Source organism: Staphylococcus schleiferi (assembly GCF_025558325.1).
Lineage (GTDB): Bacteria > Bacillota > Bacilli > Staphylococcales > Staphylococcaceae > Staphylococcus > Staphylococcus schleiferi.
In genome coordinates this window covers 1,845,486-1,903,156 of record NZ_CP094712.1, presented here as the reverse complement: position 1 = coordinate 1,903,156, position 57,671 = coordinate 1,845,486, and the positions used below count along the sequence as shown (strand labels likewise).

The 57,671-nt window shown below is 35.6% G+C and carries 54 protein-coding genes, 2 tRNA genes and 2 pseudogenes (2 of these 58 cut by a window edge); 37 read left to right on the top strand and 21 right to left on the bottom strand.

Annotated elements, in window-relative coordinates:
• Nucleotides 1-282, top strand: partial view of a peptide ABC transporter substrate-binding protein gene (locus MUA40_RS08890; RefSeq protein WP_037559208.1) — the end only. 1,353 nt of this gene lie to the left of the window's left edge; the window shows 282 of its 1,635 coding nt (coding positions 1,354-1,635); the start codon falls outside the window, past its left edge; it ends in the stop codon at nt 280-282.
• Between the two features lie 85 nt (nt 283-367).
• On the opposite strand, the gene trpS is transcribed toward MUA40_RS08890, so the two are convergent.
• The gene (gene trpS, locus MUA40_RS08885) at nt 368-1,360 is read right to left on the bottom strand and encodes a tryptophan--tRNA ligase (RefSeq protein ID WP_016424648.1); all 993 of its coding nucleotides are present in this window, start codon (nt 1,358-1,360) and stop codon (nt 368-370) included.
• 309 nt (nt 1,361-1,669) lie between these two features.
• Here trpS and spxA point away from each other — a divergent pair, with 309 nt between their 5' ends.
• Nucleotides 1,670-2,065, top strand: a complete 396-nt coding sequence (spxA, locus tag MUA40_RS08880) for a transcriptional regulator SpxA (RefSeq protein ID WP_016424649.1) — start codon at nt 1,670-1,672, stop codon at nt 2,063-2,065.
• Between the two features lie 302 nt (nt 2,066-2,367).
• The gene (gene mecA / locus MUA40_RS08875) at nt 2,368-3,057 is read left to right on the top strand and encodes an adaptor protein MecA (protein ID WP_016424650.1); all 690 of its coding nucleotides are present in this window, start codon (nt 2,368-2,370) and stop codon (nt 3,055-3,057) included.
• Nucleotides 3,058-3,262: 205 nt separating this feature from the next.
• Here mecA and MUA40_RS08870 read toward each other — a convergent pair whose 3' ends face one another.
• Both MUA40_RS08870 and arsB read right to left on the bottom strand, forming a co-directional pair.
• Complete coding sequence (locus tag MUA40_RS08870) at nt 3,263-3,604, bottom strand: arsenate reductase/protein-tyrosine-phosphatase family protein (RefSeq protein ID WP_016424651.1); 342 nt, start codon at nt 3,602-3,604, stop codon at nt 3,263-3,265.
• Nucleotides 3,605-3,675: 71 nt separating this feature from the next.
• On the bottom strand, nt 3,676-4,968 hold the full coding sequence (gene arsB, locus MUA40_RS08865; protein ID WP_126496199.1) for an arsenite efflux transporter membrane subunit ArsB: 1,293 nt from the start codon (nt 4,966-4,968) through the stop codon (nt 3,676-3,678).
• A gap of 251 nt (nt 4,969-5,219) precedes the next feature.
• On the opposite strand from arsB, the gene MUA40_RS08860 reads away from it, so the two are divergent.
• Nucleotides 5,220-6,185, top strand: coding sequence for a competence protein CoiA (locus tag MUA40_RS08860; protein WP_016424653.1), 966 nt, complete (start codon nt 5,220-5,222; stop codon nt 6,183-6,185).
• A gap of 73 nt (nt 6,186-6,258) precedes the next feature.
• Entirely contained in the window at nt 6,259-8,067 is a 1,809-nt protein-coding gene (gene pepF / locus MUA40_RS08855) for an oligoendopeptidase F (protein WP_167732587.1), read from the top strand.
• Nucleotides 8,068-8,540: 473 nt separating this feature from the next.
• Here pepF and yjbH read toward each other — a convergent pair whose 3' ends face one another.
• The 3 genes from yjbH to MUA40_RS08840 form a co-directional block, all read right to left on the bottom strand.
• Nucleotides 8,541-9,329 carry a protease adaptor protein YjbH gene (yjbH, locus tag MUA40_RS08850; protein ID WP_016424655.1) on the bottom strand — a complete coding sequence of 263 codons (789 nt, stop codon included), beginning with the start codon at nt 9,327-9,329 and terminating at the stop codon, nt 8,541-8,543.
• A gap of 16 nt (nt 9,330-9,345) precedes the next feature.
• On the bottom strand, nt 9,346-9,717 hold the full coding sequence (locus tag MUA40_RS08845) for a truncated hemoglobin YjbI (RefSeq protein ID WP_016424656.1): 372 nt from the start codon (nt 9,715-9,717) through the stop codon (nt 9,346-9,348).
• A 175-nt stretch (nt 9,718-9,892) separates the two neighbouring features.
• The gene (locus MUA40_RS08840; RefSeq protein WP_016424657.1) at nt 9,893-10,483 is read right to left on the bottom strand and encodes a CYTH domain-containing protein; all 591 of its coding nucleotides are present in this window, start codon (nt 10,481-10,483) and stop codon (nt 9,893-9,895) included.
• Nucleotides 10,484-10,615: 132 nt separating this feature from the next.
• On the opposite strand from MUA40_RS08840, the gene MUA40_RS08835 reads away from it, so the two are divergent.
• The 7 genes from MUA40_RS08835 to fabI all read left to right on the top strand — a co-directional run bounded on the left by MUA40_RS08835 (nt 10,616) and on the right by fabI (nt 17,877).
• Entirely contained in the window at nt 10,616-10,963 is a 348-nt protein-coding gene (locus MUA40_RS08835; protein ID WP_016424658.1) for a UPF0738 family protein, read from the top strand.
• Between the two features lie 16 nt (nt 10,964-10,979).
• The gene (gene yjbM / locus MUA40_RS08830; RefSeq protein ID WP_016424659.1) at nt 10,980-11,624 is read left to right on the top strand and encodes a GTP diphosphokinase; all 645 of its coding nucleotides are present in this window, start codon (nt 10,980-10,982) and stop codon (nt 11,622-11,624) included.
• Complete coding sequence (locus MUA40_RS08825) at nt 11,624-12,433, top strand: NAD kinase (RefSeq protein WP_016424660.1); 810 nt, start codon at nt 11,624-11,626, stop codon at nt 12,431-12,433. Before yjbM ends, MUA40_RS08825 begins: the two co-directional genes overlap by 1 nt.
• Nucleotides 12,430-13,284 (top strand): RluA family pseudouridine synthase, encoded by an 855-nt coding sequence (locus tag MUA40_RS08820; RefSeq protein ID WP_016424661.1) that lies wholly within the window; start codon nt 12,430-12,432, stop codon nt 13,282-13,284. Before MUA40_RS08825 ends, MUA40_RS08820 begins: the two co-directional genes overlap by 4 nt.
• A gap of 12 nt (nt 13,285-13,296) precedes the next feature.
• Nucleotides 13,297-14,688: a magnesium transporter gene (gene mgtE, locus MUA40_RS08815; protein ID WP_207554528.1), complete on the top strand. Its 1,392-nt coding sequence runs from the start codon at nt 13,297-13,299 to the stop codon at nt 14,686-14,688.
• A gap of 10 nt (nt 14,689-14,698) precedes the next feature.
• Nucleotides 14,699-16,531 (top strand): monovalent cation:proton antiporter family protein, encoded by a 1,833-nt coding sequence (locus MUA40_RS08810; protein WP_126496197.1) that lies wholly within the window; start codon nt 14,699-14,701, stop codon nt 16,529-16,531.
• Between the two features lie 575 nt (nt 16,532-17,106).
• Complete coding sequence (gene fabI, locus MUA40_RS08805) at nt 17,107-17,877, top strand: enoyl-ACP reductase FabI (RefSeq protein WP_037559076.1); 771 nt, start codon at nt 17,107-17,109, stop codon at nt 17,875-17,877.
• Between the two features lie 188 nt (nt 17,878-18,065).
• Here fabI and cozEa read toward each other — a convergent pair whose 3' ends face one another.
• Nucleotides 18,066-19,163 (bottom strand): lipoteichoic acid biosynthesis protein CozEa, encoded by a 1,098-nt coding sequence (cozEa, locus tag MUA40_RS08800; protein ID WP_016424665.1) that lies wholly within the window; start codon nt 19,161-19,163, stop codon nt 18,066-18,068.
• A 215-nt stretch (nt 19,164-19,378) separates the two neighbouring features.
• Here cozEa and MUA40_RS08795 point away from each other — a divergent pair, with 215 nt between their 5' ends.
• From MUA40_RS08795 to MUA40_RS08785, 3 genes are all read left to right on the top strand, one after another.
• On the top strand, nt 19,379-20,947 hold the full coding sequence (locus MUA40_RS08795; RefSeq protein ID WP_126496196.1) for an alanine/glycine:cation symporter family protein: 1,569 nt from the start codon (nt 19,379-19,381) through the stop codon (nt 20,945-20,947).
• A gap of 165 nt (nt 20,948-21,112) precedes the next feature.
• Nucleotides 21,113-21,847, top strand: coding sequence for an esterase family protein (locus tag MUA40_RS08790; RefSeq protein WP_016424667.1), 735 nt, complete (start codon nt 21,113-21,115; stop codon nt 21,845-21,847).
• 53 nt (nt 21,848-21,900) lie between these two features.
• Complete coding sequence (locus tag MUA40_RS08785) at nt 21,901-22,410, top strand: 2'-5' RNA ligase family protein (RefSeq protein WP_016424668.1); 510 nt, start codon at nt 21,901-21,903, stop codon at nt 22,408-22,410.
• A gap of 342 nt (nt 22,411-22,752) precedes the next feature.
• Here the strand turns inward: MUA40_RS08785 and MUA40_RS08780 are convergent, their stop codons facing one another.
• The 3 genes from MUA40_RS08780 to MUA40_RS08770 form a co-directional block, all read right to left on the bottom strand.
• The gene (locus tag MUA40_RS08780; RefSeq protein ID WP_016424669.1) at nt 22,753-23,214 is read right to left on the bottom strand and encodes an ISL3 family transposase; all 462 of its coding nucleotides are present in this window, start codon (nt 23,212-23,214) and stop codon (nt 22,753-22,755) included.
• 213 nt (nt 23,215-23,427) lie between these two features.
• Nucleotides 23,428-24,609 (bottom strand): lipoteichoic acid biosynthesis MFS flippase LtaA, encoded by a 1,182-nt coding sequence (gene ltaA, locus MUA40_RS08775; RefSeq protein WP_016424670.1) that lies wholly within the window; start codon nt 24,607-24,609, stop codon nt 23,428-23,430.
• Nucleotides 24,587-25,762 (bottom strand): diglucosyl diacylglycerol synthase, encoded by a 1,176-nt coding sequence (locus tag MUA40_RS08770; protein ID WP_016424671.1) that lies wholly within the window; start codon nt 25,760-25,762, stop codon nt 24,587-24,589. The genes ltaA and MUA40_RS08770 overlap by 23 nt, the downstream gene beginning before the upstream one ends.
• Nucleotides 25,763-26,311: 549 nt before the next feature.
• On the opposite strand from MUA40_RS08770, the gene MUA40_RS08765 reads away from it, so the two are divergent.
• The 8 genes and pseudogenes from MUA40_RS08765 to MUA40_RS08730 form a co-directional block, all read left to right on the top strand.
• The gene (locus tag MUA40_RS08765; RefSeq protein ID WP_016424672.1) at nt 26,312-27,796 is read left to right on the top strand and encodes a UDP-N-acetylmuramoyl-L-alanyl-D-glutamate--L-lysine ligase; all 1,485 of its coding nucleotides are present in this window, start codon (nt 26,312-26,314) and stop codon (nt 27,794-27,796) included.
• Nucleotides 27,786-28,025 (top strand): YueH family protein, encoded by a 240-nt coding sequence (locus tag MUA40_RS08760; protein WP_016424673.1) that lies wholly within the window; start codon nt 27,786-27,788, stop codon nt 28,023-28,025. Before MUA40_RS08765 ends, MUA40_RS08760 begins: the two co-directional genes overlap by 11 nt.
• Before the next feature lie 17 nt (nt 28,026-28,042).
• Complete coding sequence (locus MUA40_RS08755; protein WP_016424674.1) at nt 28,043-29,605, top strand: peptide chain release factor 3; 1,563 nt, start codon at nt 28,043-28,045, stop codon at nt 29,603-29,605.
• 380 nt (nt 29,606-29,985) lie between these two features.
• Nucleotides 29,986-30,789 (top strand): TerC family protein, encoded by an 804-nt coding sequence (locus MUA40_RS08750; RefSeq protein ID WP_016424675.1) that lies wholly within the window; start codon nt 29,986-29,988, stop codon nt 30,787-30,789.
• Between the two features lie 252 nt (nt 30,790-31,041).
• Nucleotides 31,042-32,706, top strand: coding sequence for a S1C family serine protease (locus MUA40_RS08745; protein ID WP_167733059.1), 1,665 nt, complete (start codon nt 31,042-31,044; stop codon nt 32,704-32,706).
• A gap of 11 nt (nt 32,707-32,717) precedes the next feature.
• Nucleotides 32,718-34,082 carry a TrkH family potassium uptake protein gene (locus tag MUA40_RS08740; RefSeq protein ID WP_016424677.1) on the top strand — a complete coding sequence of 455 codons (1,365 nt, stop codon included), beginning with the start codon at nt 32,718-32,720 and terminating at the stop codon, nt 34,080-34,082.
• A gap of 164 nt (nt 34,083-34,246) precedes the next feature.
• The gene (locus MUA40_RS08735; RefSeq protein ID WP_016424678.1) at nt 34,247-34,627 is read left to right on the top strand and encodes a transposase; all 381 of its coding nucleotides are present in this window, start codon (nt 34,247-34,249) and stop codon (nt 34,625-34,627) included.
• A pseudogene (locus MUA40_RS08730) lies at nt 34,585-34,752 on the top strand (transposase); the annotation flags it as partial. The gene MUA40_RS08735 and the pseudogene MUA40_RS08730, both read left to right, overlap by 43 nt.
• Nucleotides 34,753-35,020: 268 nt before the next feature.
• On the opposite strand, the gene dltD reads toward MUA40_RS08730, so the two are convergent.
• From dltD to MUA40_RS08705, 5 genes are read right to left on the bottom strand one after another with little or no spacing between them, the layout of a single operon-like run.
• The gene (gene dltD, locus MUA40_RS08725; RefSeq protein ID WP_016424679.1) at nt 35,021-36,169 is read right to left on the bottom strand and encodes a D-alanyl-lipoteichoic acid biosynthesis protein DltD; all 1,149 of its coding nucleotides are present in this window, start codon (nt 36,167-36,169) and stop codon (nt 35,021-35,023) included.
• Nucleotides 36,166-36,402, bottom strand: a complete 237-nt coding sequence (dltC, locus tag MUA40_RS08720) for a D-alanine--poly(phosphoribitol) ligase subunit DltC (RefSeq protein WP_016424680.1) — start codon at nt 36,400-36,402, stop codon at nt 36,166-36,168. The genes dltD and dltC overlap by 4 nt, the downstream gene beginning before the upstream one ends.
• 33 nt (nt 36,403-36,435) lie before the next feature.
• Entirely contained in the window at nt 36,436-37,653 is a 1,218-nt protein-coding gene (gene dltB / locus MUA40_RS08715; RefSeq protein ID WP_016424681.1) for a D-alanyl-lipoteichoic acid biosynthesis protein DltB, read from the bottom strand.
• On the bottom strand, nt 37,650-39,104 hold the full coding sequence (gene dltA, locus MUA40_RS08710; protein ID WP_016424682.1) for a D-alanine--poly(phosphoribitol) ligase subunit DltA: 1,455 nt from the start codon (nt 39,102-39,104) through the stop codon (nt 37,650-37,652). Before dltA ends, dltB begins: the two co-directional genes overlap by 4 nt.
• A gap of 18 nt (nt 39,105-39,122) precedes the next feature.
• Entirely contained in the window at nt 39,123-39,251 is a 129-nt protein-coding gene (locus MUA40_RS08705; protein WP_081635134.1) for a teichoic acid D-Ala incorporation-associated protein DltX, read from the bottom strand.
• Nucleotides 39,252-39,605: 354 nt separating this feature from the next.
• Between MUA40_RS08705 and MUA40_RS08700 the strand changes: the two genes are divergently transcribed.
• Nucleotides 39,606-41,111, top strand: a complete 1,506-nt coding sequence (locus MUA40_RS08700) for a bifunctional metallophosphatase/5'-nucleotidase (protein WP_037559078.1) — start codon at nt 39,606-39,608, stop codon at nt 41,109-41,111.
• A 133-nt stretch (nt 41,112-41,244) separates the two neighbouring features.
• On the opposite strand, the gene MUA40_RS08695 is transcribed toward MUA40_RS08700, so the two are convergent.
• The 3 genes from MUA40_RS08695 to MUA40_RS08685 form a co-directional block, all read right to left on the bottom strand.
• Nucleotides 41,245-44,436 (bottom strand): SdrD B-like domain-containing protein, encoded by a 3,192-nt coding sequence (locus tag MUA40_RS08695; protein ID WP_262569422.1) that lies wholly within the window; start codon nt 44,434-44,436, stop codon nt 41,245-41,247.
• A gap of 412 nt (nt 44,437-44,848) precedes the next feature.
• Nucleotides 44,849-45,451 (bottom strand): CPBP family glutamic-type intramembrane protease, encoded by a 603-nt coding sequence (locus tag MUA40_RS08690; protein WP_016424686.1) that lies wholly within the window; start codon nt 45,449-45,451, stop codon nt 44,849-44,851.
• 6 nt (nt 45,452-45,457) lie between these two features.
• Nucleotides 45,458-45,643, bottom strand: a complete 186-nt coding sequence (locus tag MUA40_RS08685) for a YkvS family protein (RefSeq protein WP_016424687.1) — start codon at nt 45,641-45,643, stop codon at nt 45,458-45,460.
• 189 nt (nt 45,644-45,832) lie between these two features.
• Between MUA40_RS08685 and MUA40_RS08680 the strand changes: the two genes are divergently transcribed.
• A complete protein-coding gene (locus MUA40_RS08680) occupies nt 45,833-46,825 on the top strand; it encodes a lipoate--protein ligase (protein ID WP_126496442.1) in 993 nt (330 codons plus the stop codon).
• Nucleotides 46,826-46,895: 70 nt separating this feature from the next.
• Here the strand turns inward: MUA40_RS08680 and MUA40_RS08675 are convergent, their stop codons facing one another.
• Entirely contained in the window at nt 46,896-47,114 is a 219-nt protein-coding gene (locus MUA40_RS08675) for an IDEAL domain-containing protein (protein ID WP_016424689.1), read from the bottom strand.
• Between the two features lie 238 nt (nt 47,115-47,352).
• Here MUA40_RS08675 and MUA40_RS08670 point away from each other — a divergent pair, with 238 nt between their 5' ends.
• From MUA40_RS08670 to MUA40_RS08650, 5 genes and pseudogenes are all read left to right on the top strand, one after another.
• Complete coding sequence (locus MUA40_RS08670; RefSeq protein WP_126496443.1) at nt 47,353-47,979, top strand: competence protein ComK; 627 nt, start codon at nt 47,353-47,355, stop codon at nt 47,977-47,979.
• Nucleotides 47,980-48,294: 315 nt separating this feature from the next.
• Nucleotides 48,295-48,369, top strand: a tRNA-Asn gene (locus MUA40_RS08665).
• Nucleotide 48,370: 1 nt separating this feature from the next.
• A tRNA-Ser gene (locus MUA40_RS08660) sits at nt 48,371-48,459 on the top strand.
• 299 nt (nt 48,460-48,758) lie between these two features.
• Entirely contained in the window at nt 48,759-49,139 is a 381-nt protein-coding gene (locus tag MUA40_RS08655) for a transposase (RefSeq protein WP_016424704.1), read from the top strand.
• Nucleotides 49,097-49,264, top strand: a pseudogene (locus tag MUA40_RS08650) (transposase); the annotation flags it as partial. The gene MUA40_RS08655 and the pseudogene MUA40_RS08650, both read left to right, overlap by 43 nt.
• A gap of 754 nt (nt 49,265-50,018) precedes the next feature.
• Here the strand turns inward: MUA40_RS08650 and MUA40_RS08645 are convergent.
• On the bottom strand, nt 50,019-50,429 hold the full coding sequence (locus MUA40_RS08645; protein WP_016424691.1) for a YolD-like family protein: 411 nt from the start codon (nt 50,427-50,429) through the stop codon (nt 50,019-50,021).
• A 151-nt stretch (nt 50,430-50,580) separates the two neighbouring features.
• Between MUA40_RS08645 and MUA40_RS08640 the strand changes: the two genes are divergently transcribed.
• Genes MUA40_RS08640 through MUA40_RS08630 form a run of 3 tightly spaced genes read left to right on the top strand, consistent with a single transcriptional unit; the run spans nt 50,581 to nt 52,560 of the window.
• On the top strand, nt 50,581-51,156 hold the full coding sequence (locus tag MUA40_RS08640) for a GNAT family N-acetyltransferase (RefSeq protein WP_016424692.1): 576 nt from the start codon (nt 50,581-50,583) through the stop codon (nt 51,154-51,156).
• Nucleotides 51,149-51,793, top strand: a complete 645-nt coding sequence (locus MUA40_RS08635) for an ABC transporter ATP-binding protein (protein WP_016424693.1) — start codon at nt 51,149-51,151, stop codon at nt 51,791-51,793. The genes MUA40_RS08640 and MUA40_RS08635 overlap by 8 nt, the downstream gene beginning before the upstream one ends.
• Before the next feature lie 2 nt (nt 51,794-51,795).
• Nucleotides 51,796-52,560: an ABC transporter permease gene (locus tag MUA40_RS08630; RefSeq protein WP_081635158.1), complete on the top strand. Its 765-nt coding sequence runs from the start codon at nt 51,796-51,798 to the stop codon at nt 52,558-52,560.
• A 173-nt stretch (nt 52,561-52,733) separates the two neighbouring features.
• Here the strand turns inward: MUA40_RS08630 and MUA40_RS08625 are convergent, their stop codons facing one another.
• Nucleotides 52,734-53,672 (bottom strand): 1,4-dihydroxy-2-naphthoate polyprenyltransferase, encoded by a 939-nt coding sequence (locus MUA40_RS08625; RefSeq protein ID WP_016424695.1) that lies wholly within the window; start codon nt 53,670-53,672, stop codon nt 52,734-52,736.
• Between the two features lie 171 nt (nt 53,673-53,843).
• Here MUA40_RS08625 and MUA40_RS08620 point away from each other — a divergent pair, with 171 nt between their 5' ends.
• The 4 genes in view from MUA40_RS08620 to menB are tightly spaced (at most 12 nt apart) and all read left to right on the top strand, a layout consistent with a single transcriptional unit that may run on beyond the window.
• The gene (locus MUA40_RS08620; protein WP_037559214.1) at nt 53,844-55,202 is read left to right on the top strand and encodes an isochorismate synthase; all 1,359 of its coding nucleotides are present in this window, start codon (nt 53,844-53,846) and stop codon (nt 55,200-55,202) included.
• Nucleotides 55,195-56,865: a 2-succinyl-5-enolpyruvyl-6-hydroxy-3-cyclohexene-1-carboxylic-acid synthase gene (menD, locus tag MUA40_RS08615; protein WP_016424697.1), complete on the top strand. Its 1,671-nt coding sequence runs from the start codon at nt 55,195-55,197 to the stop codon at nt 56,863-56,865. The genes MUA40_RS08620 and menD overlap by 8 nt, the downstream gene beginning before the upstream one ends.
• Nucleotides 56,852-57,646: a 2-succinyl-6-hydroxy-2,4-cyclohexadiene-1-carboxylate synthase gene (menH, locus tag MUA40_RS08610; protein WP_262569415.1), complete on the top strand. Its 795-nt coding sequence runs from the start codon at nt 56,852-56,854 to the stop codon at nt 57,644-57,646. Before menD ends, menH begins: the two co-directional genes overlap by 14 nt.
• Nucleotides 57,647-57,658: 12 nt before the next feature.
• Nucleotides 57,659-57,671: the 5' portion of a 1,4-dihydroxy-2-naphthoyl-CoA synthase gene (menB, locus tag MUA40_RS08605; RefSeq protein ID WP_016424699.1), read on the top strand. It continues 806 nt past the right edge of the window; only the first 13 of its 819 coding nucleotides appear in the window; its start codon is at nt 57,659-57,661; the stop codon falls past the right edge of the window.

Below are 57,671 nucleotides of genomic sequence, written 5' to 3'. Positions count from 1 at the left end.
AAAACAGGATGGAGCAACAAAACGTATGATAAATTGGTGAAAGATGCAAACGGCGTATTATTGAAAGATGAAGAAAAACGTAATGAATCGTTAGTGAAAGCTGAAGAATTATTATTAAACGATGCGCCAATCGCACCAATATATCAAAAAGGGGAAGCACACTTAACAAACCCTCAAGTTAAAAACCTTGAATATCATAATATCGGTGGAGATACTACATTGAAATATGTATACATCGACAAAGATATTGATAGAAAAACAGGTAAGAAAAAAGAGAAATAGCATAGAAAAAGACGTCTGACAGACTGTGAATTCAGTGTTTGTCAGGCGTCTTTTGCGTTAAGAATAATGCTAATTGTTTCACTTCTTATTTGCGTTTACGTCCTAGTCCCATTGCTTTTTCCATTTTTTTCAATGTTTTAGAAGAAACACGATGCGCTTTGTCGCGTCCTTCGTCTAATATTTGATCTAAGCGGTCTGATTCTAAGAAATGGTGATATTTTTCTTGGAAGTCGATTAAAAAGTTTTCGACCACTTCTGCCAAATCGCCTTTAAATGTCCCATAGCCTTCATTGGCATAGCGTTTTTCTAGGTTAGAAATAGATTCTCCAGTCAAACTAGAATAGATGGTTAATAAATTAGAAATACCTGGCTTTTGTTCTGGATCAAACTGAATAATACCATCAGAATCTGTAACGGCACTTTTGATTTTTTTAGCTGCGACTTTAGGTTCATCGAGTAACGAAATAAAGTTTTTCTGATTGTCATCACTTTTACTCATTTTTTTCGTTGGATCTTGAAGACTCATAACACGTCCACCTATTTTTGGCATTTGGACTTCTGGTTTAGTTAAAATATCGTTGTAACGATAGTTAAAACGATCGACAAGATTACGTGTTAACTCCATATGTTGTTTTTGATCATCACCCACGGGAACGATATCAGTGTTGTATAGCACAATATCTGCAGCCATAAGAGGTGGATAAGTTAAGAGTCCTGCAGGAATACCTTCCGTTTGTTTTTGTGATTTGTCTTTAAATTGAGTCATACGCTCCAATTCACCAATTGAAGAAATGGTTGTTAACATCCAGCCAGCTTGTACATGTGCAGGCACTTCTGATTGGATAAATAAAGTGATTTTATCTGGATTGAGACCGGAAGCAAGATAAATGGCAGCAAGTTGACGTGTTTGCTTTCTTAATTTCAACCGATCTTGAGGAACTGTAATCGCGTGTTGATCGACAATACAAAAGTAACATTCATAATCGTCTTGTATATCGACAAATTGTTTAAGCGCCCCGATGTAATTACCGATTGTCGGAATACCACTCGGTTGAATTCCCGAAAATAATGTTTTCATAATGACTAGCCTACTTTCTTTCTTGGTTATTCAATACTATTGTAACAGTATTTTCTTTGTTTGTAAGTTATGTTAATATTAAGGAAGTAACCAAATTGAAAAAAATCATACTAAAGTCTGATTATTGCAATCATTTGATTATTTTACAGATTTCTCATTTAATTTTAATGTTTCAGGTGTATAATATAAACATAAGCGTTAGAAGCAAAGATAAATTAAGATTAGAATTGTTTATATATGATTAAGCAGTTGATCTTGAAGCGTTAAATTACAATGAATGACATTCATTAAATTAGGAGAGTGAGATGTATGGTAACATTATTTACTTCACCAAGTTGCACATCTTGCCGTAAAGCGAAAGCATGGTTACAAGAACATGACATTCCGTATACGGAGCGTAATATTTTTTCTGAACATTTAACTTTAGATGAAATTAAACAAATCTTGAAAATGACTGAAGATGGAACGGACGAAATTATTTCTACACGTTCTAAAACTTACCAAAAATTAAATGTGGACATTGATGCATTGCCACTTCAAGATTTATACACAATTATTCAAGACAACCCTGGTATTTTACGTCGTCCAATTATTTTAGACGATAAACGATTACAAGTAGGTTATAACGAAGACGAAATTCGTCGTTTCTTACCACGTAAAGTACGTACGTTCCAATTGCAAGAAGCACAACGTATGGTTGATTAAATATAAGCGTTTTGAATCACTATTGTGAGACGAGCGTTAGCATATTAAAAGGACTGGAAAATCACTTCCAGTCCTTTTAATTATGATGACAGAGAAGTGCCAAATGATAGAGCTAATCATAAACCATCATACATTTCTCCATTTTCAATGTGTGTGCCTAACGGGTGTCATGTAAGGGAGATATGTTATACTGAAAGTGTTAAGGTACACAATTTTATTTGATACAGTCAAATAGATTGTGTTTTTATTGGTTGTCTAATACAATAGGGTTACTATTCATCGACTGTAAGGAGTGAGATGATATGAGAATAGAACGTATAGACGATATGACTGTAAAACTTTTTATCACATATACAGATATTGAGGCGCGTGGATTTAAGCGTGAAGATCTTTGGACTAACCGTAAACGAGGCGAAGAATTTTTCTGGTCCGTTATGGAAGAAATCAATGAAGAAGAAGATTTTGTCGTTGAAGGACCGTTATGGATACAAGTACATGCCTTTGAAAAAGGTGTCGAAGTAACGATTTCAAAATCTAAAAATGATGATTTGATGCAAATGTCTGAAGAAGATAGTACCTTTGATGAATTCGATAGCCAATTGAATGAATTATTATCACAGTCGTTGAAAGATGAACAAACATCAGATAGTCAAAATGAAAGAGAACGTACGCATAAGACTAAAGCACCGACACCACGTACTGCGATTTTTAAATTTGAAAATTTAGAGAATGTCATTGAATATGCACATCGTAACGATCAACAATTGACTGATTTTGAAGATTTACTTTATATGATAGATCAAACGTATTATTATGCAGTTCATTTTGATGAATCTGTTCAAGAAGAAGACATTCATGATTTCTATGGTCAAATATTAGAATTTGCAATGCCAAGTGATCGAACAGCGTACTATCTAAATGATTATGGCAAAATTATAATGAGTCATAATGTAACAGAACAAGTGAAACGTTATTTTCCTTTAAGTGATTAATTAATGACAAAAAAATAATTATGCCTATAAAACGAGTTCTCGCGGATTTTTTCGAGAACTCGTTTTTAAATACTAAAAAGATAGTAGATATTAAGAGTGAGCAATGATTGTGTCAAACTTCATCCGTTAAACTCATCCTTTATAGAGAAGTCCGATGTGAAATTTTAACAGACTCTCTCGTTGTTTTTTTTAAGTTATTCTTTGTTTAAATTTGGTAGAATTCTTTATTTTTTTTACCTATTTCATCTCTGACTCGTTGAAAAACTGACCACTCTTTACCTGCAGGATCATCAAAATACCAATGCTCTTTTTTGACATTTGGTGGTAAGGTAGGGCAGTTATCATCTGCATGACTGCACAGCGTTACGACTAAATCAGCTTGAATTATGATATCTTTATCAATTAAATCTGATGTATGGTTTGATAAATCGATATTTACTTCTTTCATGGCTTCTATCGCTTTAGGGTTGAGTCCATGACTCTCAATAACAGCAGAAAAAACATTCCATTTTTCTCCTAATATTTTCTTCGCCCATCCCTCAGCCATTTAACTACGGCATGAGTTACCAGTACATAAAAAATAAATGGTTTCTTTATTCATATTTAAAACCTCTTTTCTTAAAAAAATACGAGTGTGAAGTATAAACCAAGCAATGTAACAAACAATACAGGAACCGTAATGACAACGCCAATTTTAAAATAAGTGCCCCAAGAAATTTTAATCCCTTTTTGAGTGAGGACATGCAACCATAATAAAGTCGCTAATGAACCAATTGGCGTAATTTTAGGCCCTAAATCTGAGCCGATAACATTCGCATAAATCATGCCTTCCTTTATAAGACCCGTTACTTCAGATTGTCCTATAGCAATTGCATCTATTAAAACCGTCGGCAAATTGTTCATGATTGAGGATAAAAATGCAGCTATAAAGCCCATACCTATGACACTACTGAATAAGCCATAATTTGAAATATAAGATAACGCGTGAGCTAAGAGGGCTGTAATCCCGGCATTTTTTAAACCGAATACGACCAGGTACATCCCTATTGAGAACAGTACAATATTCCAAGGCGCGCCTAGAACGATTTGCTTAGTATGAACAGCTTCAGATTGATGTGCGCAACCCAGAAATATGAGTGCGATAATCCCGATGATGATGGATACTGGAATATGGATAAGGCCACCTAAGAGATAGCCAGCTAACAATGCGACTAAGATGAACCATGACAGTATGAACAATTTTGGATCTTTAACGGCATCTTTGGGCGCTTTTAAATGAGAGATATTAAAAGTTTGAGGTATAGACTTTCTAAAATAAAGCCATAGGACAGAAATGCTTGCAATTAATGCGAAAAGATTAGGGATGAACATTCGACCTAAATATTGTAAGAAATCTATGCCAAAGTAATCAGCAGAAATAATATTCACTAAATTGCTGACAATTAAAGGCAAAGATGTCGTATCTGCGACAAAGCCACAGGCGATAATAAATGGAAAGATCGTGTTGGGTTTAAAACCTAAATGTTTAACCATCGCTAATACAATGGGGGTCAAAATTAAGGCTGCACCATCATTTGCAAAGAAAGCAGCGACAACAGCACCTAATAACATGATGAACACAAACATTTTTAAACCATTGCCGTTTGAAGCCTTTACCATATGAATGGCTGCCCATTCGAAAAAGCCAATCTCATCTAAAATGAGTGAAATGATCATAATCGCGATAAAAGCTAAAGTCGCATTCCAAACGATATGCGTCACTTCTCCTACATCTGCCCATTGAACAACGCCTGTAAGTAGCGCAATACCCGCACCTATTAAAGCAGTTATACCAATGTCTAACCCTTTAGGCTGCCATATGACAAAAACTAAAGTTAAAATGAAAATCGCAATTGCTAAAAATGTAAGCATGTTTATCCACCTGACTTAAAATTTTAAACCACAGTATGAATTCAATTACCTTTTTGAACGTATTTAAAACTTAGGTCGTATACTTGTTTATAAGATAAGCTTAATATATTAAGTCAAACTTGTATGACTTGTAATGATCAGCTAGCTAAGATAACACAATTGTTTTTAACGAGTTGTGTTTAAAAAGGGGCACTGAAAAAAATTTGAAGTAATCTTTTACGTTTGTACGTGTATGTAATTGAGGTGACGAGATGTTAACAGCATACAATGAGCAATTAGAGCAAGTTTTCGCACAACATGCGTCCAAACAAGAGCAGTACTTTTGTCCAATTTGTAAAGCAGCTGTCATTTTAAAACAAGGGACTACTAAAAATGCCCATTTTGCCCATCAATCCAATCTCCATTCGGCACGTCAGATGAAAGGTGAATCTGAACAGCATCATCGTTGCAAATCTCATTTATATCTTCAATTAAAAGAGAGCCACGCTGATGTAAAATTAGAACCCTATTTGAAAGCAATTAATCAAATTCCAGACCTGATTGTAGGACGTTGGGCATTAGAAATTCAGTTAAGTATGATTTCTTGTAAACGAATGCGACAACGGACGGTGGGATTAACGCAACTAGGCTATTATGTCTTATGGCTTACAGCATTACCTAAAATTAAACAAGGCCGCTTCATTCTGACACAACTTCATCAACAAGCAATTTTACCAGAGTCTTATTCTCTTTTTTGTATCAATACGGAGACAGATAGTATTTACCGAATTTCACAACTTGTTCCGCTTACAGCAACACAGTTTTATGGTGAAATGACCGCGATTCCTGTCGCACAGCTTTGCCATTATTTAAGTCATCAAACGCCTGAAGAAATGATTGTTCGTAAATTATCGACTGCGACAATCTTAAGTTATATAAGACAATGTCGTCAAAAAAACAATGTGCGAGAACCTACAATATCGCTATTGTACCAATTACAATTAACAGATGAACAAGTTATTAAATTAACGGGATTTTTATTTCCAGAACAAATTTATATTCGTACCCACCCTGTTTTATGGCAGTTATGGATATTGAAGAGCATACAAAGTCAGGTACCAAGCCACGCACTTCTAGCTAAAAATATAAAATTGCGTCAGTTTGCTGTGAAAGAAGTGAATGCATCAAAATTAATTAACACCATAGTAGCGCGATATATTAAATTTTTAAATTTATAAGTGAATAGTGTGCATTATTGTGAGAAAAATGAGAAAATAGAATTATTATCAACACCAAGAGGAGGAAAAAATAATGTCACAACAACTTACAAGAGAACAACAAGAACAAAAATATCCTGAATACTCATGGGATTTAACAACTATTTTTGAAAGTGATGAAGCTTGGGAAGAAGCATTTAAAACGGTTGAAAGCTATTTAGGAAAAGAAGCTCAATTTAAAGGTCGCTTAGGTGATGACGCAGAAACGTTATATCAAGCTCTATCACTCGAAGATGAAATTGAAACAGAACTTGAATCTGTATATGTTTATGCACATTTAAAACAAGACCAAGATACAGCGAACGATCAGTATACTGGGTTTGAAGCACGTGCCCATCAATTAGCAATTAAAATAAGTTCAGCTTGGAGCTTTTTAGTACCTGAATTACTTCAAATAGATGAGAAAACAATTGAATCATATGTTGCCTCTCATGAAGGTTTGAAACGTTTTGAGTTCGATTTACAATTAATCAACGAAAAGCGACCACACATTTTAGATGCTGAGCAGGAAAAATTATTAACTGAGGCACAAGATGCACTATCCACACCAGGCAATGTATTTAGTATGTTTGATAATGCAGACCTTACTTTTGAAGATGTAACGGATAAGGATGGTCAAAAACACCCATTAACGCAAGGTACATTTATTAAATATTTAGAGTCTGATGATCGTGTACTACGCAAATCTGCTTTTGAAAATGTATATAAAGCTTATGGAAGCTACAACAACACGTTAGGTGCTACGCTAGCAGGTGAAGTGAAGAAGCATGTATTTAATGCGCGATCACATCATTATGAGAGTGCCCGTGCACAAGCTTTAGGAAATAACAATATTCCTGAAGAAGTTTATGATAATCTCGTGAAAACAGTCCATGAATATTTGCCATTATTACATCGATATACAAAATTAAGAAAATCATTGTTAGGTGTAGAAGATTTAAAAATGTACGATATGTATACACCAATGGTTAAAGATATCAAATTCGAAATGCCATACAATGAAGCGGTTGATTGGATGTTAAAAGGTTTGGAACCAATGGGCGAAGAATATTTAAATGTGATTAAAGAGGGCTTAAACAATCGCTGGGTAGACGTATATGAAAATAAAGGAAAACGTTCAGGTGCGTATTCATCAGGTGCACATAAAACGAATCCATTTATTTTATTGAACTGGTCTGACACTGTTTCTGATTTATATACGTTAGTCCATGAGTTTGGTCATTCGGCGCATAGTTATTTTAGCCGCCAAAATCAACCATCTAACATGAGTGATTATTCTATTTTCGTAGCTGAAGTTGCTTCAACATGTAACGAAGCATTAATGAGCCATTACATGGATAAACACCTTGATGATAAACGTCGTCTATTATTATTAAACCAAGAATTAGAACGCTTTAGAGCTACACTTTTCCGTCAAACGATGTTTGCAGAATTTGAGCATAAAATTCATCAAATCGAGGAAGCAGGCGAGCCATTAACAGCGAATCGTATGAATGAAGAATACGCTGCATTGAATCGTCAATACTTTGGTGACACAGTAGAAACAGATGAAAACATTAGTAAAGAGTGGTCTAGAATCCCTCATTTCTATATGAACTATTATGTCTATCAATATGCAACAGGTTATAGTGCTGCACAAAGTTTAAGTCACCAAATTTTAACTGAAGGCCAACCAGCCGTTGAACGTTACATCAATGAATTTTTGAAAAAAGGAAGCTCAAATTATCCAATTGAAATCTTAAAAAATGCTGGTGTAGATATGACAACACCACAACCAATTGAGGATGCATGTAAAGTCTTCGAACAAAAATTGGATGCCTTTGAAAAATTAATGAAAGCTTGATGGGTATGAATTCGTTTACAATATGACGGTTTTGTGAAAATTTTAGTTTTTAGTCTTAAATGGTTGAAACCATAAAACACTCGTGTTATATTATGAGCATGAAATTAATCACATAACAAACATACCCCTTTGTTTGAAGTGAAAAATTTCTCCCATCCCCTTTGTTTAGCGCCGTGTCGAAACACGGCGTTTTTTATTTGTCCATTTTTAGCTATACCTACATTCTAAATCCCATACGATGTCATTATAATATATTCAATAACTAAAATCGTGTCGTGTTAACGTTATACATGCGTTCGTCACCTATAGTGTTAAAGTCTGCCTTGCCATAACAATCGACAAAATGAAGCGTCATCAACACTGATAAAGTGAAACAAAAAATAAACACTAGACAAGTATTGTCGCCTAATAGCTTGGTTGCTATATACGTCAAATTTATCTAGTGTTATTTCATTTATTTATAATCGTCATATTTACATCTTTGATTTCCAAAAGACGCCCTCAGGATAAGTCATCTTCGTAATCTTCTGTTGCAACATTAATTTTTTTAATTCTTTTTTTAAAGTTTTCTCTGGCCATTCATAAATTGTCAATAACTCTTCTTCTGTCACCAACTGTTTTTGTTGAATATAATCAGCTAAATTCGGTGGTAAAGATTTTTCGATAGGGCTTCCCATCATTTCATTAATAATATACGTATAGATATGATATGGGTATAGACCTTCTACTTTCAAACCTTCTTCTTGAATATCTTCATTAAAAAACACAAGAGAAGGGGCTTGTTCAACTTCCATTTCTCGAGCGATATGGAGATCCACTTTTAAACTTTCACGCAACTGTCCGTTCTTTAAATCATCTTTGTAAACGTCTAAATCTAAACCTGCATTAATGATACATTTACGTATCATTTCTTCTGTAACAATGTCGGGCTTGGGGATGATCTCATTTTGAATTAAATGCATAAAACGATGTGCACGTGCACGCCCTTGTAATTCGGCAGCTTTAAATGCAAGTGCAATGTTATCCCGATCTGAAGTGCTTTGTGCCTGACATTTAGTTAAAACACGCAAAGAAGGGTTTAATATATGACGAATACGGATATATTGATGGTATTCAATGCGTAACTTTGACAAAATCGCAGAAAGTTTAAAGCTGTCCATACTAAATGGATCAAAAAAAGAGTAAATTTCAATCTTACTTACAGGTGAAAGATTTGAATCTTCACGACAAGTATTCACGATAGCTCTCAATTCTTTCGTCATGTTATTTCACCTACAATTAATTTTCTATATTGACCATATGATTTGCGGTTAAACTTAGTCTTTCATACAAGTAATCGCCCACGCCATACGGAAGTTGTGCTTCTGTAATAGCAATGTGCATGTTTTCCAACCATGCGGCTTTTGCTTGATGGTCTATCGGAAAAGACATGTGACGCATTCTTAACATCGGATGCCCATGTTCTTGCGTATATAAGTCCGGTCCACCTAGAAATTGCGTTAGAAACTGTTTTTGTTTGCGTGCCGTCTCTGCAAAATCGCCAGGAAACAAATGATTAATTCTATTATCTTGTTCTACTAGTCTATAGAAATGATCAATTAAGGCGTATAACTTTTCTTGCCCAATCACTTCATAAGGTGTCTGTGCCATCTTCATCACCGCTCAAGTTTCGTATTATATATAAATGATAACATGAATTTTTACATTTCAAAGCAAAAACACTTGTACATGAACTGTTTACATGTCATACTATTGAATTTTATGAATGGATCCCTCATCAATTGAATGAAACGACGCTTGCATAGTGCACAATCATCTTTTCTTTTTATTTATGGTTTGATTGTGCTTTTTTGTATTCAAAAAAGCGTTGTACTTTATTTTTTGGTGTATCCGGCTCTAATTGTAGTTGGTCTAATAATTGATGAAATGCATGTTTTCCTGTTTCAAAATCGGATACTTCAAACTCTAATTCGTAATCTTCAGTATCTAAATACGTACTATGGTCTAAGACAAGTAAACCATGTGCTGTTTCAGTTTCAAGGCGATAGGTTGTTAATGCACCTAGAACTAGCAGATCTTGCATCGCTACGTGACGTTGTTCGAGAACTTCTCGAATGGATGTGTCAATGATATCGACAGGGACAGGTTCCTCTTGTTTAGGTGCCCAAGTCACTTGTGCATTGTGCTCTAATAAGCCAACTTGATCTGGCACTTTCAATGTCATCTCATTAGAAGCGTTTTGCTTTTCTCTTATTCTTAAAGCCATTTTCTGCGATTGAATTTGAAAGTCTGGTGTATCAATATAATAATTAACTTGCTTAAAAGGGGATTGCTTTGAAAAGTATTGCGCTTTAATCTTCTCGTAATGCGCTTTATCGAGTCGTTGTTTAAATTCAATTTCACGTTCAATTGCCATTGATGATCACTCCTTATTGACTTATTATGCCGAAGTATGTGGTGTTTTGAAAGTAATTCACTTGAGTTTGTTTTGAACGATGAGTGTCACGTTAAATTATGTTAAAATGTTACGTGATGAGGAGGAAAAGATATGCGTATTTATGTCAACGAAGTTAAAATTCAAGATAACCGTATCTTATGTTATACGGATGAACCTACGAAAGGTTTTACTGAAGCGGGACAAATGCTTGCTGATAGTGATCGTCACGCCTTTGTTTATTTATTAGATGATGGGTCTTCGTTCTCGTACTTAATGTTTGTACAGGAAACTTGGCCAATGCTTCATGAACATCGGGGCAAAGAAGTCGTGATTAACGATGAATTAACGTTAACGCAATTTTCTCCTGAGTTGGACTACTTATTAGAAAACATAGAAGGTAATTCCAATTATGGAAAAGAATTTGTGACTGCCGTAGAAGAAACATTTGAACTCGTATGAAGCGGAGTGAAGTAAGATGAACCAATGGGAAATTTTTCTAGCACCATATCAACAAGCGATTGATGAATTAAAAGTAAAGCTGAAAGGCTTAAGAAAACAATATGAAGTTGCAGAACACAATTCACCAATCGAATTCGTAACAGGTCGTGTGAAACCCATTACGAGCATTATTGATAAAGCGAATAAAAGGGGTATTCCATTTGATCGTTTACGTGAAGAAATGTATGATATTGCCGGTTTACGAATGATGTGTCAATTTGTAGATGATATTGACATTGTGGTTGATTTACTAAGGCAACGTCAAGATTTTAAGGTCATCGAAGAACGTGATTATATTAGTAATACTAAGCAAAGTGGATACCGTTCATATCATGTGATTATTGAATACCCAATTGAAACATTAGATGGTTCAAAGTCAATTTTAGCTGAGATTCAAATTCGTACTTTAGCCATGAATTTTTGGGCAACGATTGAGCATACGCTTCGATATAAATATGATGGGGATTACCCACCCGAAATTCAAACGAGATTAGAACGTGCAGCGGAAGCCGCTTTCTTATTAGATGAAGAAATGTCAGAAATTAAAGAAGAGATTCAAGAAGCTCAAAAATATTATTCGAAAAAACGTGCGAACAAGCATGAGGATCGCGGGGTGGATTGATGCGCTACGTTATATTATCTAAAGGAGATTCAAAATCTGAAGCGCTGAAGCATAAAATGATGTGCCATATGGAAGATTTTAAAATGATTGAGGATCCAGAAAATCCTGAAATCGTTATTTCAGTAGGCGGTGATGGAACTTTATTACAAGCTTTTCATCATTATAGTCATATGCTGTCTCGATGTGCGTTTGTCGGGATACATACAGGTCATCTCGGATTTTATGCGGATTGGTTACCACATGAGGTAGAAAAATTAATTATAGAGATTAATAACTCTGAATTCCAAGTCATTGAATATCCACTGCTTGAGATTGTGATTCGATACAATGATAAAGGTTATGAAACACGCTACCTCGCGCTTAATGAAGCGACTATGAAAACCGAAAATGGAACAACGCTTGTTGTAGATTTAGACATTCGTGGTCAACACTTTGAACGATTTAGAGGAGACGGGTTATGTATTTCTACGCCCTCTGGTTCGACAGCTTACAACAAAGCATTAGGCGGGGCATTGATTCATCCTTCATTAGAAGCAATTCAGATTGCTGAAATTGCCTCAATCAATAACCGCGTTTTCCGTACGGTCGGCTCTCCTTTAGTGTTGCCTAAACATCATACATGTCATGTGAAACCGGTCAATCATGATAGCATTTTAACGACCATTGATCATGTAAGTGTTAAACATAAAAATGTCAATGCGATTCAATATCGTGTGGCTAACGAAAAGATTCGTTTTGCACGTTTTAGACCTTTCCCATTCTGGAAACGTGTTCACGATTCATTTATTTCTAGTGGTGATGAATCGTGATATTTAAATATCATATCCAAACGTCTATGACACTAAAGTCATTCTTATATGAACAACAATTTTCTAAAAAGACGATTAGCGCCATTAAACAAAATGGCGCTTTACTTGTTAATGGTGATCCGAAGACTGTGCGTTATACGTTACAAAGTGATGATAGTTTAGAAGTTCATCTTCCTAAAGAGCTTCCGAGTCCATATCTTCAGCCTTTTCTAGCACCGCTGGATATTTTGTATGAGGATGAATGGCTACTTGTTGTCGTGAAGCCACAACAACAAAATACGGCACCTTCACGAGAACATCCTCATGAAAGTTTAGTTGAACAGGTGTTAGCGTATATGCAACAGCGCAATGAACGGGGCATCCCGCATGTTGTTACACGGTTGGATCGCAATACAACGGGGATTGTTATTATTGCGAAATCACGTCATGTGCATCATTTAATGAGTCGTATTGAGATTGAAAAATACTATGAGTGTATTTGTCATGGGGTTTTGGAACAAGACGGTTTTATTGATGTACCCATTGCACGGGATACACAAAGCATTATTAAACGTAGGGTCTCAGAAGACGGTAAATCCGCTCTGACCTATTATGCACCTATTAAAAATTTCAAGACTTATACATGGTGTCGTGTTAAACTTGAAACGGGTAGAACGCATCAGATTCGCGTTCATTTCGAATACATCAATGCACCATTAGTAGGGGATACATTATATGGAGGGGCACACCCTACTTATCAAACACAATTATTGAAATGCGCAGAAGTCAGGTTTGTACATCCATTGACAAATAAAGAAATCAACATCAGGAATCAACATCCAAACTTCGAGCAAGTTTTAACCACTTTGTAGATATACGGATTGATGGAGGTGGCAAATGTGGCTAATGAAAATGAACAAATCATTTTAGATGACGAAGAAATATTCGACAAAGACTTGTTGGATGACTTAATAGCTAAAGAGAATATTGATGGTTTTAGAGAAGAATTTTTAGCATTGCACTCATATGAACAAAGTGAATACTTTGAAGTGAGTGATGACGACATACGTCAAAAAATGTATCGATATTTATCTCCCGATGAAGTGGCTGAGTTTTTCGAGAGTTTAGAAATTGATGAAGAAGAATATGAAGATTTATTTGAAGAAATGAACGCGGCCTATGCGAGTAAAGTACTTGAACATATGTCGTACGATAATGCGGTAGATATTTTAAATCAGCTATCGAAAAAGAAAATAGCAAGCTTATTAATGTTGATGAATCGTGAGGACGCTAAAGAAATTAAAGCGTTACTTCATTATGATGAAGATACTGCCGGCGGTATCATGACAACGGAATTTATCTCTTTGACAATCAATACACCGGTACACGAAGCGCTAATGAGGGTAAAAGAACAAGCGCCAGATGCGGAAACCATTTACGTGATATTTGTTGTAGATGAAGAGAAAAAACTTGTCGGTGTCTTATCATTAAGGGATTTAATTATAGCTGAAAATGATACTTATATTGAAGATATTATGAATGAGCGTGTCATTAGCGCTAATGTTGCCGATGACCAAGAAGACGTCGCACAGACAATGAGAGACTATGACTTTATTGCTATGCCCGTACTCGACTATCAAAATCATTTACTAGGGATTATTACCATCGATGATATCGTGGACGTTATGGATGAAGAGGCAAGTGAAGACTACTCTCGTTTAGCCGGTGTATCAGACATTGACTCTACAGATGATTCGATTTTTCAAACCGCACTTAAACGGTTGCCTTGGTTGTTGATTTTAACAGTTTTAGGGATGATTACGGCATCTATTTTAGGTTCTTTTGAAGAAACGCTTGAAAAAGTGGCTTTGCTCGCTGCTTTTATACCCATTATTAGCGGGATGTCTGGGAATTCTGGAACGCAGTCATTAGCCGTAGCTGTACGTAATATCTCGACGGGCGATATTAAAGAAAAAAGTAAATTCAAACTCGCCTTGCGTGAATCCGGAAGTGGTTTTTTAACCGGTATTACTTGCGCAACGAGTTTATGCTTTATTATTATCATTTTATACGGACAACCTTATCTGGCTCTCATTGTTGGAACGAGTTTAACGATTGCGATGACAGTAGGGACAACGATTGGGTCTGTTATTCCACTTGTAATGAATCGTATTGGCATTGACCCTGCAGTTGCAAGCGGACCTTTTATTACTACAATCAATGATATAGTAAGTATGTTAATCTATTTCGGATTAGCAACGTCATTTTTAACCTAAGGGGGTACTCATGGAATTTGTATCACTAGTCATTGTCATAGTTGCGGCTATGATTACACCAATATTGATTAACAGATTGAAAATTTCATTTTTACCTGTCGTCGTAGCTGAAATTTTAATGGGTATCGTGATAGGTAATTCATTTCTAAATCTTGTTCATCGTGACGAAGTACTGAATATTCTATCCACATTAGGTTTTATTTTTCTAATGTTTTTAAGTGGGTTAGAAATTGATTTCAATGCATTTAAAAAAGATAAATCGAATAAAAAGAAAGAAGAGGCAAAGGTTCCGAATCATTTGCGCATCGCTTTGATCGTGTTTATGCTTATCATGATTATCTCGGTAGGTCTTGCATTCGCATTCAAATGGATGGGGCTTATTGATGATGTGCTATTAATGGTGATTATTATATCAACCATTTCACTTGGTGTTGTCGTGCCTACTTTAAAAGAAATGAACTTGATGAGTACAACCATTGGGCAATTGATATTGTTAGTCGCTGTGCTTGCAGATTTAGCGACGATGTTATTACTCACAGTTTATGGGGCTGTCCATGCATCAGGTGCTGAAACGCTTTGGCTTATAGGAATATTAGTCGTCTTTACAGTTGTATTTTACTTCTTAGGCGGATTGTTCAAAAAAGCACCATTTCTACAAAAACTGATGGATGGAACGACACAAATTGGAATTCGTGCCGTGTTTGCGCTTATTATTTTACTCGTGGCACTTGCTGAAGGCGTCGGTGCAGAAAATATTTTAGGGGCTTTCTTAGCGGGTGTTGTCGTTTCTTTATTAGGGCCGACACAAGATCTTGTTGAGAAGTTAGATTCATTTGGTTACGGATTCTTTATTCCAATATTTTTTATCATGGTCGGTGTCGATTTAAATATTCCATCCTTGATTAAGGATCCAATGATTCTATTAATTATTCCTGTGTTAATAGGGGCCTTTATTATTTCAAAACTGATTCCTGTGCTGTTACTTAAAAAATGGTTTGATATGAAAACAACTATCGCATCTGCTTTTTTACTGACTTCAACATTATCACTTGTCATTGCAGCAGCTAAAATCGCAGAAAAGCTGGGTACGATTAGTAAAGAAACATCGGGTGTCCTTGTTTTAAGTGCGGTCATCACATGTGTCTTCGTACCGATAGTATTTAAAAAACTGATACCTATTCCAGATGAGATGCAACGTTCTATTAAAGTTGCAATGATTGGTAAAAACCAACTTTCTATTCCAATTGCACAAGGTTTAAGATCTCAGTTATATCAAATTTCACTTTATTACCGCAAAGATTTAACAGATCATCGTACATTATCAGATGACATTACGATGATTGAGATGGCAGATTATCACCCTGCAATATTAGAGCGTTTAGGTCTTTTTGATAGTGATATCGTCGTATGTTCGACTAATGATGATGAAATTAACCGACGTGTCGCGTTAATGGCAAAAGATCATGGCGTAGAGCGTGTCATTTGTCGCCTTGAAGCGAGTGATGAAGCACAAGCATTAAGCAGTAAAGGTATTGAATTGTTCAGTAATTTCCAAAGTAATCAGATTTTATTAAAAGGGATGATTGAAACACCAAACATGCTGAACTTATTAAGCAATGTAGAAACATCGCTTTATGAAATTGGAATGTACAATTATGCATTTGATCAAATGCAATTGCGTAACTTCCCATTTGGTGGCGATATTATCTTTGTACGAATTATCCGCAATAATGAATCTATCGTACCGCACGGGGATACACAACTTCAATATGGCGATCGACTTATTGTTACAGGTACGAAAGAGTACGTTGATCAGCTTAAAATTGAATTGGAAATGTTCTAAATTACGAACATATACACAATTCAGTTTTCGCAGTCTCATTTTCATTGAGACTGAGATCAATTCTAAAATAAATAGGGCTAAGATGATGGATTATAAAAATTGTCTTAGCGCTTCTTTTTTATGATAAAACTCGTATTGAATGACTTCGCTTTCCGAGGGGACAGCCTCAGCCTGCAGTCTTCAGCTCGTCCTGTTCCCTCAGGAGTCTCGTCATCAATACTTCGTTTATGCATGGCATCATTTACTATTATTGTTTAAAAAACAAGTCGTTTCATTAATAACGACAGAAACTAAATTAACGATAAATGAATTTGTCCACACCATAACGTTTATTATTTAAAAGCTATGTATATCGCAATGAAGGGTATTGAGTTGAGACTTCAGCTCATAAGCAGGCGCATTCATGAAGGCAGGTTTATCTAAGATTTTATGTCACGTACTTATATTTCATACGTGTAGAAGCACGTATTTTTCGACAACAAAGTAGTGCAGAATATGTGATATAGTTTTAAAATTTAAGACCAGATGGTAAAATTAAAAGTATCATGTTATTAAAAGATAAAGGAGTAATCACATTGATGAATCTTGAAGGTAAAACTTTTGTAGTGATGGGTATTGCAAACAAACGAAGCATCGGTTTCGGTGTTGCAAAAGTATTGGATCAACTAGGGGCGAAGTTAGTATTTACATACAGAAAAGAAAGAAGCTTTAAAGAGCTAGATAAATTAATTGATCAATTAAATCAATCTGAAAAACATGTTTATCAAATCGACGTTCAAAGCGATGAAGATGTCGTAAAAGGCTTTGAACAAATCGGTCAAGATGTGGGTAAAATTGATGGTGTTTTCCATTCCATCGCTTTTGCCCGTGTAGAAGAGTTAAGAGGTCGTTTTTCAGATACATCTCGTGATGGCTTTTTACTTGCACAAGACATTAGTGCATACTCACTCACGATTGTTGCGCGTGAAGCAAGAAAAATTATGAATGAAGTGGGTAGTATCGTAACTTCAACTTATATTGGTGGGGAGTTTGCTGTACCTAATTATAATGTGATGGGTATTGCTAAAGCTAGCCTCGAAGCGTCAGTGAAATATTTAGCAGCAGATTTAGGTCAGGATAATATTCGTGTCAACGCGATATCTGCTGGTCCTATTCGTACGTTGAGTGCGAGAGGTGTGGGTAGCTTCACAACAATTTTAAAAGAGATTGAAGAACGCGCACCATTGAAACGTAATGTTGATCAAGAAGAAGTAGGTAAAACTGCGGCTTATTTATTAAGTGACTTTTCATCAGGTGTTACTGGAGAAAACATTCATGTGGACGCTGGTTTCCATGCAATTCGCTAAGTCATTGATAAGATAAAGAAAAGCGATTAAACAAGCTTCTCTTACGCAATCGAATTGACAGTTTTAGCGTGTTAAGCTAATAAGAGATTAAAAAAAGCAATTTCGCTCATTGAGAGGGAAATTGCTTTTTTGCGTTGAATCTCAAAACTTGATATTCGACGTGTTTTTAATCGTTCTTTTAAAAAGATTTAGAGAATGCTGTTATCGTCTACATTACTTTGTGCTTTGTGTAAAATTTGGTGACGATATTTGTAAACATTTCGTGCAATCGTTTTAAGGACAGCGTATAACGGAACAGCTACTAAGATGAGCATGAAACCGCCTAAACTACCTGAAGCTAAAATAACGATAATAATTGTTAATGGGTGAATGTTTAAAGATTTACCCATTACGTTAGGCGTGATAACGTTACCTTCTAATTGTTGCGCAACTAAAGTGACCACACAGACCCATATAAAGGTTGAAGGGCTTTGAATCAATCCTAAAATACCCGCTGGTAAAAATGCCATCCATGGTCCTAAAAATGGAATCATATTTGCGACAATGGCGAACATGACGAGTAATAATGTATATTCTAGACCTATGATACTATAGCCGATGTATAAAATGGTTCCGAGTATTAAACTCACTGTAACTTGACCTTGGATATAAGATTTTAATGTTTGGTTCAAATCTTTTAAAAGTGTAACGACAAATATTTTACGCTCGCCATTAAAAAAGCGGGCAACTGCTGGAATAAAACGTTCGTGATCTTTCAACATATAGATTAAGAAAAACGGAACTAAGATTAACAAGAAAAGTGTGGACACAATACTTGTTACAATATTGAGTGAGTTAGATAAAATATTTGATGCCATTTCACTAATGTAAGAAACGATATCATTAATTTTGTCAGTTACTTGTGATGGAAGTCGATCACGTTGGTCTAATGCAAAATTAATAAGACGTTCAGCTTCACGTTGTATAAATGGGATTTGGTGAATGAGATTCTCAATTTGTGTTGCAATAACAGGTCCAATGACACCAATGACAGCGCCAATAAGAGCTGTAAGTCCAAGTAAAATAATGGTAATACTTGCCCAACGTGGAATATGCCGTTTTTCTAACATCTTTTGAAAAGGCAAACAAATATAGAATAAAAAGCCACTTAATAGTAAGGGCAATATGATAGATTGAATAATGATAACGATCGGCATAAAGATATGATTGACATCTATAAATAATTTAATGAGTAAAAATAAAAGCAACAGTGCGATGCCTGAACGAAACCACACTTTATTCGTCATAAATTGTTCCTCCTTTTGTAAACACTTATATTTTAGTATAGCCCAACTACATACGTGTTAAAAGAAAAAAATGAAATATCGACAATAAATCTTTTCAATTTTTATTTAGTATGTGAATTTTAATAATAAGTTGCACGGAATTTATTAAATGTGTATACTGATAGCAGATTTATCTGAAAATTTAAAAATTTAGCGGGATGATAGGGGGCATGTGTATGTTAGAAGTGATTGTGGGATGGCTAAATGAAGTGGTGTGGAGTAAACCGCTCGTTTATGGTTTGTTACTTACTGGTATCGCTTTTAGTTTAATGACACGTTTTTTACAGGTTAGACATTTTAAAGAAATGATTCGTTTAATGTTTCAAGGTGAAAAATCACCGACAGGGATTTCAAGTTTTCAAGCAATAGCATTGTCTTTAGCGGGTCGTGTCGGTACAGGGAACATCGTGGGTGTTTCTACTGCAATTTTTATTGGAGGTCCCGGGGCCGTTTTTTGGATGTGGATTACAGCATTTTTAGGTGCAGGTACAGCTTTTGTTGAATCAGCATTAGGACAAATTTATAAGAAAGAAGAAGATGGCGAGTATCGTGGGGGTCCGGCCTACTATATCGAACGTGGCATCAAAGGGAAGTTCGGTAAAATTTACGGACTGATTTTCGCGATTGTCACGATTATTTCTGTGGGCTTATTACTACCAGGTGTTCAATCCAATGCGATTGCAAGTTCCATGCATAATGCATTTGGAATACCATCATGGATTATCGCCATAGTGCTAGCGGTCATTTTAGCGTTAATTATTTTTGGTGGTGTTAAATGGATTGCCAATGTAGCAACAGCTGTTGTTCCTTTTATGGCAATTATTTATATTTTAATGGCTGTAGTGATTATTTTGTTAAATATCCAAGAAGTTCCTGCATTATTTGCACTGATTTTTAAATCGGCTTTTGGTATGGAAGCTGCATTTGGAGGCATTATCGGTGCAATGATTGAAATTGGTGTGAAACGAGGACTTTATTCAAACGAAGCGGGTCAAGGGACAGGACCTCATGCAGCTGCTGCGGCAGAAGTCTCTCACCCAGCGAAACAAGGTCTGGTTCAAGCGTTCTCTGTTTATGTTGATACGTTATTCGTTTGTACGGCAACAGCATTAATCATTCTTATTTCTGGCACATATAATACAACGGATGGATCAATGGCTAAAAATGGGATGCCGAATTTAATTAAAGATAGTGGGATTTTCGTACAAAGTCCTGATGGCAGTAAAGATTATTCCGGAACTGCGATGTATGCACAAGCAGGGATTGATAAGGCGATTCAAGGATCAAGTTATCATTTTGACCCAAGTTTTTCAGGATTTGGTTCATACTTTATAGCGATTGCACTGTTCTTTTTCGCATTCACAACGATTCTCGCTTATTATTACATTGCCGAGACGAATGTAAGTTTCTTAACGAACCGAATTGCTAAAAATCAAAATAAGCTTTGGCAAAATGTCACACGTCTTGTACTCATTGCTGCGACAGCCTATGGTGCAGTTAAAACGGCTGATACTGCTTGGGCAATGGGGGATTTAGGTGTGGGTATGATGGCTTGGTTAAATATTATTGCCATTTGGATTCTGCATAAACCTGCAATGCATGCATTAAAAGATTTTGAAAGACAGAAAAAAGAAAAGGGCACAGGCAAAACAGCCATATATCAACCCGATCCGAAAGAGATTCCAACAGCTACATTTTGGTTAGAAGATTATCCGAAGCGATTGAAAGAAGATCAATTCGAGTAAACAATATCATATCTGATATCGTCAGTCGTATACTAACATACCAAATGAGTCGTACAGCATTTGATAGATAACTTCAAATTATATAATAAAATTAAGTTTTTTAGATTAACACATGAGACGTCTCCTGATACAATGAGGTTAATTCGTATGAGGAGGCGTCTTTTTATGACATCATTTACGCCAGGACAAATAACAGAAACACAATTTAAAAGTGATTATTTAGATAGAGAAATCACGTTATCCGTCTATTTACCGAAAGATTATTCGGATTTATATAAATCAAAAGTAATCATATGTTTTGATGGCCAAGACTTTTTTAGATATGGTCAACTCCATCGTGTATATGAAAAACTGAGGAAAAAAGGCGAAGTTGAGCGTGCAATTATTATTGGGTTTCACTATGAATCAGTGAAGGATAGAAGTACTGAATTTCATCCTCAAGGGGAAAAAGCAGCGAAGACGGTTCAAGCTGTAGTTAAAGAGTTACTTCCATGGATAGATCGTCAGTTTGCAACGTATAAGGTTGGCAATGCGCGCTTATTATTAGGAGATAGTTTAGCTGGTAGTATTGCACTTTTAACAGGCTTAAGTTATCCGCGTGTGATGAGTCAAATTGGGATTTTGAGTCCTTATTATGACGACATTGTGAAACAGATTTTCGAAAGATGTCAGTTTAAATCACATTTAAATATTTGGCATGCAATCGGCAAAGAAGAATGTGATTTTAAATTACCGACTACTGGGAAACAAGCAGATTTCTTAACCCCGAATCGCGCATTCAGAGACTTAGTAGAATGCGAGCAAGTGACTTATTATTATGAGGAATTGGATGGCGGACATAACTGGAAAACTTGGCAAAAAGAACTGCCAAAAATACTCACACACTTTTTAAGTAACTAATTATTAGAAAATTTGCTATAATAGAGGCAAGCGAAAACAAAGGAGGAATTGAAATGATTCTAGGGTTAGCGTTAATTCCATCAAAAGATTTCCAAAATGAGGTTAATGCCTATCGTAAACGTTATGATAAACACTACACAAAGATTAAACCTCATATTACTATTAAAAGTCATTTTGAAATTGATGATCAAGAATTTGACAGTGTAAAAGCTAATATTGAAAAACGTTTAGAAGGGGCTAAAGTTGCTGATATTCATGCAACAAAAGCTTCTAATTTTGCACCAATTACAAATGTAATCTATTTCAAAGTTGAAAAAACAGAAGCGTTAGTGGATTTATTTAACCGCTTTGATGGAGACGATTTTTATGGGAAATCAGAGCATCCATTTGTTCCGCACTTTACAATTGCTCAAGGTTTAACGAGCCAAGAATTTGAAGACATTTATGGTCAAGTTCGTTTAGCAGGTGTTGATCATAAAGAAACAATTGAGCAAATTTCATTGATGAAATATGATGACACAGAAGATGAATGGAAAGAAATTGAAACATATTCATTGGGGTAGAACGCGTAATAAGCGTTTTTGAAGATGGCCCTTCATCGTGCATACTTAATTAATAAAACCTTTTAAAGCAGACACTTTAAAAGGTTTTTTTCATCCTGTCGATTTGCCTCTAATGTGGCGATTGACAGTTTTTATGGCTGTACACTTTATATGGTGGTTATGTGTCTATAATAATTAAGTCGCAAACTTCCGATTTCTTCTTCGAGTCTCGCTTTCCCAGGCGCCTTACCTCAACTAATTTTGGCTTTTATTGTAGCTCATAAGAAGCCAAAATGGATTTTCGGTTTCGGCTCTATGCCTCGGGAGTCTCGACTCGGTACGCAATCTATTTAAGCAATTTCACTATTGAAAAGTGGCATTGCTTACTTTATGAATCACACGTTTTACAGAAGATGCAGAAACGTTACAATCACTTGCGATATCAGTTTCTGAGCGAACTTGTGTTGCTTTATCTATAATGGCTTTCTGAACATGGTTTGAGATAAAACAGTTATCCTCAACAACATTTGTTTTAGAAGTAAAAGTCCGATCACAAACCATACATTTAAAACATTGTTTTAACAGATTTAAATACACTGCTATCTCTTGGAATCTTAAAAAAGTAATTCGCGATAAACGTTTTCCGTGTTTGTGTATTCGGTTTGGATTCGTATGATAACAGTGAGGACAAGTCATAGGCTTGTATGAAAGGGTACCAAAGATGACGTTAGATTTCTTACCTCTAATAACTACATCTTCTTCAACTTTAGTGATTTTAATATTATTATCTTTAATTTTTAGTAACTTTAATATATCATTACACATAGGCGCAATATGTCTTCTTTATTTTTGGTTTAGTCACTTAAAATTATAGAGGCATTTGCGCTATTTTTGTACAAAAAAGCAGGATGACTTATGTCATCCCACCATAAAAAATGAAGAACCGTTTTTATTTGATTAAATCCAGCCCAAGCACGTTCCATCATTTTAATAAACGTTTTTAAGTCAAAATCGATTGCTTAAAGAAGACTTGAAACTTTATGACTGATGACGTTTTACAAAATAGCCACCATAAAAAATAGCTAAGAAAAAGATAATCAGTGCTGCAAAATAAAAAGTATAGATAGGACTGCCAAAAAATTGTGACAATGGACCACCAAATAAAGGCCCTATCATGGCACCGAAGCCTTGTATACTATTAATCACGCCCCAAGTTTCTTCTTGTTCACTTGGATGAATAAAACTTGCCATGAAAGTGTTCCAAGCTGGCAACAGGATACCATAAAGCACACCAATGAAAAAGGCGATTATCCATACGACAACAATATGTGTTAAGAACGTTAAAATAAAAATAGAAGTACCGTAAATTACAAACCCTAAAAAGATAACGAAGTACATGAAACGTGTCGAATGGGCATCTATGATTTTTGATAAAAATAACATCGAAATGGTGCAGCCTACACCACCAATAACAATTGCAAGTGTGTATTCAAGCGTCGTCACTCCGACGATATCCAGGGCATATTGCGGGAGTACAGGGACTAATGCACTGATTGCGAGCCCTTGCAACAAGATACCTGGAAATAAAATCAAATGACGTTTAGATACACTTACAATTTGACGTAATTGTTGCTTTACATTTTTCGTATTATAATCGGTCAACTTAACCTTTACAAAGCAATACAAGATGAACGCAATTGCGACACATAGCGACATTAAAAAATTGAAATGTGTTGGATGTGATTTGAATATTAGGTTCATCGTAATCATACCGGCCAGCATCCCAGAAAGCCAAGAAAAATAGACATAGCCCATTTGTTTTCCTCGTGTCCGTTCATCGACACTTGCTAGCATAATGACCCAAATCGGACACACAGCTACGCCGAGCATAACCGAACTTAAAATGAGTACGACAGGTGAAGTAGGCATAAAGATAACTAAAAACAGGCTCACAAGGGCTAATATAAAACCTAAAGTGAGCACAATGGTTGGTCCAAGCCGTTTTAAAACAAAGCCAACAAAAAAGTTACTAATAGAATCTGATATAAAATGTATGGAAATTGCAATTGAAGTGATACTGACTGCAATCGATGTTGCTGTTGGCAATAGGGGTAAATAACTCAGTACGTACATTCCTCGCGCAAATTCCATCAAAAATAAAATAACTAAGAGAATATAAAAATTTCTCATAGTCATTTTATTTGACGAGTAGTTTTGCATATAAAGGCACCTTTCCATAAACAGTTTCACATTGTGATGCGTTATAAAGTAGGTCGAGCAAATCTTGACATAAACGTTGTGTTGCATTAGGTTGACGTGCTTCTGCCATATTTTGAATCATCGCGTTGATTTCATTAGGATGGCGTGTAAGATGTGTGACGATATCAATTGCTTCAGAAGGTGTATCTGCAATTTTTCCAAATGCTTTTTGTTCGAAGTATAAAGCATTTTCGAGTTCTTGACCTGGTGCAGGATTTAAGAAAATCATTGGCACTTTTCGAGTAAGTGCTTCTGAAATTGTAATACCACCCGGTTTCGTAATCATGAGGTGACTTGACGCCATCCACTCGTTCATATTGTTCGTATAACCTAAAATTAAAACATGGCGATTCCCTTTAAATGCTTTACTTAATTGACGTTTTAATTCTTTGTTTCGACCACAAATCATGACTACTTGGGCATTTGGACTTTCATCAATGATACGTTGAATCATTTGTTCAAATCCTTTAGATACACCAAAGGCGCCCGCAGACATTAAAATTGTTTGTGCTTTTGGATCTAAATGATGTTGAGTTAGCCATGCTTCTCGATCGATACGGTCTTCAAACCGTGCCGAAATAGGAATACCAGTGACTTTGAGGGTTTCTCTTGGAATGCCAACACTCGCAAATTCATCTTTTAAATCTTCTGTTGCTAAATAGTATCGTGCAGAATATGGTGTAATCCAGTTTTTATGCATGCGATAGTCGGTCATAACAGTGGCAATAGGGATGTTCATATTGAATTGTTCTGTTAAAACTGACATGACAGGCGTTGGGAATGTCAACAAAATTAAATCTGGTTTTTCTTTTAATAGTAAGTTTAATAATTTATTTAAACCGTAATATTTATAAAAACATTTATCTAACTGGTCTGGGCGGCTATAATAAAATGCTTTATACATACGACGAAAATATTTAAAACTATTGATATACCATTTCTTACAGATTGATGTCATAATAGGATGTGCTTCTAAAAATAAATCATGCTCTATTACTGTAAGATGTTCAAGATTCATATGACTGAGTTCTTCAATAATACTATTTGTCACTTGTATATGACCATTACCAAATGATCCCGTGATAATCAATATTTTTTTCTTTTGAGCTACCATGATAGCCACCCTCCGAGATATTCAGACTTATTACTTTTCTATGTAAGTGTATCGCAATTTGGGCTATTTGTGAAAAAATTAAAAGATTTATTACAAAAATCTTAAAATGTTAAAATAAACAGTATATATGTTCATAAAATATTTAATGTTATTTTTTAATACATAGTATAATAGAAAGAAAAAACAAATAACACCTAAAATTGGCGACAATTTCATTATATTATCTTAATATACAACAAAACTCGGCACAATAGTAATTTAAAGATTTAGGGCTACGGACGTATTAAAATCAATGACTAAAGTTAACTTTATTTACCCTTAAAATGTAGAAGGTAATCTTTTTTATCGCTTAAAATGTTTAACGTGATGTGAACTAACTCACGCGCTGTAATCATCATGTACGCTGAGTATGGACTCAAAACGGTTGAGTATGAAATGATAACCTTGTATTGTCTAAGAAGAAATCTCAAATGAAAATAACTTTTCATTCTCGTTCTCACGAGAGAAAAGTGTATAATATATGCGTATATCAAAAAAGGAGAGATGTCTGTGAACGCGCAACAATTGTTCGAAAATATATTAATAAAACAAGTCATAGGAAGTTTAGATAGAGACATAAATGATATTACGACTGATTCTCGGACAGCGAAAGCCGGAAGTATTTTTGTAGCATCTAAGGGCTATACTGTTGACAGCCATCGTTTTGCGCAAAATGTTGTTGATCAAGGATGTCAAGTGGTCGTAGTGAATAGATTATTAGAGCTAGAAGGTAATGTCACACAAGTGATTGTACCGGATACGTTACGTGTTGCGAGTCATCTTGTACATCATATTTATGATTTTCCAAGTCAACATTTAACAACAATCGGTGTGACAGGGACAAATGGAAAGACTTCAATTGCGACAATGATTCATCATATCTATAGAAAGCTTGGAAAAGGAAGTGCCTATCTCGGTACGAACGGCTTTCAAATTAATGAAACATTAACAAAAGGTGAAAACACGACGCCAGAAACCGTTGTACTTACTAAGAAAATACACGAAGCTGTTGAAGCTGGCGCTGAAGCAATGACTTTAGAAGTATCCTCACATGGCTTAAGTTTAGGGCGTTTAAGTGGTGTGGAATTTGATGTTGCTATTTTTTCTAATTTAACGCAAGATCATTTAGATTTTCATGGCACGATGGAAGCATATGGACATGCTAAATCATTATTATTTAGTCAACTCGGTCAAGACCTTAGTCGTGATAAATATGCTGTTATTAATGCAGATGACGCTTTTTCAAACTATTTAAAATCGGTAACGCCATATGAAAGTATGACATATGGCATAGACAACGAGGCGCAATTTATGGCAACAAATATTGTAGAAACATTGCAAGGGGTGACGTTTGATTTTGTAACGCCATTCGGTACATATCCTGTCAAATCACCTTATGTTGGACGCTTTAATATCTCAAATTTAATGGCGGCGATGATAGGCGTCTGGGTTAAAGGTACAGACCTCGACACGATTTCTAAAATTGTTGCTGACCTTGAACCTGTAGAAGGCCGATTAGAAGTATTGGATCCTTCATTGCCTATCGATTTAATTATTGATTACGCGCATACAGCTGACGGCATGTCTAAACTTATCGATGCTGTGCAACCTTTTGTAAAACAAAAATTAATCTTTCTAGTCGGTATGGCGGGAGAACGTGATTTGACGAAGACCCCTGAAATGGGACGAGTCGCATCTCGAGCGGATTATGTCATCTTTACGCCAGACAATCCAGCAAATGATGATCCTAAAATGCTAACAGCTGAGCTCGCAAAAGGCGCAACACATGATAATTACGTGGAATTTACAGATCGTGCTGAAGGCATTCGACATGCGATTGCAGTAGCTGAACCTGGGGACACGGTTGTACTTGCTTCGAAAGGAAGAGAGCCTTATCAAATTATGCCAGGTCATATCAAAGTACCGCACCGAGATGACTTGATTGGATTAGAGGCAGCTTATCAAAAATTTGGTGGTGGTCCAAGTGAAGATTAGAGAAAGTCATAGTGAGCATCTTTCAGTAAAAGTATGGCTTTATCATAACAAAGGTGAAGACTATATTCTCGTTTCTATACCAGACTTACATTGGTCGATTCAAGTTGACGATACAATGTTTGGTGAAACGCTAACGGAACACTTATTGATGCATTTATTTAATGTTATTGATGAACAAGAAGCGGAAGTTTTAGCTTTACGCATCACACGTTGGATACAAGAAGTATAATTAAAAGGAGATTTAAGATGAGTATTAAAGAAGAAGTGACATCTCGAAAGACCTTTGCGATTATATCGCATCCGGACGCTGGGAAAACGACACTAACAGAAAAGTTATTATATTTTAGTGGGGCTATTCGAGAAGCAGGGACAGTTAAAGGTAAAAAAACAGGTAAATTTGCGACAAGTGACTGGATGAAAGTAGAACAAGAACGTGGGATTTCTGTAACAAGTTCAGTTATGCAGTTTGATTATGATGATTTTAAAATCAATATTCTCGATACACCCGGACACGAAGATTTTTCAGAAGATACCTATCGTACTTTGATGGCCGTGGATAGTGCCGTGATGGTTATTGACTGTGCGAAAGGGATTGAGCCACAAACATTGAAACTCTTTAAAGTTTGTAAAATGAGAGGCATTCCTATTTTTACATTTATTAATAAGCTCGATCGTGTAGGGAAAGAGCCTTTTGAATTGTTAGATGAAATTGAAACGACGCTAGGGATTGAAACTTATCCAATGAATTGGCCAATCGGTATGGGACAAGGCTTCTTTGGTATTATTGACCGTGCAACACGTACAATTGAGCCTTTCAGAGATGAAGAAAATGTGTTACACATCAATCAAGATTATGAACTTGAAGAGTCACATGCTATCGCGAATGATAGTTTATTTGAACAAGCGATTGAAGAACTCATGTTAGTGGATGAAGCAGGCGAAACATTCGATGAAGAAGCACTTATGAAAGGGGATTTAACACCAGTATTTTTTGGTTCTGCCCTTGCGAATTTTGGTGTACAAAACTTCTTAAATGCATACGTCGATCATGCGCCAATGCCTCATGCACGTCAAACTGAAGAAGAAGTTGAAGTGAGTCCTTTCGACCCACAATTTTCTGGATTTATTTTCAAAATTCAAGCTAATATGGATCCTAAACACCGTGACCGCATCGCTTTTATGCGCGTAGTGAGTGGTGCTTTTGAAAGAGGTATGGATGTCACACTCCAAAGAACAGGTAAAAAGCAAAAGATTACACGTTCAACAAGCTTTATGGCAGATGACAAAGAGACAGTCAACCATGCCGTAGCAGGAGACATTATCGGTTTATATGATACAGGTAATTACCAAATTGGAGATACGTTAGTGGCGGGTAATCAGAAGTTCCATTTCAAAGCATTACCGCAATTTACACCAGAAATATTTATGAAAGTATCGCCGAAAAATGTCATGAAACAAAAACATTTCCATAAAGGGATTGAACAATTGGTACAAGAAGGGGCCATTCAATATTATAAATCCCCGCATACCAATCAAATTATTTTAGGTGCTGTGGGTCAACTTCAATTTGAAGTGTTTGAGCATCGTATGAAAAATGAATACAATGTCGACGTAGTTATGGAACCTGTAGGTAAAAAGATTGCACGTTGGATTGAAAATGAAGAAGACGTTCAAGACAAGATGAGTACTAGTCGCTCAATTCTTGTTAATGATCGTTACGACAATAAAGTCTTTTTATTCGAAAATGATTTTGCGACACGCTGGTTTGAAGAAAAGTTCCCAGAAATTAAACTGTATAGTTTATTGTAAGAAGTGGGACGTATACTTTAAAGAGTGAAAAAATTATTTTTTATATTGTTATTTTGATAGAAAATTGGGTATAATGTTTACATCATAATTAAATACCTGTGACTGACTTTGGTCAGAGGGGAGTAACTTGATTAACGTGTCGATCGTTAATAACGCTTTGTCGTCATTACGAAGAACAGTGATTCTTCCGGTGAAGCGGGCATCTGTTTATGCTAAGTGAGACCTTTGCTATTGATTTAGCATGGGTCTCTTTAATTATGTCTGTGACATAAAGACAGTAACAGAGACGCTTAATCAAATGACTATTGATATATTGAGTGTTTATAAAAAATTTTTGTCATATTTCAATTACTGATAAAAGTCGAAGGAGTGATCTTGCAATGGATCCAAGTTTGTTATTAACCTACGGATGGGTTGTATTGGTTTTAGTCTTTTTAGAAGGCTTATTAGCAGCTGACAACGCCATCGTAATGGCTGTTATGGTTAAGCACTTGCCACCAGAACAGCGTAAAAAAGCCCTCTTCTATGGTTTGTTAGGTGCTTTTGTATTTCGTTTTATTGCTTTATTCTTGATTAGTATTTTAGCTAATTTCTGGTGGATTCAAGCGTTAGGTGCAGCTTATTTAATTTACATGTCCACTAAAAATCTATATGAGTTTTTCAAAACTAAAGATAAAGGCCACGAGTACCCTGACAATGATGATCATCATTATGACGATGAGGGTGTAGAGAAAAAAGTAAGCGCTAAAGAGTTTTGGTTAACTGTGGCTAAGGTTGAATTTGCAGATATTGCGTTTGCCATCGATTCAATGCTCGCAGCATTAGCAATTGCCGTGACATTGCCAAAAATTGGTGTTCACTTCGGTGGTATGGATGCTGGTCAATTTGCGGTTATGTTTGTGGGTGGATTAATTGGTGTCATCTTAATGCGTTTTGCAGCCTCATTCTTTGTTGAGTTATTAAATAAATATCCTGGCTTAGAAGGTGCGGCTTTCGCAATTGTAGGTTGGGTTGGTATTAAGCTTGTCATCCTTGTACTTGCACATGATGACATCGGATTAATTCCACACGATTTCCCACACTCAGCTACATGGCAAATTATATTCTGGACAGTGATGATTGGACTTGTCATTATCGGATGGTTCACATCAATGGTTAAAAATAAAAAAGATCAAAAACATTAACATGTTAAAATCAAAGCGTGACATACAGGGTTCGAACAAAGGATTGTTCGGACCCTTTCTTCTTAAAAAAGACTGTGCTATGAGAGATTAAGATTTACTTTTTGAGTCTTAAACGCAATTGGTTTTATGCCGTTTTGATGATGAATCTTGTAACGCCGGATTTAGTATTTTTGATATTTAAAAGTGAATTTTACAGAAATTTAAGCGCTGATATGTCATAATAGAGTGAGAGCAACATAAGGAGGGCGTGCAATGGATCAGGATAAAAAACATGTGATTCCGAGACATCTATATAAAAGAAAAAGACGTGAGTTTTTTCATAATGAAGAGCGTGAAGCCAGATTGAAGGCAGAAGAAGAAGAAAATGCGCTCAAAGCTGAAAAGGAAAAGGCTCAAGTTAAAAACAATGAAGAGCGTGTGAAAGACAATCTACGCAAAGCGCGCATTGAAAAAATCACACATGATGATGGTGATAAGTCACAAAACAAGGTGAAGCACGAAGCAGAACCTAACAAAGAGGCTTCAAGACCGATTCAAGAAACATCATCAGTGTCAATTAATGGCAGTGAAGCAGAGCAATCCAATCATAAAGATGCAGAGACACAACAAGAAAGGTCAGAACAGGTGCAATCATCCAAACAAGTGGATCACAAAGAAAATCAAGATGATCACCAAGACGCAATGATTGAAACACCTGACAAACACCAACAAGAACATCCTCCGAAGCATCAGTACTCAACGAAGCGCGATTGGACTGAAAAAATCACGCAATTTCTTTCTAGAGAATGGGCTAAAATCCTCATTATATTAGCGGTTATTTTAGTGGTCATTTTATTATTTGCAATATTTAATAATGTGAATAAAAGTGAAAATGACAATGTCAAACAAGCGATTCAAGAACAGCAACATCAAAAAGGTACAAATAAAACAGTTACCAAAACGATGGAAAACGCGAATCTCGCAGTTAAATCCGTGGTATCTATAGAAAATAATAGTAAGAGTACACCAGATACAGTTCAAGATGCTAAGCAACAAACGCAAGAAGAAAAAGAAAGCGGATCAGGTGTCGTCTACAAAAAAGTGGACGACACCCTTTATATATTAACGAATGCCCATGTCGTCGGTGATAGAGAAAAGCATGAATTAACATTTGGCGACCATCAAACTGCAATGGGTAAAGTAATAGGAAAAGACAAATGGTCGGATCTTGCAGTCATGACCGTTCATGCACCTAAAGGCGATGTATTAAAACCGATTAAACAAGGCGATTCAAGTGCTTTAATCTTAGGTGAACCTGTGATTGTAGTAGGAAATCCTTTAAGTTTAGATTTTCAAAATACAGTTGGCGAAGGCATCGTATCGGGGCTCAATAGAGATGTACCTGTTGACATCGATAAAGATAATGAATATGATACACTATTAAGTGCCTTTCAAGTGGATGCACCAATTAATCCAGGTGATTCTGGCGGTGCCGTTGTTGATCAAAATGGTGAACTGATTGGGATCGCATCATTAAAAATCAGTATGCCGAATGTACAAAGTATGGGCTTCGCGATTCCTATTAATCAAGCGATACATACAGCAAAATTACTTGAAAAAGATGGTGAAATCAAGCATCCAAATACACACCTTCAGTTAGATAATGTCATCGATGTGACAGATGCAACAAAAGATGATTATAACGTGAATAAAAGTTTAAAAGAAGGCGTAATGGTGAGTGATATTGACGATGACAGCGCTGCCCAAAATTCAGGGTTGAAAAAGGGCGATGTCATAGTAGAATTAGATGGTAAGCCGATTAAAGATAAATTGGCCTATCGACAAAAATTATTTGAACATACAGATTTGAAAGAAGCATTAAAATTAAAAGTGATACGTGAAGGTGAGGTTAAGCAGATCTCATATAAATTGAATTAGCTTTGGGGTGAATGGCGTTGTCCATAGTCAAATTTTTATTGAAAAGATCAAGCCCACAGCAAGGGATTGTCTTATATTACCTTGTCGCTATCGTTGGTGCGTTTTTACTGTTGAATTTGCCAGGTGTACATAAGCCTGGCGTCAAAGTAGCACCCATCGATACTTTGTTTGTCGCTGTTTCGGGTGTAAGTGTAACGGGGTTAACACCGATAAACATATCAGAAACCTATTCTGCCTTTGGTTACATCGTCTTATTGGTTATCCTTAACATTGGCGGTATCGGTGTAATGGCGATTGGTACATTATTATGGGTTGTATTAGGAAAACATATTGGTATTCGAGAGCGTCAACTCATTATGTTGGATAATAATAGAGAATCGATGAGTGGGACGGTCAAGTTAATTTTAGATATTGTAAGAGCAATTTTAGTGATTGAGTTAGTAGGGGCAACACTGTTAGCATTTTATTTTTATCGTGACATTCATAACATCAAAGAGGCTATCTTACAAGGCGTGTTTGTTTCTATCTCAGCAACAACGAACGGAGGTCTCGATATAACAGGAGATTCACTCATTCCATACGCGAATGATTATTTTGTCCAAACGATTGTTATGTTTCTGATCGTATTAGGCTCAATTGGTTTTCCTGTGTTATTGGAGATCAAAGCTTATATTAAAAATAGAATACCTAATTTTAGATTCTCTTTATTTACGAAAGTTACGACTGTCACTTACTTAGTTATACTAATCATGGGTGTACTCGGTATTTTAATGATTGAAGGTCATGGTGTTTTTGCACACGAATCTTGGCACAAAACTTTGTTTTATGCCATGTTTCAGTCTGTGACCACGCGAAGTGCGGGTTTAGAGACATTTGATGTTGCTCAATTTTCAGATGCGACTAACTTATTAATGGGTGCATTGATGTTTATCGGCTCTTCTCCAAGTTCAGTTGGTGGCGGTATACGGACAACGACTTTTGCGATTATTATTTTGTTTGTGATTAATTACAAGCCAAATGCTGAGAAATCATCAATAAAAGTATTTAATCGAGAAATTCATAATCAAGATATTCAGCGCTCATTTGCAGTGTTTTGTATCGCAATCATGCTTACATTTTTAGGAATGTTTATCATTATTCTGTCAGAAGGAAGTCATATTGAATTTGTTAAAATTTATTTTGAAATTATGTCTGCCTTTGGTACGTGTGGGTTATCCACGGGGATTACTTCGCAGTTAAGCAATGTTTCAAAAGTTGTGTTGATGGTTTTAATGTTTATCGGCCGTGTAGGCTTAATCTCATTTATCATCATGATAAGTGGTAACCGCGAGCCGTCAAAATATCATTATCCAAAAGAAAGAATTCAGATTGGTTAAAATGTTAACTTGGCATTATTTCTCTGAAAGTAGCCATCTATTTTGGTTCTTCATTTTTTATGGTGGGATGACATAAGTCATCCTGCTTTTTTGTACAAAAATAGCGCAAATGCCTCTATAATTTTAAGTGACTAAACTAAAAATAAAGGAGACATATTGCGCCTATGTGTAATGATATATTAAAGTTACTAAAAATTAAAGATAATAATATTAAAATCACTAAAGTTGAAGAAGATGTAGTTATTAGAGGTAAGAAATCTAACGTCATCTTTGGTACCCTTTCATACAAGCCTATGACTTGTCCTCACTGTTATCATACGAATCCAAACCGAATACACAAACACGGAAAACGTTTATCGCGAATTACTTTTTTAAGATTCCAAGAGATAGCAGTGTATTTAAAACTGTTAAAACAATGTTTTAAATGTATGGATGGAAAGTGTTACGCTTCTACAGAAAGTATGAGGATATCATTGCTTATACGATTGGAACCCCTCAATTCAATAATGGAGCGATTGAAGGAATTAATCAAAAAGTTAAACTGATTAAAAGAGTTTCATATGGCTATCGCAACTTTTATAACTTCAAAAATCGCATTTTTATTATTTTTAGACTGTATAAAAGACCAAAGAAAAAAGCAATGCCACTTTTCAATAGTGAAATTGCTTAAATAGATTGCGTACCGAGTCGAGACTCCCGAGGCATAGAGCCGAAACCGAAAATCCATTTTGGCTTCTTATGAGCTACAATAAAAGCCAAAATTAGTTGAGGTAAGGCGCCTGGGAAAGCGAGACTCGAAGAAGAAATCGGAAGTTTGCGACTTAATTATTATAGACACATAACCACCATATAAAGTGTACAGCCATTTTAATACACAAAAAGGACCTCCATCTCATTTGGAGGTCCTTTTTATGTTTCATACTTTCAAGGAAGTATGATTAATTTTTAGAATGAATATGTTCGTCAATGTGACGTGTCACATCAACCCAACCACGCCAACCAACGTGAACGGCATCACTCATATAGTAAGGCTCATAATCTTTATCTGATAAATCTACGACATGACCATGATGCGACTCAATAGTTTTTACTATTTTTTGAGTAACTGGCAATCTTCTTTCTTTTGGAAGATTGATATGGTCATACCACTTACCATTAACAGGTAAGAGTACGTACTGCACATCTGCACCTGAGTGGTTTAACGTATCTACGAGTAAAGCGAGGTCGTCATATTCAACTGAATTTGTATGGAATTCATGTTGACGGCTTACAGATTTTTTCTTCTGTAATTTTTTCCAATATTTATCTTTAATATGATATGGATTTGTTTGACTTTGACTTTTTCCATATTTTAAAGCATTTTCGTCTAATTTATTCCAGTTTAATGGTTGTTTCTTGTGTTCTTCTAACAGTTGTGGAAGTTTATTCGTGTGATGAATAGGTAAATAAGCACGTATCGCTTCCATTTTTTCCAAATGATTCTCATATAAAGGATTTAAGAAATGACCATCTGAATGATGTTGAGTAGCCATATCTTTTAAAAACTCATTATCCTTATTATCTTTAAAGTGCAATAAGCGTTTTGCGAAACGCACTTTAATATCATTTGGAATACGTGGATTTTCAAAAATACTATTGATTTGTAACTTAGAAGAACGCCCTAAATAGTTTAACTCAGTTAATCCGTGTTTAGTAAACCATTGAGGTGAAACAATCACTGTCATTTTTTTATCTTTCAAATGATCATATTGAGCGCCTAAAGTCATCACTTGAATAAGATCAGTTGAGCCGCCGATACCCATGTAAAATAAATCTTTTGTATGTCCCTTAAGTAATAATGCGGGTTGAAAAGGATCGTCTTTTGTAAGTTCACTCGAACCATATACCGGGTAATAATGTGAGTCTTTAAGCATGTCAGTTTGTAAATATTCACCTTTTAACATGTTGCTGTCATTGGCAACTTGATATTTAGGTAATTGACTTGAGAGGTGAGGTGGAACAAACCATTTTGCTGGTAACAATATAAAGACAACAAATAATACGATACTTGTTAAAAATGCAATGATGTAATGTTGCTTTGATTTCATCGTAATTTTGCCAATTCGTTAATGATTTGATTTGGCGTTGCCCAATCCTCTCTATTAAAGTCCATAATTGAAACTTCGATATCAAGTTCCTCTTGAAAAGCAACTAATAATTGAACTGACTGTAAAGAATCCATAATACCTTCATCGAAAAGTTGAATGTCAGGGTTTGTTTTTACAACATCGTCTTCTGCAACTTCCGCAATAATATCTAAAACTTTTTCATTAAAATCCATAAATATCGCTCCTTGTAAATTAAGTTTTAATCATTAAATTAATTGGCCTGAGAAAATTAAAAAGCCGAATGCAACAAAGTGGAATGTGATTACAATGCTTAATACATTGATGACAGGGTGATTCCATTTGCCAAAACGTTTTTTACGCCATTTTTCATAGTAGTTATAAAGGAAAAATAGCAATGCGTGATAGAGACCATACGCGACGTAAAACCATTCAAATCCGTGCCACAGCCCCATAATACCGAAGTTAAGTAAAAATGCGATATTAGAAACATGGAACGTCGATTTAATGTATTTTTTCTTAGCCATAAAGAATACAAAACGCATGTAAATACAGTCACGGAACCAGAAAGATAAAGTCATATGCCATCTATTCCAAAAGTCTTTGATATTTTTAGCACGGAAAGGTTGATTAAAGTTCATCGGTGTTTCGATACCATAGATATAACTTAATGCGATTGCAAATAAGCTGTATCCAGCAAAATCAAAGAATAGATAGAAACTGTAAGTATACATATAGAACCAGTAATCCCCAAATGTTTCTAGATGGCCTGTGTATGGCTTAACTCCATAGTTTTGTATAACATAGGCAATAATATATTTATACAGAAAACCAAGCATAATAAAATGAATGGCTTTGCCTAGTAGTTGACGATAACGCTCTTTTGTCAGTTCTTTATCATCATCTTTCTTAAAGCGACGATAGCGATCAATTGGACCCGAAGAAATCGTAGGGAAGAATGAAATAAACTGAATCAGTTTTTTGACGTCTACTTTTTCTTTTAGTGTGTGGTCATGAATTTCCATAATCAATTGAACACTTTTGAATGTAATATATGAAATACCAAGGAATGCAAATAATTCAACAAGTTTTGAACTATGCATATGCAATTGGCCCTTACCAAGCCATGAACTTTGTAAAAGTTTGACCATAAATAATGGTGCAATCGATAAAACTAAAGCTAAGACATAGTAAGACGTTGAGCGATTTTGTGAAGTCATCCGCTCATAAACTTTAATAATCAAAGTTTGCCATAAAATATATGCGATGAAACTTATTAATGGATAACTTATATAACTAATTCCAAATAAGTTGTGTTTTTTGTCAGCAAATATAATGACAATCATGATTGCTGTACTGATAAAATTGTATACTTTAGACCTTTTTCCGAATAACCCTAATATAATAACAGGGAGTAAAACAATGAGTGCAATCACAAAGAAATGAAAACTAGTGTATGGCGTCATGATTGATATACCTCATTAATTCGTTTGCGGTCTAATTTACCATTGTTTGTCAATGGCATTTCATCAGCAATCTCGATTTTTTTAGGAATCATATAATCAGGTAATTCTTTTTTTAGACGCGTCTTAATTTCATGGCTAATGTCTACTAATTGAACGCCTTCAGCATTCAATTTTACAACCCCTGTCAGATAAACAATCTTACCTCTTTTATAAATAGGGACCACCATTGAAGCGCTAATAAACGGTAAAAGGTTCATTCTTGATTCGATTTCTTCAAGTTCCATACGATAACCGTTATATTTGATTTGGTTATCGATACGACCTTTAATAAACCACATCTCATCTTGATGTACAGCGCGATCACCTGAATAATAAGCGCGTTGTTCATCTTCTTTAAAGAATGCTTTTTCCGTCTTTTCAGGATCTTTCAAATAACCGGCACTAACCGAGTTTCCTTTGATGATTAATTCGCCTTCATCAGTTACACTTAACGTCGTACCTGGTCTTGGTACACCAACAGGTACAGTGTCATATTCTTCTAATAAAGATTGTGTGACTCTCACACTCGTGATGGCAACAGTAGCTTCTGTAGGACCATATGTGTTGTATAAATAAGAATCTGGGAACTTATTTAACAATGTTTTAGCTGTACGATGTGCCAAAACTTCACCACAAAATAAAAACGTTCGAAGCCCTTCCATGCCATTAGCATCAAATTGAGGAAGCATCAAACAGATTTCCATAAATGATGGTGTGGAGACCCAAACATTAATTCGTTCACTTTGGAACAATTCATATAAAGATTTAGGTGCAGCTATCATTTCTTTATCAATGAGTAACAGTGTGCCTCCTGAAAGTAAACAAGGATAGATGGCCATTACTGATAAATCAAATGAAAACGGTGCTTGGTTGACCCAAACGTCTTTAGTTTCATGTTGATTAAGCGAATCTACCCAGTTTGCAAATTCAACGAGACTATCGTAGTAAATTTCGACACCTTTTGGCATACCTGTTGATCCAGATGTAAAGATGGTGTAGGCAATTGCATCACCTTTAATCGGTGTGAAAGGCGTCTCTTCTGTAAATGATTGAATATCTTGAATAAAATATTCAGTTGATACGTGTTGACCTATTGTTGCGTCAGTCGTATTAATAATATATTGCGGGACAACTTTCTCTAAAATATGAGAAATACGATTTGCAGGGATGGATTGATCAATTGGGACATAACCACATCTTGCTTTAAGTGCAGCAATCATACCCACAATCATAAATGGTGACATATGACCGTATACAACAACTGGTGCGCTGCTATTTGAGAGTTGTGCTGCTAAGCGGTTCGAGTATGTTTCTAACTCTAAATAACTTAATGACTCACCACGATGTTGAACGGCGATATCATTAGGCTGTGTCTGACTGTACTGTGCAATCATTTTTAAAACATCTTTCATGTTTTAGCTCCTTTAATATTAAAAATCATTATAAATAAATGTGTTATGTGCATCGCCATTGCCATATATAAAGTACAAAGTCAACATAATAGCAAAATAAAGTAACGTTAAGGCGACGAATCTAACAGACGAGCGATTGAAATTCATAAACAATATTCACCTTTCGTGTAATGATTCATGACGTTTTGTTAAAGTAATTTAATCCGATAAAGTTAATTTAAGTTAATATTTTCTGAAAGTCAATTCATTTCTTGTAAAAAAGAATAAAAATACAAGAAAATAGGTCTGAAGATGTATGAGAATTTGTTAAATAAATAAAAATATTTTTATAGTAAAATGAATAACTGAAAATAGATAAATAATTAATATGGTACAGTTTAACCAAGGTCTATTAAATTTGTTTGGATTTATTAGCGGAATAAGTTCTTTTTAATTCAATCGTTAAAGGCTTGAAAATTATGGTAAAATACGAATTGAATCATAATGATTGGGGTGAAAGCAATGAGTCAGCATGATGAAATGAATATCCAGATTATTGCAACGTCTGATATGCATAGTCATATTTTAAATGAAAGTGAGCATTCAAATATTTATCGGGCAGGTACATATATTAATGAAGTAAGACGTCAACATGACCACGTCGTTTTATTGGACAATGGTGGTAATCTAGCTGGAAGTATCACTGCGTTTTATTATGCCATCATTGCACCATATAAACGCCATCCGATGATTAAACTTATGAATGCAATGGCATATGATGCAAGCGGGATCAGTTCGAATGAATTTAAGTATGGCTTGGACTTTTTAAACCGCTCTATAGCACTTGCACGTTTCCCTTGGTTATCAGCTAATATTGAATACTCAAGAACAAGAGAACCTTATTTTTCAACGCCGTATATGGTGAAAAATATTAACGGCTTAAAAATTGCGGTTGTGGGTTTAACTTCAGAAGGGCTAATGAAAAATGAAAATATAGAAATGGAATCAGATGTGACAGTAGAGAAAGCCACTGTAGCAGCTAAAAGATGGATTCGTTATATTTATGAAACAGTAGAACCTGAATTTTTAATTGTATTGTATCATGGAGGATTATCTAAGTTAAGTCATGATTCGAAATCACAAGGTGAGAATCAAGCAGAAATGATTATGAAACAAGTGGGGATTATTGATTTAATGATTACAGGGCATCAACATGAGACAGTGATTGAAAATGACGGTGACACGCTATTTGTTCAAGCGGGTCAAAATGCTGAGAATTTAGTGCATGTAAATGTTAAATTTCGTAAAAGACGGAATTCATTTGAACTGCTCGAAATGGAGCCTGAAATTGTGTCTCTAAATGAATACGAAGAAGACCAGTCGCTATTAGATTTAACATATTATGACCGAAAAGCGGTCAGAAGTTGGAAAAATGAACCCATTCATCATCACGATATAGATATGTACTTTTCGCATTTTCATGAACTCCTTGTTCGACCTCATCCATACATCCAATTGTTACATGAAAGTCTCGTTCAAGAATTGGAAGCAACCATGACATGTGTCAATTTGCCTTTACCTAATGCGACAGGTTTAAAGGGGGGCTTGAAAAATGAAGACATATACAATATGTATCCACATCCTGATAAGCCAATGGATATGACACTGAAAGGAAGCGTTATTAAACAGCTCATTGAAGAAAGTGCAGCCCACCTTGAATGGGACGGCAACCATCTAACTGTGGGTGACATGGATCCGACGCACTTTTTATTTTGGTCAGGTTTTGATTTCACAATTGATATCAATCAGCCGCCATATTATCGTGTGACACAGTTTGGTTTGCATGAAGATTATAGTTATCGCATTGTCATGACGGATTATATTTATCGTCACTATAAGGATATTTTACCAGATGTGACATTACATCAAACTTATCCAGTAACGATGCCAGAGCTGATTGCGAAAGTTCTTAAACAACAGTTAGAAATAAAAAGACCTAAGTCGAATATGTCTATTATCGGTTTATAATAAAAGCCCCATAAGACTAAGCAAAAGTGCTTAGAACTTATGGGGTTTCTTTAGGTTAACTTTGATACTTTGTAATGAAATAAAGTAGGTTTCATTTACAAAATCTCGTTATCATATCAGAAGAACGTGATGATTATTTATCTTGACGATGACGACGTTTACGTAATAAGAATAGGCTACCTAATCCAGCTAATAAAGTACCAAACAGCGTACCTTGATTTGAAGAAGTTTGACCAGATTTCGGTAATGCTTTAGATTTTTGTTGTTCAGTCATCGCTTCATGATTTGAAGCATTTGATTGAGACGTTTCGTGTTGTCCTGGCATACCAGGCTCGTTTGGCATATTTGAAGACGGTTGGTCCGGATTACCAGGCTCATTTGGCATATTTGATGACGGTTGATCTGGGTTGCCAGGTTGGCTTGGTACATTCGGTGATGGTTGGTCTGGGTTGCCAGGTTGGCTTGGTACATTCGGTGACGGTTGATCTGGGTTGCCAGGTTGGCTTGGTACATTCGGTGATGGTTGGTCTGGGTTGCCAGGTTGGCTTGGTACATTCGGCGATGGTTGATCCGGATTACCGGGTTGGTTCGGTTCATTTGGTGATGGTTGATCCGGATTACCAGGTTGGTTTGGTTCATTCGGTGACGGTTGGTCCGGATTACCAGGTTGATTTGGTTCATTCGGTGATGGTTGATTTGGGTTGTCCGGTTGATTTGGAGACGGTTGATCCGGATTATTTGGATTGTCTGGTGACGGTTGGTCCGGATTATCTGGATTGTCCGGTGATGGTTGGTCAGGCGTTGATTTATAGAAGCCACTGTCGATAGTATAATCGTCAGCATCAACGAGAATTTTTGCTGTTGTACCATTTGAGTCTGTATTTAAAAAGCCTTGACCAGTAAGCGTTGGTGTATAACCATTAGGTGTTTCAAAGTCAATAGTATATTCACCTTCTGCGACATCTTTAAATAAATATTTACCATTTTCGTCAGTCACTTGTGTACCGATGATGTTGCCATCTGCATCTTTAAGTGTAACGGTTACGTTGGCAATACCAGGCTCGTTATTATCTTGAATACCATCTTTATTTGAGTCTTCCCAAACTTTATCACCCACATTATATTTAGGTGTTTCTGTTCTATAGAACCCTTGGTCTACTGTTAAGTTATTTCCATCGCTAATAATAGCCATCGCATCTACTGGACCGTCAGAATCGAGGGCATCGTTACCAGCATCTGACTTGGTAGGTGTATAATCTGCAGGTGTTTCAAAACTCACTTTATAATTACCGTTTTGTAAATTGTCAAAAGAGTATTTTCCGTTTGCATTCGTTTCTGTCGTATCAATGACATTTCCGTTACTGTCTTTCAAAGTCACTTTTACGCCAGCAATGCCGGGTTCATTGCTATCTTGAATACCATCTTTATTGATATCATCCCAGACTTTATCGCCGAGAGAGTAGACTGCTTGTGAGCCATCTGCTGTACCACTTGAGCTACTTTTTAAAATATTATTATCCCAAGTCAAACGATCGTATTGGTTGTATTGGTTTTGCGTGTACATTGTTGAGCGTAAGTTAAGATCTGCTTTTGAATCAGGTTTTTCTTTACTTGTCACTTTAACGATGTAACGTGCACCATTTAAATTACCAAAATTGATATAAGCTAATCCATCTTTATAGTAGTTAATGTTGAATTGGTTTGTAACATCTTGATACTGACTATCTTCTACACCAAAACTATCATTTAATTTGTCATTAGGACCGACTTTGAAAATTTGGATTTTAGAATTTTTAGGATCTAATTGACCATTACTTTTAGCTGGATCATCTTGGTAAGATTGCAGTGCCACAACTGTTCCCTTAGCTGTACGTTTCATCGGATTGACATAAATATATTGTTCATAATCGCCTTTATCCGGATCTTCAAGTGTAATCATTGATTTAAGGTTAGAATCGCCAACGTTATAATATTCACCATAATTCACATTGATTTGTGTATCTAAACTTTCACCCGCAACTTTGTAGTTCAAAGGATAGACTTTTGAGTCTGTTGCGACTTTACGATCCATAAACTGTGTCAAATTAAACTGACCTGAGATGTTCGTTAAATTATTTACAGCATCAGTAAAAGTATAGGTCATACGATGATTTTGAACGTCGTAATCACCAAGCGCAATCACTTGACCATCTGCATTTTTAATTTTCTCTTGATGATTTGGGTCAAATCGTGTATCCCCATAGACATTGACTGTTTTTGGCATTTCAACAGTAAAGTAGTCACCGCTTTTTACTTGGCCATCAACGTTAAATTTACTTCTCAAATAATAACTTCCTGAGTTGTTCGGTTCAATATATGTTTCAGAAGTAGAAATGTCTGTAGCGTGGACTTTATCGTTTACATTTGAACCACCGGCTGCGACTGGTTGTGCTTCATTTTTACTTACAGCACGTAATTTTGTTGTCCCTTTAACTTTTTTTAATTCAGAAGATGTATTAGGTGATTGTGTGGTACGTAAGCTTTCTGTAGATGGGCTTTGAGTGTTTGTGTTTGAAGATTCAACAGGTTGAGTAGATGGTGTCGTATTCGTTTGAGGTGTATTAGAATTTGAAAGGTTTTCTTCAGGTGTTGTATTTTGATCTGTTGAATTTTGATTGCTAGACGCTTGCGTGTTTGGATTTTGTTCTTTTGCAGTTTGATTCTCTATATTTTGATTCTCTGTATTTTGATCTTTAGTTGTCTCAGTATTTGTAGGTTGTTCCTTCACATTTTGAGTATCTGTTGCTTCTTTTTCAGTAGATGTTGAAGCTGGGGATTTTTTAGATTGTGTTTGCTGTTGTTCAGTTGAAGGTTGTTTTTCAGTTGAATTCGTAGGTTGTTTATTCTCTGTTGTTGCGTTTTCAGAATCTGTTGTTGAAGATGAATTTGTAGATTGCTCACTTTCTGTTGATGCTTTTTCTGGACTTTCTTGTTCTGTTTGATTTGTTTTTGACACAGATTCTTGATTTTCAGGAGACTGTGCATTTTCATTCTGAGTATTTGCGTTATCTTTCGGTTGTGATGCAGACGCTTCTTTTGCTGCATTTTCATCAGTTGAGGAACTATCGTTATTTGTTTCGGTTTGCGTGCTAGATGCATCTTCTTTATCTTGTGACTGTATCTGGTTAACGGTCACAGGTTGTTGCGTATTTTCTGCCGCAAATGCTTCGTGATGAATACCAAAAAATGCAACGGTACCTATTAAGAATGAGGCGGTACCTACAGAACATTTTCTAATCGAAAAACGAGAAAGTGTTCTAGCCTTAGTTGGGTAATGCTTGTTCATAAAACTATCATCTCCAAATTCAAATTTATTGATTAATCGATTAATTAATCGTGTAAAAATTCTATCACAACAGATTGTTAATTACAAAGAGTTAAATTAAAGCTTTTAATTAAACGTATATGTTTAAATAGAAATTTATGATATTTAAAAAATGACGTTAAACAACTGTAATGATATTTTTGATAATAAAAAAATATATATTTATCAGAATTAATAGATTTAAAAAATAGGTGGTTTACGGAATCGTTGAAGGATGGAAATGAGCGTTATATTTATTTCATATACGTAATGTTATAAGGCTTTTTGATAGATTGAGGTATGGTCTCCTATATTTTTGGGGTGAACGTGATAGGGCAAACGGGTATAAAAAAACAGCAAATGGCCTGTAAAACGGCAACATTTGCTGTTGAAATTAACCATGAAAAATTAACAAAATTACAACCGCTACAATTTGGGCTACTGTCGTTGTGACAATACGGCGTGTATACGTATAACTCAAACTGAGGATTAACTGACAAATAAATATAAAGATGACAATCCACCATTGATCAAGGTAGATAAAAAATGAACTAGAAAGTAATGCGCTTATCAAAATTGCAGGCCAAGCGCGATGTGTCAACTGCGTGATTGACTTTTGCAGAATTGAGCGAATATAAAGTTCGTGGCAAGGCATAACAAAAAGCAATGTGACGAGCATTTGCCATTTGAAGTAAACGCCTGTCCGCGATAACTGTCGAATTAATGACGTATAGGATAAGTCACTTGTAATCCAAGAAAAAATGACTTGGACTAGGACAAGGACAACACCTGTAATAAGTCCTGTAATAATCGACGTCGTTAAACGCTTAGATTCAAAATCACGTTGGTAAAAAACATAACTAATTCCAGCAATCAGCATAATGCCTGTATACAACTGCCAATAAACTTCATGTTCACCCCACATAATAAATAATATAATGTGAAAGGCAATAAAACTGAGTATAAACCAAAGTAGCGACTTATTTATTTTTTTCATACGAATTTATCCTTTGTGTTCAATAATTTTATATCTTTTATGGTTAATAACGGTTTTTTCTGGTAAATCTAATTGATTAAAGTTTTCCATAATTGTTAAGTCAACAATAACAGAATTGTCGTTAATCTTTTCCACTTTTCCTTTTATACCATCATAGAATTCTACAATATCTCCTATTTCAGCGATTGTCATTATCGTAGCCCCCTTTAGAAATTAACTAGCATTTATTGTACTAAAATTTACATTTTAAATAAACAATTTACGTCATTTTTCCGAAAATAGTTACATTATGAGAAATTTTAAGGTGAATTATTGGAAAAAATAATTGGAATCATGCATAACTGAGATAAGGGCATATTTTGGGAAAGGAGTGTACGTATTATGAAATTTATTAGTAACAACAATCATACAGATCCAACTTTAAATTTAGCTATGGAAGAGTATGTGTTGAAAACAGTGCCGATGGACGAAGACGACAGTTATTTTTTATTTTATATCAATAGACCTTCTATTATTGTAGGGAAAAATCAAAATACGATAGAAGAAGTGCATCAACCTTATATTGACGCACATCATATTGATGTGGTAAGACGAATTTCAGGCGGTGGCGCGGTTTATCATGATTTTGGGAATTTAAACTTTAGTTTTATTACTAAAGATGATGGAGATAGCTTTCATAACTTTAAAAAATTTACACAGCCTATCGTAGAAGTATTAAATGAGTTAGGTGTGGCAGCAGAGTTAACAGGGCGTAATGATATTCAAGTTGGGCAAGCGAAAATATCGGGTAATGCAATGGTCAAAGTTAAGGACCGCATGTTTAGTCATGGCACCTTGATGTTAAACAGTGAATTGGATGAAGTTCAAAATGCATTGCGTGTTAATCCGGCTAAAATTCAGTCTAAAGGTGTTAAATCTGTTCGAAAACGTGTGGCAAATATTCAAGAATTTTTAGATGAGCCATTAGATATTGAAACGTTCAAATCAATCATTTTGAAAAAGCTGTTTGGTGATGCCGAAGTCGAATCCTATCCATTAACTGAAAAAGATTGGAAAAATATTGAAAAATTAAGTAATGAAAAATATCGAACATGGGACTGGAATTATGGTAAAAATCCTAAATATAACTTTGAGCGAGAACATAAGTTTGATAAAGGGTTTGTTCAATTGAAGTTAGATGTGAAAAAAGGGCGCATTGCGCATGCCAAAATATTTGGTGATTTCTTTGGTGAGGGAGACGTCACAGATTTAGAAAATGCGCTTGAAGGTGTTTCTCATCATAAAGATGCAATTGAAGAGGCGCTAAAAGATTATGATATGTACCATTATTTTGGGGATATTCCACGAGAAGCATTAATTGAGTTAATGGTATAAAAATAACAGGACTATTCATTGATAAATCATGGATAGTCCTGTTTAATTTGGAAGTGAATGTGTGATGGAATTACTCAACGTTAACTTCCTCCAACTTCAAATATTCCTGAGTATACATATTAAATGCCTGTTCATTTCTATCAATTAGTGCAGCGTCAATTAATTGTTGAAGTTCTCGCTTTCTTTGATTTTTTAAAGCTTCTTCAATGACAAGTTCAACACCAAGCTGGTTAATTGTGTGTACAGAATTTACAATAAAATGTCTTTTTACATCTGTTTGGTTTTCCATGATGTGTCACTCCTTTGTGTATTGAGTATGAATTAAGTTATTAAACAGTATAACGAATGAACACATAAAACGCAATAAGTTTTCTGAATTTTTAAAGTAATTAAGACAGAATTTTAACATATTTGTGTAATAAAACATTTTTAGTAACGAATTCTCATTGACTTACCTTAAGATAAACATATAATAAGTATTAGAAAGAGAGAACCTACACCTTTTGACGAATAGGAGGGGTTCTAGTATGAACCATAAATTTAATTCAGCCTACGCCATTTGTAAAGGAGATATGTTTCTTAGACCTGTCGATGGACCTGACGGTATTCTCATGAGCACAGAGGTTTTCAGATATGATGGTGAACAGTTTGTTGTTCATGATCGTACGCAACGTATCATGGAAAGAAGTTGTAGGCATTATGGTGAAACCTATGCAGGAAGAAAAGGCCAAGCGAAACGTATTGCAAGTATCTCCAATAAAACACCGATTTTACTCACTCCCATTTATCAAACTTATTTTTTTCCCACACATTCCGATAGAGTTCCCGAAAACTGCTGGATTAACATGCATTATGTAGTTAAATTAAAATCGATGAAAGGATCTCGCTGCAAAGTTACTTTTGCGAATGAACAATCCATTATTTTAAATGTTTCTCATCATAGCATTAAGCATCAATTTTTAAATTGTATTTATTTCGCTTATTTGATGGGAAGATCGAATCAAGTCCAAACGCATAATCCAGAGAAACCCATTGATTATAGTCAAGAGCGCTTTAATATTTTTGAAGCTTTGTCCCAATATGCATTATTAGAAAAAGCAAAAAAAGAAATGAGCGAAAAGAAAGACAATGATAGTCATTTTTTAAATCTTTAGAACATATCTCATAGTTTTTCGTTTAGGCTGCTTGAACCTGAATGACTGTGGCCGAGTAGCCTAAACTCATGTTATATAGCAACACGCAGGATTTTTAGCGTTATCGCAATAAATAGATTAAATTAAGCATTTCAACAGCGCTTGATTAGAAGTGGAAAGTTAAGCTAAAGTGCATTAGGGTGAGACTTTTTAAACAAAGTGTAAAGATTACAGAATATCTATCCGCATAGTGTAAATGTTCTATTAACTTTTTTACAAATTTCTCTTGATTTCTTCATTGATGTTGCTATAATTGTATTTGTGATTGAAAATTAATCCACAGTAGCTCAGTGGTAGAGCTATCGGCTGTTAACCGATCGGTCGTAGGTTCGAGTCCTACCTGTGGAGCCATGGAAACGTACTCAAGTTGGCTGAAGAGGCGCCCCTGCTAAGGGTGTAGGTCGCGAAAGCGGCGCGAGGGTTCGAATCCCTCCGTTTCCGTAAATTATACTTCAAAGTCCTTAATTTAATAGGCTTTTTGAAAAGCAAGTGTCAAAAAAGTGTAAGTTACTTTTTTGACACTTTTTTATTTGATTGAAAACCAGTCATATCAAGAGATTGACATGCATCACTTAATCTCTTCGGAAACTCAATGTACCGATTTTAGACCTCGTTTTTAGGGTTCTTCATTTTTTATGGTGGGATGACATAAGTCATCCTGCTTTTTTGTACAAAAATAGCGCAAATGCCTCTATCATTTTAAGTGACTAAACCAAAAATAAAGGAGACATATTGCGCCTATGTGTAATGATATATTAAAGTTACTAAAAATTAAAGATAATAATATTAAAATCACTAAAGTTGAAGAAGATGTAGTTATTAGAGGTAAGAAATCTAACGTCATCTTTGGTACCCTTTCATACAAGCCTATGACTTGTCCTCACTGTTATCATTCGAATCCAAACCGAATACACAAACACGGAAAACGTTTATCGCGAATTACTTTTTTAAGATTCCAAGAGATAGCAGTGTATTTAAAACTGTTAAAACAATGTTTTAAATGTATGGATGGAAAGTGTTACGCTTCTACAGAAAGTATGAGGATATCATTGCTTATACGATTGGAACCCCTCAATTCAATAATGGAGCGATTGAAGGAATTAATCAAAAAGTTAAACTGATTAAAAGAGTTTCATATGGCTATCGCAACTTTTATAACTTCAAAAATCGCATTTTTATTATTTTTAGACTGTATAAAAGACCAAAGAAAAAAGCAATGCCACTTTTCAATAGTGAAATTGCTTAAATAGATTGCGTACCGAGTCGAGACTCCCGAGGCATAGAGCCGAAACCGAAAATCCATTTTGGCTTCTTATGAGCTACAATAAAAGCCAAAATTAGTTGAGGTAAGGCGCCTGGGAAAGCGAGACTCGAAGAAGCAATCGGAAGTTTGCGACTTAATTATTATAGACACATAACCACCATATAAAGTGTACAGCCGTTTTTAGCTAGGATAAGACTAAATGCAGGTGTCCAATCCTTACAACCTATCAAACTTACCTATTACAACAATATTGCTATTCAAAGTATAAGGGGCATTATAAAAATTGAAGTCCCTTTTGGCCTAACGAAAAAAACGATCATATACATATGAACGGTTTTTTTGAATCGTTTCCCAGAAAAACTATTTTACATTTATAAGAGAATAGGGGTTTTACGTGTTAATTTAAAAGCAATCAATCGTTTTATCAGTGTTTTAAATCTATTTTTAGTCACTCTTACACGAAGACTTAGCGATATCGTATCTTTCAATGCATTTAAAAGATACAAATTATCTTTAGATGCGTTATAAAAATAGTGTGCGCGTTTCCTACTGCCTGATATCAAATATAGTACTTCATGTTTTCTTTTTTTATTGTAATAAATATGTAGAAAATAAAATAATTGTCAAAATTTCGGGTATATGAATGTAAGACACGCGAGATGACGTGCGTTTTAATGTATGAGTGTCAGAACTATCGTGATGGTTTTCTTAACGATAGGATTATTTTTATTCTATATTATTCGACACCATAAAGTTCATTTAAGCCAATTGTGAGTTGATCGGTACGTCGTTCATTCGCAATGACCAATGTATTTTCTAATGTGTTAATGCTTGCAATGTAACCTTGAATGGTATGAATCTGTCCGGAACGCCAATAGCTAATTTGAGTGAAGGCGTTTTTAGCAATTTTAAAATGCAGCATTTGATTGATTTCGTTGATTTGATCTTCGCTTAAATCTGGGCGGTCTATTTTTAGTTGATTGGCTTCGAATTGTTTAATCTCTGAAAATTGTTCGGGTAGTGTCGCAAAGGGCGCCCATTTCACAATACCGCGTCCTTGAGGGATGCTCGCATTTAAATATTGTCTAGGAATCTTTCGATAATCGGTTTCGGATTGATACGCAGTTGGCAGTGTTTTATCTTTCATTGAAAATCACCTCACACCAATTATAGAACATATGTTCTGTTTTGTGAAGTGAAATTAGAACGTACATTTGCTAATTTAAATTATTTATTTCAAATCTTGCGTTATATCGACTAAAATATAAAGGGATTACATAGAAGAGGTGTGGAGAATTATGATTAGAAAAGCAACTTATGAAGACGCACATGCGATTGCAGAATTGACCTACATGATATGGCAAGATATGGAATTGGAAATTGTGCAACGTTATGCTAAATCGACCGTTATCCATGCACTGATGAAAAGTATTACGGATGTGCATTATCGAAATGCATTGACACATGTTCATGTCTATGAGGTAAACCAACAAGTAGCAGGTATGATTGTGGCATATCCTGGGAAAAATGAAGCACAATATGAGAAAGAATGGGAGCGTTTACAGTTTGATACGCCTATTGAACTTGAACATACGACGCCTTTACCTGTGTTAGAGGCAGATGAAGATGATATTTATATTGAGTCAATTGCGACATTTCCTGAGTTTCGAGGACGTGGTATTGCGCGTCAGTTAATGCGCTACCTTTTATCATCTGATAATCACGCGACATGGGGCTTGAATTGTGAATATATCAATGAAAAGGCATACCAACTCTATCGAAAAATGGGCTTTGAAACAATAAAAGATAAAATGTTGTACGGTCATCGTTATCGCTATATGAAATATAAAGGTGGGAACAAGGTAGATGCTTGACGTAAAAAATGTGAGTTACTGTATCGATGATCAGCGGATTTTAGATCATGTCAGTTTCCGTGTAGATCAAGGTGAAGCAATTGCAGTTGTAGGACCTTCTGGTAGCGGAAAAAGTACGCTATTAAGAATAGTAGCTGATTTGATTAGTCCAACGGAAGGAACGATACAGTTTAAAAATGAGCTTTATGAAACATACGAACCAGAAGCTTTAAGACAAAAAATTAGTTATTTACCACAATCGGTTGAACTCTTCGGTGATACAATACGAGATAATCTCATTTTTCCATCACACGCACGAAAAGAAGGATTTGATAAATCACGTGCGAAATATTTATTAGATGCGATGGGCTTAAAAAAATATAAACTTTCAGACTCTGTTCATCATATGTCGGGCGGTGAAAAACAGCGCGTGACGATTGCGCGTCAATTGATGTTCAAGCCAGATTTGCTTTTACTGGATGAAGCGACGAGTGCGCTAGATGATATTAATAGCAAAAAAATCGAAAAGTTTATTTTTGATTTAGTCAAAGAAGGAATGTCTGTGATGTGGATTACACATAATACAGAGCAAAGTCACCGTCATTTTCATCGACAACTTGAGATTACAAACGGCACCATCACAAAGGAGGAACAATGATTATGATGAGTACAACTTCTTTGTTGTTAACGTCTTTATTGTTATTGATTCCGATACTGATTTCTTTTAAAGAAAGATTGCATATCGCAAAAGATTTAATTATTGCTGCGATACGTGCAGTGATTCAGTTGGTCATTATTGGTTATTTGTTAGAATTTGTCTTCAAGTTAGAACAAGTATGGATTGTTATTGCTTTGATAGTAGTCATTATGATTAATGCTGCAGCGAATACACGAAAACGTGCTTCAAAAATTATGCACCATGTTTTTTGGGTTTCGTTTGCTGGAATAATGACAGGTGCTGTTCTTTCTTTAGGAGGCGTTCTGTTAACTGGTGCGATAAGCTTTAAGCCGAATGAAATTATTCCGGTTGCTGGTATGGTAGGGAGTAACGGGATGATTGCGATTAATTTGAGTTATCAAAATTTAGATCGGATTTTTACGAAAGAGACAGAATCTATTGAAGCAAAATTATCGTTAGGTGCGGGACCTTCATTAGCTGCAAAAGATGCAATTAGTGAGAGTATTAAAGTAGCAATTGTTCCGACAATCGACTCAGTAAAAACATACGGGCTAGTCTCTATTCCAGGAATGATGACTGGGCTTATTATTGCCGGTGTTCCACCTTTACAAGCGATTAAATTTCAACTCATGGTTGTTTTTATTCATACAACGGCAACGATCATTTCAGCGCTTGTTGCAACTTATTTAAGCTATCGACAATTTTTTAATTATCGCCATCAGTTAATTCAAATTAAAGCGGATTAAAACATTTGTATATATCGCTATATATCATTACAATGAAATTGATAGTCTACAAGAGACTTTTGAAAAAAGAAAAGGGTGGGAAGTGACATCTCATCATTGAAGCGAGATTTCGTACTTCCACACCCGTCATGATTTAAAAATTAATCACATAAAATGAATGCGTACTGGAGGTTTTATACGCCACCCAGTAAAGCGCTGATATAAATGCCTAATGCATACAAAACACCGAAAAATGTATTTGTTTTTCCTGCTGCTGCCATTGCCGGCATCATTGTTTGTGGCGTATCGTTCTTTTTGAAACGGCGATAAACTTTGATTGGCAGTGGAAAACTTAACAATGCAAGTAAATAGAAGAGGGATCCACCATCTTTGAAAAGTGCCGTATAAATCACGAATAGATATGCTAAAATGTAGCATGTTGCCATAAAAATAAGCGAGCCACGTTTGCCTAATAAAATAGGCAATGTACGACGACCGCTTTGTTTGTCTTTGACGCGGTCACGAATATTATTAGCCATATTAATGAGGCCGATAGTAATTACAATTGGAATGCTAATCCAAAAAGCATAGTTTTGAAGATTGCCTGTTTGTATGTAAAAAGCGATGACGATAATAATCATCCCCATGAATACACCAGAGAATAATTCACCAAGGGGCGTCCATGAGATTGGGAATGGCCCGCCTGTATAAAGGTAGCCTACTGCCATACATAAAAGTCCGACAGGTATTAACCAAAATGAAGTTTGGATTGCTAAGTATAGTCCAAGTAAAGCTGCGATGACGTAAAAAATGAGTGCGAGTCTTAAAACGTGTCCAGGTGTCATGCCGTTACGGACAATGGCACCACCGATACCAACTGACTCATGATCATCTAGACCTTTTTTAAAGTCATAGTATTCATTAAACATGTTCGTAGCAGCTTGGATGAGTAAACAAGCGACCAACATTGCTAAGAATAGACTAAAGCGTAAATGATCTTCGCTGCCTAATAAAAAAAGTTTAGCAGTTGCAGTTCCGACTAAAACTGGAACAACAGAAGCAGTGAGTGTATGTGGGCGCATGAGTAACCAGTATTTGTGAAATGTTGAATGTTTTTCAAATTCAGTCGCCATATCAATAACCTCTTTTTATAATATTTATAATACATGCCTATTATAAATAAATTTTACTATTAAATCAATAATAATATTATAAGAAAGACACTTGCGAACACAACGACGATTAAAAATGTTAGAATGGAGTAATGGATGAAACTTGATTATGATGAAAGAAGTGAGAATGAGATGACTGTTGACGTCTGTGAACAGGCAATCATGGATGCGGTCAAACAAACGACACAGCAATGGGTTTCGATTGAAGTGAAGTTGCAAAAGCAATTGGATCCGATTACGTTGTTTGAAATGTCAAAAGAAGATGCAGGAGATCGTTTTTACTTTCAGTTAAATGATAGTAAAACAACTTTTTTTGGTTACCGTGTTGCAACAAAAATTAAAAATGATTTCACAAATAAACGCTCTATTTTTAAAGAATGGGAAAAGTTTAAAGACAACATTGCATTAATCCATCCTGATTCTGAGCGCCATCATTTACGAATTTGTGGGGGGTTTCAGTTTTCTACAAAGCGTCTGGGGGATGAATGGCGCCGTTTTGGTGTGAATCACTTTATTTTGCCTGAAGTTTTAATATCACAAGTAAACGATGAAACGTTTTTAACTTATACAGTACAAAAAGAAACGTTTTCTATAGATCAATTTAATGCGCTATTCGATCAATTGAATCATTTAGAAACAATAGAAATAAAAGATACGACACCGCCACCGGTGAAACGTATGGAAGACATATATAAAGATGAGTGGGAAGCTTTAGTTGCAAAGACAACAGAACAGTTAGCTCATGATGAAAAAATTGTGTTATCGCGCAGACGTATGGTGCAATTTGATGCAGATTTAAGTATTCCAACGATACTTTATCGGGCTTTACAAAATGAAAAAAACAGTTATCTATTTGTTTTAGAATCCGAAGAAGATGTTTTTATATCTCAAACACCGGAACAATTGTTTAAAGTTACTAACGGGGAATTATCTACGAAAGCCGTTGCAGGAACAATTCGTCGTACGCATGATGAAAAAGTAGACCAAGCACATGTCGAAGCTTTTCTGAAAGATGAAAAAAACTTAGTTGAACATGAAATTGTAGTCGAAAGCATACTCGAAGATATACGACCTTTTACGACGCATGTCGACTATAATAAGGAACCTAAAATTTTAAAAAATGATCATTTATATCATTTATATACAGAGATAGGTGGCCCACTTGCACAAAAATCATATATCGAATTGATAGATGATTTGCATCCAACACCTGCACTTGGGGGTTACCCGAAAGCGCGTGCATTAGATTATATTGAAGCGCATGAATTCGGCGCACGTGGTTTATACGGGGCACCTGTAGGCATGATTGATATGTATGATGATTGTGAGTTTATTGTGGCGATTCGTTCGATGTTAATGAACCGACATCAAGCCTTGCTTTTTGCTGGTGCAGGTATTGTTCAAGAATCTAATGCAGCTGAAGAAGTGGCAGAAACAGCTTTAAAATTTAAACCAATGATGGAGGCACTAGGGGTGACTGAGTATGACTAATCAAAGTGATTTAACAGAACAAGTTTTTCATTTCGTTTCTGAGCTCTATGCGTATGGCTTGCGAGAAGTAGTGATTAGTCCAGGTTCTCGTTCGACACCAATCGCTTTGGCGTTGGAGTGTCATCCTGAAATTAAAACATGGATTCATCCAGATGAAAGAAGTGCTGCTTTTTTTGCATTAGGATTAATGAAGGGAAGTCAACGTCCGGTTGCAATCGTATGTACTTCTGGTACTGCCGCTGCGAATTATGTCCCTGCCATCGCAGAAAGCCATATTAGTCGTCTGCCACTTGTCGTATTAACGAGTGATAGACCACATGAGCTTCGAAATGTAGGGGCACCACAAGCGATTAATCAAGTGGGGATGTTTCAAAATTATGTTCGGTTTCAATGCGATTTGCCAATAGCAGATGGTACAGTGCATATGACTGAATTCAACGCATATCAAATCCAAAAAGCGAGTCAATATTTTGACGGACCCCAACAAGGGCCTGTCCATTTTAATTTGCCGTTTCGCGAGCCCCTTACACCCGACTTATCACGTTTAGACTTACTGAAAACAGAGACGTATGACCGTCCTAAATATCAAAAATCAATAGATTTAAGTCGTATTGAAAAAACATTGAAGCAAGCGAAAGGCTTAATTGTCGTTGGTGATATGCAACATCAAGATATATCACAAATTTTAACGTTTGCTACCGTGTATGATTTACCGATACTTGCGGATGCATTAAATGGCATACGTGCCACACAACATCCAAATGTGATTGCAACCTATGATTTACTTTTGCGTGCTGGACTTGAAATTGAAGCCGATTTTGTTATTAGAGTAGGAAAGCCGGTCGTATCTAAAAAATTAAATCAATGGTTGAAAACAACAGATGCAGATCAAATTTTAGTTCAAAACAGTTCAAACGTAGACGCATTTCCTAAAAAACCGGATTACTTTTTTGAAATGTCACCGAATGACTTTTTTAGAGCTTTAGGTGAGGTGCCTGGCACATATCGTAAAATGTGGCTGAGTCAATGGCAAAATATGGAAGAACAAGCCCGTTTAACGATTACGGAGCATCAAAAAAACGCTAATGATGAGTCTGCATATGTGAGTCAGTTACTGGATAAATTAACGGATGAAGACTGTTTGTTTGTAAGCAATAGTATGCCAATACGTGATATTGATAATTTATATTTTAATCAACGCGGTCGTATTTATGCCAATAGAGGTGCAAACGGAATAGATGGGGTTGTCTCAACTGCTTTAGGTATGGCTGTTCATCAAAAAGTAACATTACTTATTGGGGATATTGCCTTTTACCATGATATGAATGGTCTGCTTATGTCTAAATTGAATGACATTCATATGAATATTGTGCTACTCAATAATGATGGAGGCGGTATTTTCTCATATTTACCACAGAAAAAGAGTGCTTCCCAACATTTTGAACGCTTATTCGGAACACCTACAGGGTTGAACTTTGAATACACTGCATTACTTTATGATTTTAATTTTAAGCGTATTCAAGACTTACAGGCATTTGAATATGCTAATTTGACGACGATGACACCAACATTGTTTGAAGTGATGACGAATCGTGAAAAAAATTATGACGCCCATCAAAATCTTTATCAGAAATTGAGTGAAATTGTAAATGTTACATTATAATTGGCATCGGGCACAACAACCGAGCAACAAGGTTTTAGTATTGCTACATGGGTTTATCAGTGATCAACGCACATTTGATTCACATATCGAGATATTGACAAGAGAAGCGGACGTAGTTTGTGTCGATCTTCCAGGACACGGACAAGATCAATCTCCCATGGATATTCAATGGGATTTTGATTGGATTACTTCTGAATTGCATTTGGTGCTTCAACAATTTGAAAGCCAAGCTATTTATTTACACGGCTATTCAATGGGGGCGCGGGTAGCACTTTATTATGCACTCAATCACGCTTCATTGTTGTCAGGTTTAATACTCGAAAGTGGTTCTCCAGGAATTCAAGATCCTGTCGCACGTCATGAGCGACAACAAGTGGATGCAGCACGTGCACGTGTCCTTGAGATTGCAGGGCTCGAAGTATTTGTGAATGATTGGGAGAAGTTGCCATTATTTCAGACACAACGATGGATATCTGAATCGAAACAGCTTCAAGTGCGTCAGTTAAGAATGGCACAGAACACAGCAGGCTTAATTAAAGCTTTAACAGATTACGGAACGGGCCATATGCCGAATTTATGGGATCAGTTGAATACTTTAGAGTTACCTGTACAATTGATTGTTGGTGAATGGGATGAGAAGTTTGTATCGATTGCACATCAAATGAAAGCGGCGTTACCTAATGCGAGTTTAGAAATTGTAGAATGCGTAGGCCATACGGTTCATGTGGAAGATTCACCCAAATTTGATACAATATTATTGGAGTTTATTAAAGGTTACTAGAGGAGGCCAACCATGGAAAGACAAT

Coding starts and splice junctions, on each gene's coding strand:
- trpS (WP_016424648.1), bottom strand. CDS start 1,360: ATGAAAACATTATTTTCGGGAATTCAACCGAGTGGTATTCCGACAATC.
- spxA (WP_016424649.1), top strand. CDS start 1,670: ATGGTAACATTATTTACTTCACCAAGTTGCACATCTTGCCGTAAAGCG.
- mecA (WP_016424650.1), top strand. CDS start 2,368: ATGAGAATAGAACGTATAGACGATATGACTGTAAAACTTTTTATCACA.
- MUA40_RS08870 (WP_016424651.1), bottom strand. CDS start 3,604: ATGGCTGAGGGATGGGCGAAGAAAATATTAGGAGAAAAATGGAATGTT.
- arsB (WP_126496199.1), bottom strand. CDS start 4,968: ATGCTTACATTTTTAGCAATTGCGATTTTCATTTTAACTTTAGTTTTT.
- MUA40_RS08860 (WP_016424653.1), top strand. CDS start 5,220: ATGTTAACAGCATACAATGAGCAATTAGAGCAAGTTTTCGCACAACAT.
- pepF (WP_167732587.1), top strand. CDS start 6,259: ATGTCACAACAACTTACAAGAGAACAACAAGAACAAAAATATCCTGAA.
- yjbH (WP_016424655.1), bottom strand. CDS start 9,329: ATGACGAAAGAATTGAGAGCTATCGTGAATACTTGTCGTGAAGATTCA.
- MUA40_RS08845 (WP_016424656.1), bottom strand. CDS start 9,717: ATGGCACAGACACCTTATGAAGTGATTGGGCAAGAAAAGTTATACGCC.
- MUA40_RS08840 (WP_016424657.1), bottom strand. CDS start 10,483: ATGGCAATTGAACGTGAAATTGAATTTAAACAACGACTCGATAAAGCG.
- MUA40_RS08835 (WP_016424658.1), top strand. CDS start 10,616: ATGCGTATTTATGTCAACGAAGTTAAAATTCAAGATAACCGTATCTTA.
- yjbM (WP_016424659.1), top strand. CDS start 10,980: ATGAACCAATGGGAAATTTTTCTAGCACCATATCAACAAGCGATTGAT.
- MUA40_RS08825 (WP_016424660.1), top strand. CDS start 11,624: ATGCGCTACGTTATATTATCTAAAGGAGATTCAAAATCTGAAGCGCTG.
- mgtE (WP_207554528.1), top strand. CDS start 13,297: ATGGAGGTGGCAAATGTGGCTAATGAAAATGAACAAATCATTTTAGAT.
- MUA40_RS08810 (WP_126496197.1), top strand. CDS start 14,699: ATGGAATTTGTATCACTAGTCATTGTCATAGTTGCGGCTATGATTACA.
- cozEa (WP_016424665.1), bottom strand. CDS start 19,163: ATGACGAATAAAGTGTGGTTTCGTTCAGGCATCGCACTGTTGCTTTTA.
- MUA40_RS08795 (WP_126496196.1), top strand. CDS start 19,379: ATGTTAGAAGTGATTGTGGGATGGCTAAATGAAGTGGTGTGGAGTAAA.
- MUA40_RS08790 (WP_016424667.1), top strand. CDS start 21,113: ATGACATCATTTACGCCAGGACAAATAACAGAAACACAATTTAAAAGT.
- MUA40_RS08785 (WP_016424668.1), top strand. CDS start 21,901: ATGATTCTAGGGTTAGCGTTAATTCCATCAAAAGATTTCCAAAATGAG.
- MUA40_RS08780 (WP_016424669.1), bottom strand. CDS start 23,214: ATGTGTAATGATATATTAAAGTTACTAAAAATTAAAGATAATAATATT.
- ltaA (WP_016424670.1), bottom strand. CDS start 24,609: ATGCAAAACTACTCGTCAAATAAAATGACTATGAGAAATTTTTATATT.
- MUA40_RS08770 (WP_016424671.1), bottom strand. CDS start 25,762: ATGGTAGCTCAAAAGAAAAAAATATTGATTATCACGGGATCATTTGGT.
- MUA40_RS08755 (WP_016424674.1), top strand. CDS start 28,043: ATGAGTATTAAAGAAGAAGTGACATCTCGAAAGACCTTTGCGATTATA.
- MUA40_RS08750 (WP_016424675.1), top strand. CDS start 29,986: ATGGATCCAAGTTTGTTATTAACCTACGGATGGGTTGTATTGGTTTTA.
- MUA40_RS08745 (WP_167733059.1), top strand. CDS start 31,042: ATGGATCAGGATAAAAAACATGTGATTCCGAGACATCTATATAAAAGA.
- MUA40_RS08740 (WP_016424677.1), top strand. CDS start 32,718: ATGGCGTTGTCCATAGTCAAATTTTTATTGAAAAGATCAAGCCCACAG.
- MUA40_RS08735 (WP_016424678.1), top strand. CDS start 34,247: ATGTGTAATGATATATTAAAGTTACTAAAAATTAAAGATAATAATATT.
- dltD (WP_016424679.1), bottom strand. CDS start 36,169: ATGAAATCAAAGCAACATTACATCATTGCATTTTTAACAAGTATCGTA.
- dltC (WP_016424680.1), bottom strand. CDS start 36,402: ATGGATTTTAATGAAAAAGTTTTAGATATTATTGCGGAAGTTGCAGAA.
- dltB (WP_016424681.1), bottom strand. CDS start 37,653: ATGACGCCATACACTAGTTTTCATTTCTTTGTGATTGCACTCATTGTT.
- dltA (WP_016424682.1), bottom strand. CDS start 39,104: ATGAAAGATGTTTTAAAAATGATTGCACAGTACAGTCAGACACAGCCT.
- MUA40_RS08705 (WP_081635134.1), bottom strand. CDS start 39,251: ATGAATTTCAATCGCTCGTCTGTTAGATTCGTCGCCTTAACGTTACTT.
- MUA40_RS08700 (WP_037559078.1), top strand. CDS start 39,606: ATGAGTCAGCATGATGAAATGAATATCCAGATTATTGCAACGTCTGAT.
- MUA40_RS08695 (WP_262569422.1), bottom strand. CDS start 44,436: ATGAACAAGCATTACCCAACTAAGGCTAGAACACTTTCTCGTTTTTCG.
- MUA40_RS08690 (WP_016424686.1), bottom strand. CDS start 45,451: ATGAAAAAAATAAATAAGTCGCTACTTTGGTTTATACTCAGTTTTATT.
- MUA40_RS08685 (WP_016424687.1), bottom strand. CDS start 45,643: ATGACAATCGCTGAAATAGGAGATATTGTAGAATTCTATGATGGTATA.
- MUA40_RS08680 (WP_126496442.1), top strand. CDS start 45,833: ATGAAATTTATTAGTAACAACAATCATACAGATCCAACTTTAAATTTA.
- MUA40_RS08675 (WP_016424689.1), bottom strand. CDS start 47,114: ATGGAAAACCAAACAGATGTAAAAAGACATTTTATTGTAAATTCTGTA.
- MUA40_RS08670 (WP_126496443.1), top strand. CDS start 47,353: ATGAACCATAAATTTAATTCAGCCTACGCCATTTGTAAAGGAGATATG.
- MUA40_RS08655 (WP_016424704.1), top strand. CDS start 48,759: ATGTGTAATGATATATTAAAGTTACTAAAAATTAAAGATAATAATATT.
- MUA40_RS08645 (WP_016424691.1), bottom strand. CDS start 50,429: ATGAAAGATAAAACACTGCCAACTGCGTATCAATCCGAAACCGATTAT.
- MUA40_RS08640 (WP_016424692.1), top strand. CDS start 50,581: ATGATTAGAAAAGCAACTTATGAAGACGCACATGCGATTGCAGAATTG.
- MUA40_RS08635 (WP_016424693.1), top strand. CDS start 51,149: ATGCTTGACGTAAAAAATGTGAGTTACTGTATCGATGATCAGCGGATT.
- MUA40_RS08630 (WP_081635158.1), top strand. CDS start 51,796: ATGATGAGTACAACTTCTTTGTTGTTAACGTCTTTATTGTTATTGATT.
- MUA40_RS08625 (WP_016424695.1), bottom strand. CDS start 53,672: ATGGCGACTGAATTTGAAAAACATTCAACATTTCACAAATACTGGTTA.
- MUA40_RS08620 (WP_037559214.1), top strand. CDS start 53,844: ATGACTGTTGACGTCTGTGAACAGGCAATCATGGATGCGGTCAAACAA.
- menD (WP_016424697.1), top strand. CDS start 55,195: ATGACTAATCAAAGTGATTTAACAGAACAAGTTTTTCATTTCGTTTCT.
- menH (WP_262569415.1), top strand. CDS start 56,852: ATGTTACATTATAATTGGCATCGGGCACAACAACCGAGCAACAAGGTT.